Origin of the sequence: Novosphingobium rosa NBRC 15208 (assembly GCF_001598555.1) — a bacterium.
Lineage (GTDB): Bacteria > Pseudomonadota > Alphaproteobacteria > Sphingomonadales > Sphingomonadaceae > Novosphingobium > Novosphingobium rosa.
In genome coordinates this window covers 1-57,671 of the sequence record NZ_BCZE01000015.1, presented here as the reverse complement: position 1 = coordinate 57,671, position 57,671 = coordinate 1, and the positions used below count along the sequence as shown (strand labels likewise).

Here is a 57,671-nt window from a genome sequence, read left to right as displayed (position 1 = left end):
CCGACCCGGTCTCGGTCATCGCCATGATGAAGGAGCAGAATGCCGACAAGCGCTTGCGCTTCCTGATGGAGGCCGAAAGCCTGGTGAATGACGGCGCGGCGGCAGTGCTCTTCGCGTTGATGGCGGAATGGATCATGGGCAGCGCCACCACCCCGATGGGCATCGCCACCGCGCTGCTGACCACGGTGGGCGGCGGCGTGCTGCTGGGTCTGGCCGTGGCGGCGGGGCTGATGCTGCTGGCGGGACGGGCGGAGGACCATCTGGTCGAGATCACCCTGACCATGCTGGCGGCCTATAGCTCCTTCCTGCTGGCCGAAGAGCTGCATGTCTCCGGCGTGCTGGCCACGCTGGCGGCGGGCATGCTGGTGGGCAATTGGGGCAAGGGCCGCAAACTGACCGAGGAGGGCGGCAAGGCCGTGATCCGCTTCTGGGACTTCGCGGCCTTTCTGGCCAATTCCGTGGTCTTTCTGCTGATCGGCAGCCGCGAGGCGATACAGCCCATCGCCGCCTACTGGCTGCCTGCGGTGATCGGCACGGTGGCGGTGCTGGTGGGCCGCGCAGTGGCGATCTATCCCATCACGCGGCTGTTCACGCGGACGCGCATGGCGGTCGACGGGTTGACCCAGCATATCCTGTTCTGGGGCGGTCTGCGCGGCGCGCTGGCGCTGGCGCTGGCGCTGGGGGCTCCGGCCAGCCTGCCCGAGCATGATGCGCTGGTCAGCGTGGCCTTTGCCGTGGTCGCCTTCTCGATCTTCATCCAGGGGTTGACCGTGCCGATCCTGCTGCGCAGGAGCGCGGAAGGATCATGATGATGTCCATCGCCGCATCCGCGACATGGCGCGGGGTGGCAGGCATCATGCACGTTCCGGCGACATGACGGTCACGCCGGAACCTTGCCGCCCGCAAACGGTTATCGCCTTCGGGGGTACGCCATCTGTCGCCGTGCCGGAAAGGAACGAGCGCCATGGCCCATGCATCACACGGCACGCAACTGCTGCCGATCGCCGATCTGGCCGATCATGCCACCGGTGAACGTTCGGACATCGACCTGTTGCACCGGATCAGCGTCGCCCTGATCGGCGAGCAGGACCGGTTCGAGCTGTATGGCAAGATCGTCGAAGCGGCGGTGGCGATCACCGGGTCGCAGTTCGGGACGATGCAGTTGCTCTGCCCCTCGGGCGATCCCTCCGGTCACGGCGGCGAGCTGCAACTGCTGGCCCATCGCGGCCTGCCGCTCGAAGCGGTCCAGTTCTGGCAATGGGTGAGCCCGGCCGCCTACAGCAGCTGCACGCTGGCGCTCAAGCTGGGGCAGCGGGCGATCATCGCCGATTTCGAGGCCTGGGGCGACATTGCCGGCAAGCCCGATCTGGAGGCCTTCCGCGCCGCCGGAATCCGTTCGGCCCAGACCACCCCTCTGCTTTCGCGCCGGGGCAAGCTGCTGGGCATGATCTCGACCCATTGGCGCCATCCGCATCAGCCCTCGCAGCGCGATCTGCGGATGCTCGACATCGTCGCGCGGCAGGCCGCCGATCTGCTGGAACGCACGATCGCCGAGGAAGAGCTGCGCCATCTGAACGAGACGCTGGAGGTGCGGGTCGAGGAACGCTCGCGCGAGCTGCTGGCGACCGAGGATCAGCTGCGCCAACTCCAGAAAATGGAGGCCATCGGCCAGTTGACCGGCGGGGTCGCGCATGATTTCAACAATCTGCTGACGATCATCCGGTCCTCCGCCGAACTGCTGGCCCGCCGCGAACTGCCGCGCGAGAAGCAGAAACGCTACATCGACGCCATCATGGACACCTCGGACAGGGCGGCGCGGCTCACCGGCCAGCTTCTGGCTTTCGCCCGCCGTCAGGCGCTCAAGCCGGAGGTGTTCAATGCCGCGCTCAAGGTCGCGACAGTCGCCGACATGCTGCGCACGGTGGTGGGCTCGCGCATCGATCTGAACGTCGAGCCCATCTGCCCGAGCTGCTGCATCGAAGTCGACACCAGCCAGTTCGAGACGGCTCTGGTCAATCTGGCCGTCAATGCCCGCGACGCCATGAACGGCGAAGGGCGCATCACCATCGCGATCGAGACCGCCGGATCGATCCCGGCGCGGGGCGGACGCAAGGCCGCCGTGGGAGATTTCGTGAAGGTCTCGGTGAGCGACAATGGCTCCGGCATGCCGCTCGACCAGATCGAGCGCATCTTCGAGCCCTTCTTCACCACCAAGGAGATAGGCAAGGGCACGGGCCTGGGCCTTAGTCAGGTCTATGGCTTCATCAAGCAGTCGGGCGGTGAGATCGACGTGGACAGCCGCCTTGGCGAAGGATCGACCTTCAGCCTCTATCTCCCCCGGGCCGAAGCCTCGGTGACTTTCCAGGGGTTTTCAGCCGACGAGCCGCTCACCACCACACAGGCCAGCATCCTGATCGTGGAAGACAATGCCCAGGTCGGGGAGTTCGCCTCCCATCTGCTGACCGATCTGGGCTTCATGACGCGGCGGGCCAGCAATGCCGGCGACGCGCTCGCCATCCTCGAAGACGATCATGCCACCATCGACATCGTCTTCTCCGACGTGGTCATGCCCGGCATGAACGGGGTGGAACTGGGCGAAAAAATCCGCCGCCGCTGGCCGGATTTGACGGTGATCCTCACCAGCGGCTACAGCCATGTTCTGGCCGACGACACCGGGCATGGCTTCGCGCTTCTGCATAAGCCCTATTCCGTCGATGAGTTGTCGAAGATTTTGCGCGATGCCCGTCCAAGACGGTCATCGTAATGAGGCTTCCCCTCATCCACGGGGCGCTGGCTGGCACGGGACTGTAGGCCCCGCCCCGGCATCGGCATCGGGCTCCGCTCAGAAATGCATGCCCTCGCCATCGATGCGCAGCGTGGCGGCGTTGGGCTCGCCAAGCACCAGCGCCAGATTGGCCCGGGCCGAATCCTGAAGATTGCCGATGGTGGCGGGGTTTTCCGTCGCCGTCCCGCGCGCCATCTGCGCCGTCGCCATGAACATGCCGACCATGGCGGTCTGCTCATACATCTTGCGGCGGGTCTGCACCGGGATCTGCGGGAAGCCCTTGCTCTGCTGCAGCCCGCCGCGGATCTGCGAGACCAGCTTCACGAAAGCGGCATCCGGCAGCTCCACGCCATGCAGGATCATGTAATTGCCCGCGATGTAGGCCGCGATCGCGGTGGCGACATCATTGTCAGGCAGGGCCAGCTTGCGCTCGAACTGTTTGAAGGCGCCGAAGGACTGCGTGAAGGTGGCCTTCATCTTCCCCCGCAGGCCGGGCGGGAAATGCGTGGCCAGATCGGCGGCATTCGCATCGATCTGGGAGACCACGCCGGCAGGCAGGCGGGTGCCGGGCGGCGTTGCCTTCGGGGCCGCGCTGCGCGCCTGTCCATGCCCCGCCGAAGCGCCGGTGAAGGGAATGGTGGCGGCATTGGGGAACAGCGGAACGATCAGCGTGGGAAACAGCGGCGCCGTCGTGCCGACATATTGCGCAACGGCGGGCGCGGGAGCGAAAGCACAGGCAAGCGCCACCGAAAGCAATGCGCCCTGCAGTCGAGACATCCAACCACCCCCGCCACACCATCAGCAACAGATCATCACGTAGCGATGACAACGCCATGACGCCTGCGCCGCGATAGAAGGCCTGATCCGGGAATTCTTGAAGGAACACGACAGGAAGCGGATCAGGCCAGCGGCCAGATCACGGTGATCGCCAGCGTTCCCGCCACGATGACCAGCACCGAAAGCGGCAGCCCCAGCCGCCAGTAATCGCCGAAACGATAGCCCCCCGGCCCCATCACCAGCGTGTTGCACTGATGACCGATGGGCGTCAGGAAATCGCAGCCCGCGCCCGTCGCCACCGCCATCAGGAACGGGTCGGGATGGAGATGCAGCGCCCGCGCCACCCCCACCGCGATGGGGGCCAGCACCAGCACCGTGGGCGCATTGTGCAGAAAGGGCGAGCAGGCCATCGCCGCCAGCATGATCGCGCCCAGCGCCAGCAGCGGCGGCACGCCATGCAGCCATCCGGCCAGCAGATCGGCAATCAGCGCGCTGCCGCCGCTGTGCTGCACCGCCTCGCTCAGCGGGGTGAGCGCGCCGATCAGCACCAGCACCTCGGGCTCCAGCGCGCCATAGGCCTCGCGCATGGAAAGGCCGCCCACCACCACCATCAGCACCGCCGCGCCGAAAAAGGCCCCGGCGATCGGCACCAGTTTCAGCGCCACCAGCACCATGGCCACGGCCAGAATGGCGATGGGCAGAAACATCCGGCGGCGGTCGCCCAGCTTCACCATCCGCTCGACCAGCGGCAGCAGACCCAGATCGCCCAGCGCCTCGGGCAGGGTTTTCTCGCCCGCGCGCAGCACCAGCACGTCCCCGGCGCGCAGCCGCACATCGCGCAGGCGCTGGGTGATGCGCTCGTCGCTGCGGCCAATGCCCATCAGCTGCACGCCATGCATGTCCTGCAGGCGGGCATTGACCGCGCTGCGCCCGATCAGCAGCGAGTCCGTCTGGATCACCGCCTCGATGGTGCGCAACTCCTCCTTGGCCTCGTCCTTTTCCAGCTCGCGCGGGTCGCGCGTCTGCTCCAGCGGCGTGCGGGCGAACAGCCGGTCGAGCGCCTTGTCGCTGCCCTCCAGCACCAGACTGGCGCCGGGCCGCAGCGAGGCATCGGGCAAGGGTTTGCGCTCCTTCCCATCCGCCTCGACGATGGCGCGCAGGCTGACACCCGCCTCGCCCAGCTTCAGATCGGCGATGGTCGCGATGTCCTCGGGCAGCTCATCGGGCACGCGGGCTTCGGTCACATAGGGCGCCTGCTCGGCGGCCTCGTCGAGCCCGGCCCGCGCCTGCCGGTCGCGCGGCAGCAGCCGCCAGCCCAAACTCACGAAGACAAAGCCCAGCACCGTCAGGATCAGGCCGACGGGCGCGAAATCGAACATCTGAAAGGGCTTGCCCAGCGTCTCCTCGCGCACCTGGCTGACGATGATGTTGGTCGAGGTGCCCACCAGCGTCACCAGCCCGCCCAGCAGCGACATGAAGGACATGGGCATCAGCAGCGACGACACCGAGGAACCCTCGCTGCGCCCGATGCGCAGCGCAATCGGCATCATGATCGCCAGCGCGCCGACATTCTTGGTCAGCATCGAGAGCAGCGCGGTGGTGCCCGCCAGCACCGGCACCTGCAAAGCCGCGCCGCGCAGCCGGGCCATCGCCCCGCCCACCGCCCATTCGATCACGCCCGAACGAGCGATCGCCGCGCTGACCACAAGGGCGCAGGCGATGATCACCACCACATCGCTGGTGAAGCCGCTGAAGGCCTGCTTCATCGGCACGTCGCCGGTGGCAAGGCCAATGGCCAGCGCCACCAGCGCCACCACATCGTAACGGAAGCGCCCCCAGGCGAAGACCACCACCGCGCCGCCGATCAGCGCGAAGGAGAGCAGCTGCGGCCCGCTCAACGCGCCCAGATCCCGACCAGCGCCGCCAGACTGACCAGCACCAGAAAGCCGTTGACCACCACCAGCAAAGCGGGCGGCAGGCGCCGTGTATCGGGGCGCGGCGGCGCCACGGGATGCGTTTGGCGCCACACCGCCGCCATAAAACAGAAAGCGCTGAACAGGATCAGCACGCTGCCAGTGGCCCCGATCAGCCAGCCTGCCACGATCTTGTCGAGCAGAGCCCTTGCGCCAATCCCCGAGGCCAGCGCGGCCAAACCGGTTCGCACCCACGCGGCATAGGTCCGCTCGGCGGCCAGCACGGTGCGGTCTGCGGCCAGCTGGGTGCGGCGGTCGGCGCTGTCGGTCTGCTGTTCCGCGCTGTGTTCCAGCTTGCCCGCGCTTTGCGCCAGCTTAACGTGGGCCTTCACGGCGGCCTGTTCGGTTTCGCTTGCCATAAGCGTGAAATGCGCGAGCCGCGCCTCTTGCCATGGGCGGCGGAAAAAATTCCCGCAATGCCCGCCCCCTCGCCCTTATGACGAGGGGGCGGCGGCCTCTTAGTAGCTGGCCTTGAGCGAGAGCTGATAGCTGCGCCCGGCCTCGGGATAGCCATCGACCAGCTGATAGTTCTGATCGAAGAGATTGCGCACAGAGGCGCTGATGCTGGTGCCCCGGCCATTGGCGTCACGCCGCAGCTGATACTCGGCCTTCAGCGCACCGTTCACATAGGCGCCGGTGCGGTAATAGGTGATCGGCGCCACATCGGTGACGGTCCAGCGGCTTGAGGCGATGTCCGCGCTGGGCACCAGATGCAGGCGGGGCAGCACCGTCCAGTCGGCATAGACGAAGGCCTTGTGGGTGGGCACATCGGTGGGGCGGAAAGCGGCATTGCCGGGATCGACCAGACGGCGGTGGGTGTAAGTGTAGTTGCCGCCCAGCGTGAAGCTGGGCGCCAGTTGCGCCGAAAAACTGCCCTCCGCGCCATAGATGTTGCCCCGGCTGACGTTCAGCGACTGGGTCATCACCGTGCGCGCGCAGGGCCCCGGCGTGGTGCTGGCGGTGCAGGCATAGCCCAGCACGCTCTCGCTGACGATGGCGTTGGTGATATGGGCATGGAACAGCGCGCCCTCCAGATGCAGCACGCCAAGCCGGGTCGAGCCGCCCAGTTCGATCTGCCGCGCGCGTTCGGGCTGCAGGCCGGGATTGGGGATCGAGGTGCCGAAACGCTGGCTGAACCGCTCGAAAATGGTCGGGAAGCGCGCGCGCGACGAGACGCTGAGGTGCAATGCGCTGTTGTCATTCACCGCCCAGTTCAGCTGGCCCTGAGCGCTCCATGTGCTGCTGTTCGCCTTCGGATAGTTGTAGAGCACGCTGGCGCCGGAGGTGCCCAGCGGCGCGCCATACTCCTCGGCGCGCTTCAGGTCGCGCCAGTCATAGCCGCCGCCCAGAGTCAGGCTGATGGCGGGGGTGAAATGATACGCATGCTCTATCGAGAGGCTGTAGGTGTTCTCCAGATCGGTCTGCATCGGCTCGGTGCTGCCCGAGGGGAAGCTGGTCTGCGCCTCCTTGTGGCGATCCGAGCGCATCTGCGCCCCGATGGTCACGCGTTCACGCGCGGAGGGACGCAGGGTCAGCTCCAGCGAGCCGCCAAGCGCATCGTCCCAATAGGGGCTGTTGAAGCTGCGGCCCAGGGTCTGGGTGTTCTCCGCAGCCGTGTCGAAGGAGCGCAGCATGTTGTAGAAGGTGTTGTAATAGAAGCGCGTTTTCAGCGTGGAGATCGCGTCCAGCTGCGTGGTGGTCAGCAGATAGAGGCTTTCGGTGTTCCAGGCGGGCCATGTCCAGAAGCGCTGCGCCGACAGCGGATCGGTGACATGCAGCGGAGCCAGCTTCTGGCCCTCCTGTTTGGTGTAGCTGATGACATATTCATCGGTGGCGTTCGGCGTGAAACCGGCCTTCACATTCACCCGCCAGTCGCCCGTCTGCGAGAGACCGCGACGGCCCGCGCCCTGATTGGCGGTGGGCCGGAAGCCGCCCGCCAGATCCCAGTGATCGGTGTAGGCGCGCCCGATCGAGGCCTGCGCATACCACTTGTCATGCCTGGTGCCGATCAGCGCCGAGGTGGAATAGCCGGCATATTCGCCCTGCCGCCCCAGATTGAGCGTGCCGCTGACCTGCGCCTCCAGCGCTTTGGTCGGTTTGGAGGTGACGAGGTTGATCGCCCCGCCCATCCCGTCCGGCCCGTTCAGCACCGAAACATAGCCCTTGGCCACCTGCACCTGAGCGATGTCATTGGTGAGGAAACGCCCGAAATCGAGGCGGTTGTCGGCAGGCAGATAGACGCGGATGCCATCGATGGTGAGCGGCACCTCGAAGCGGTTGAAGCCGCGCACGAAGACGAGGCGCTCATTGCGCGTGCCGCCGCTGCTGCCCGCCGAAACGCCGGGCATCAGCCCCACGGCATCGTCAAGGCTGACACGGTTGAACAGGCTGATGGCGCTGGCCGACAGGGTCTGCCCGGTGATGTCCGGCGCGGCAGGCGCCGTGCCCGTCACCACGATCTCGCCCAGAGCAAAGCTGCTGCCCTGATCCGTGGGGGCGTCCTTGGCCATGGCTGGCGCAGCCAGACAGGTTGCGGCCAGCATCAGGCCGATAGGATATGCACGCATGATTGTTCTTCCCTGAAAAATCTTATGTTCAGCTCCCTTGGCAGGAGCCCTTGTTTGCTGTGCCCGATGCCCCGGGACGGCGGATCGCCGGGGCCCTGCATGGCCCGCCTTCCCTTGCCGGACGTTCTTCCCTCTGCTTTTGCCCCAAATAGAAAACGCCACCGGCCACGGTTCACGCGAACCGGACTGATGGCGCCTTTGCCATGTCGAACCCAGCGCCCCTGCAGACCGAATCTGCGGGCCGGATCGTCAGCCAGACAGCGATGCCATGGCGACCTTTTCGCTGATTTTTCACATTTCCCCGGCAGCCGCAACCCCTTTGTGCAACGCGGCAAAGCGGTGCGCGCTCCCTCCTCGGGAACCGGCGGGGGGCGGCGCGGTTGATGGTATGGAGCCATCCGGCTCAAGCATGAGGCTGCGCTCTGTCCCAGGAAACCGAACTCAAACTCGTGCTGCCCGCCCCCGCCGCAGAGGCCTTTCCCGGCTCCGCGCTGATCGCGCCCGCCCCCACCGTCCGCAAGCTGCAGGCCATCTATTTCGACACGCCCGATCACCTGCTGCACAAGGCCGGTGTCTCGCTGCGGATCCGCCGCTCGGGCCGCCAGCGCATTCAGACGGTCAAGGGCGCAGGCTCACGCGCGGCCGGGCTGTTCACCCGCCCGGAATGGGAGCGGCCCGTGCCCGGCGACGCCCCCCTGCTGGGCGACGACACGCCGCTGCCCGCGCTGCTGGGCCAGAATGCCGCCGCGCTGGCGCCCGCCTTCACGGTCAAGGTCGAACGCACGCTCTGGCTGCTGGACGAGGGCGAGGCCACCATCGAGATGGTGCTGGATCGCGGCACGGTGATCGCGGCGGAGCGCACCGCCCCGGTGTGCGAGATTGAACTCGAACTGCAAAAGGGCGAGCCGCACGCGCTTTTCGCGCTGGCCCGCAGACTGGCCGCAGCCCTGCCCCTGCGCCTTGGCGTGCTGAGCAAGGCGGAGCGCGGCTATGCGCTGCTGGGGCCGCTCCACGCCGCTTTCAAGGCCGAGACCGTCCAGCTTGACCCCGCCGCCACGGCCAGCGAGGCCTGCCGCGCCATCCTTGCGCTCTGCATCCGCCACTATCGCCTCAATGAGGAGTTGCTGCTGGCCGGGCGGGAGCCCGAAGCGCTGCATCAGGCGCGCGTGGCGCTGCGCCGCCTGCGCTCGGCGATGGCGATCTTCAAGCCGGTCCTCGCGCCCGCGGCGCTGGCGCATCTCCATGCCGAACTGCGCTGGCTGGGCGGCGTGCTGGGCGATGCGCGCGACCTTGATGTGCTGCTCGAAAAGGCCGAGCCCGGCAAGCTGCGTGACCACCTGCACTCCACGGCTGACAAGGCCCATGCCACCGTCCGCGCCGCGCTCGAGTCCCGGCGCTGCCTCAGCCTGCGGCTCGATCTGGCCGAATGGGCGGCGGTGGGCGCATGGCGGACGCCGCCCGCCCGCCCCGATCTACGCGACGCGCCCGCTCGCGACTACGCCGCCCATGCCCTGCAAAAGCTGCGCAAACGCATGAAAAAGCGCGGCGCCGGACTGGAAACGCTGAGCGATGAGGAACGGCATGCCCTGCGCAAATCCGCCAAGCGGCTGCGCTATGGCGTCGATTTTTTTGCCGGGCTCTTTCCCAAACACAAAGGGCGTAAGCGCAAGTTCGCCGCCTCCCTCGCCGCGCTGCAGGACAATCTGGGCGACCTCAACGATCTGGCCACCGCCCCCCGCCTGCTGGAACGGCTGGCGCTGGCGGACCAGCCCGACGCGCGTGATCTGCCGCATCATCGCGACAAGGCAAGGATTCTGACGCAGGCGCAGAAGGATTTCGACACGCTGATCGGGCGCAAGACGTTCTGGTCCTGAACCACGCAGGCCCGCCGCTAGGTGACGGGCAGGCGCTCGGCTCTGGTCAGGTCGGCGGCGGGGGGCACGCCGAACAGGCTTTTGTATTCGCGGCTGAATTGCGAGGGGCTGAGATAGCCCACCGCATAGGCGATGCGCGAGACGCTGTCGCCCCCCGCCGCCAGCATCCGCCGCGCTTCCAGCAGGCGGATGCGGCGCTGAAAGGCCAGCGGGCTGTAACCGGTGACGGCCTTGAAATGGCGATGGAACGAGGTGAGGCTCATCCCCACCATCGCCGCCAGTTCGGGGATGATCATCGGCTTTTCGGCGTTGGTGCAGATCCAGTCGGCCGCCAGCTTGATCTGACGCGAGCGGCTGTCACGCCGCCCCAATTGCCGCAGCGTTTCGCCCATAGAGCTTTGCAGCAGACGGTAATAGAGCTCGATCTCGTGATGGCGGGCCAGAAAGGCGTGGTCATCGGGCGCGCCCAGCAGGCCCACATAGCGGGTGAAGGCCTCCCCCACCGATCCGCCCAGATCGCCGCCCGCCGCCGAGCAGACCCAGCGCTCTTCCACCTTGGGCAGATCGAGCATGACATCAGTCAGCAGATCGACATCCAGATCCAGTTCGATGGCGACATAGGGCGCGGTGGGGCTCGCCGTGTCGATCTGGCCGACGAAGGGCATGCCAAAGGAGGTCGCCGCGCATTGCCCGGCGGCAAGCGTGAAACGGTTGCCGCCGACCGTCAGCGCCTTTTCGCCCTGAAGAACACCGTAAAACATGGGCTTGAACATGGCGGGCACCGGCGGCGTGGGGCGCGTGCTGGACCACACCTTCAGGCGCGGCAGCGGCGTCTCCACGCCATAGGCGCCCGGCAGGCGAGTGATGAAAGGCCGCACACTCTCCAACAGCCGATCCACGGCCAGCATCATCTCGCTCATGCTCCCCATCTAGGGTGATTGGCAGGATCGGGCAAGGCTCTGGCATGATCGGGAATGTCGGCGTGGATCGGGCCACCCATCTGGGGCCCGATCACAAGGAGACGATCATGTCAGAGCAAAAGACGGCATTGGTAACGGGTGCGAACAAGGGGATCGGGCGTGAAGTGGCGCGCCAGCTGGGCAGGCTGGGCCATAAGGTATGGCTCGGCAGCCGTGACGAGGCGCGGGGCCGCAAGGCCGAGGAAGAGCTGCGCGCCGAGGGCATCGATGCCCATTTCGTCCAGCTCGACATCACCGATGCGGCCAGCGTTCAGGCCGCCGTCGCCCATGTCGAGGCGCATTCGCCCCAGCTGGACGTGCTGGTCAACAATGCGGGGGTGGGCAGCGGCCTGATGAGCCCGGCCAGCACCGAAAGCCTTGCCGAAATCCGCGACAACTTCGAGATCAACTTCTTCGGCACGGTTCAGGTGACGCAGGCCTTCCTGCCGCTGGTCCGCAAGGCCCCCGGCGCGCGGATCGTGATGGTGAGCAGCGGGCTGGGCTCGATCACGCTGACCGGCGATATGAAGGCCCCCACCTGGAATTTGGCGGCGATGGGCTATTCGGCTTCCAAGGCGGCGCTCAACATGTTCACGGTCAAGCTGGCCAAGGAATTGCTGGCCGAGGGCATCAAGGTCAACGCCGCCTGCCCCGGCTCGGTGGCGACGGATATGGGCGGCCCCACCGCGCCACGCAGCGTGGAGCAGGGCGCGGCGATTGCCCTGCGCCTCGCCACGCTGGACTGGATGGGGCCGACGGGCGGCTTCTACCACGATGGCGACGGGCCAGGCATCGCGCCCTACGGCTGGTAAGCACAGGGAGCGGGGGCAGGCCACCTGCCCCCGCTTTCACCCCGCCCCTGCTGTTTAGCGACGATGCCCGCTGGTCATGCTGCGCAGCACGCCGTCGCGGCGGATCAGCCCGTGGAACAGGGCGGCGCTCAGATGGGCCAGCACCAAAGCGAAGAACAGCAGCGCCACCACCGTATGCGCCAGACGCAGCAGGGCGTAGAGTTGCAGATCATGCGGCAGGATCGGCGGCAGCGACACACTCCCCGCCACCACCGGATACCCCCCGGCGGACAGCATCGCCCAGCCGATCAGCGGCATGCCCACCATGCTGGCATAAAGCAGCACATGCGAGGCCTTGGCCACCAGCTTCTGAGGGCCCGGCAGATCGGCGGGCAGCGGCGGTGCGCCGGTCAGCAGCCGCAAAGGCAGGCGCAGCAGCACCAGCACCAGAAGGGCGATCCCGACCGGACGATGCAGCGCCAGCAGCGCCGGATAGAGCGGCCCGGCAGTCGAAACCATGCCCACGCCGATAAACAGCATGGCCAACACCATCAGCGCCATCAGCCAGTGAAGCAGGCGCAGCAGCGGGTGGAAATCCCTGGGGTGACGGCTCATTGGCTCTTCTCCCTGGCGCTGTCCTGGCCGATGGCGCTGGGATGCGCCCCCTCCCCGGCCCGCCGCGTGAAGGAGGAGGAATAGGTTCCGGACCGCGCCCCCAGCAAGGGATCGTCAGAGGGGCTGATCCCGGGCGGCAGGATGGTGGGATCGAAGTTGAGATCGCGGCAGGCGCCGGCCTCTTCCGGCTGGACGGCGGTGAGGGTCAAAACCCCCGCCTCCACGCTGCGGTGGGGGCCGCTCCATGCCACGGTGGCCTTGTTGGTCACGTCACCCGGATTGGCGACCACCAGCTTCAGATGCCAGCGCGAGGGGCCTTTGGCGGTGCGGGCGATCATCTCCCTGAACAGGGCGTCGCGCGGCAGATCGGCCAGTCTGGTCTTGTCGAGGCCGGTCAGCGGGGCCTCGGGTTCGAACTGCCAGCGCACCATATGCTGCGCGCCGGAGGCATCGATGAAGCGGAAGGCGTTGATGCTGTAATAGGTGGCGTTGGCGAAGCTGTCGGGCAGGATCGCCTTGGCCATATAGCCCTGAAACGCCGTCACCTCGGGATGGGCGGCAAGGAAGGGTTTCAGCACGGCGAGATCGGGCTTGCCCGTCCGGGGATCGGGGGTGGTGGCCTTCATCAGCCCCACGAAAGAGGCGACATCGGCCACCGGGAAGATCGGCGTATGATCCATCGCCATGCGCCATTCCTGCCCATCGGGCGTGCGCAGCATCAGCGCCATCGAATGGAACACATTGCGCCCGTCGCCTGCCAGCGGATTGCCGCCGCCCAGCGAGAAGCGGCCCATCACCGGATAGGCGCCAGCACGAAAGGCCGAGGCGGTGGACAGCGCCGTGCCCTCGCCATTGGCCGCGAAGGAGCCGCTGAAGCACAGACCCTTGGCATGCGCGCGGCGATAGCCGGGAAAGCGCCCGCCATTGCCCTCCAGCGCATTGGCCACCTCGCCGCCGCTGATGCGGTGCGGACCGATCAGCCCTCCGGCCCAGGCCAGGCCCAGCGATAGCGACACGGCGACAGCGCCGATCAGCGCCATGGGTGCAAATGGAGGTTTCTCATGAGCCGGCACGGTGAGCATCCTGTCAATGGAACTGGCGGACGCGGGGCATGATGCCTTGCGCCTCTCTCCCTGTGTACGGTGACAGGATCGCACAGGATTCGCGCCCTTGCATCTTTTTCCTGACGCGGGGGCTAACCCTCCCTCAGCCGCGCAGCGATCTCATGCACCACCGGCATCAGCTGGCTGACATCATCGATCACATAATCGGCCCCCGCATCGCGCAGCAACCGGGCCGAGGCTTCGCGGCGCGCATGGCGTTCGCTGTCCGGCAGAGCGCGGTAATCGGCAAGGGTGAGCCCCATGCCATTGCCCGATGCGGCCAGACCCACCGTCCAGCAGCCCGCTTCCCGGCCCTCGATGATGCCGACGGGCGCGTCGTCCACCTTGATGCAGCGGCGGGCGGGCCATGCGTCCAGAGCGATCAGCGCGGCCCATGTCATCAGGGGCGCGGGCCTGCCGCTGGGGGTCTCTCCGGCGCAGATCACCGCCTCGGGCGCATAACCCTGCGCGGCGGCCAGCGGCAGGATCGGGGCCATCATCTCGCGCGTGTAGCCGGTGCCCGAGCCGATGCGGATGCCCAACTGGCGCAGGGCCTTGGCGGTCTCGGCCGCGCCGGGGATGAGCGTGGCGGACGCCGCCGCCGCCTGCATCGCCGGTTCCAGCCTTGCATAAAGCGCCTGCACATCGCCTTCATCGGGCAGGCTGCCGCGTGCGGCCTGCCAGCGCGCGGCGAGTTCACGCCTGGTCAGAATGGCGCGCAGATGATCCAGCTTGGCCTTGCCCATATCGGCGCGGGCCTCGGCATCGGTGAGCGCAATCCCCTCGCGAGCGAACACCGAGATCAGCGCCTCGACCGGGGCCATGCAGCCGAAGTCGATCATCGTGCCCGCCCAGTCGAAGACCACCGCCTTGATGGGGAAAGCTGATACGGTCATGCAGCGGCTCCCACCTTCAGGCCCGCCAGATCGGCCAGCACCTTTTCGGCAATGCCAAAGCCGGTGGAGGCCCCGGTGCCGCTGGTGACGATCACCAAGCGCACGTTCTCGGCAGGCGTGTCGATCAGGAAGGTTCTGTCCGCCGCGACGGCATAGGTGCCCGTCCAGCGCTCGATCACCGGGGGGACCGGGCCGCCCAGCGCCGTGGCATATTCCTGAAGGATATCCTCCTCGGCGCTGGCGGGGGCGAAGGGGGGCGGCACATCGGCGTAATGATGGCTGTCGCCCACGATCAGGCTGCCATCGGTGCCCTGCGCCACGATCAGATGGACGCCATTGTCGAACAGGCGCGGCACCTCGGCGCGCAGGCGGGCCTCCAGCGCGCGGGCTTCGGGCAGAGCGCCATAGCCGCGATAGCGCACCAGCCCGAGGTCGGACATGATCGCGCCGGGCAGCCTGACCCCCGGATTGCCCAGCCGCAGCATCGACAGGCGGCAGCGGGTAAGGCCATAGGCCGCGATCCGCTCGGGATAGAGCGTGTTGAAATCATCGCCCGGGCAGACCACCACCTGCCCGACCTCCACCACCCCGCGCGAGGTGGCGAGGCGGGGCGGGGCAACCTCATGCACGGCGGTTCTGGTCATCACCGTCACGCCCATCTGTTCGGCGAGGAAGGCGGTGATGCGGGGAATGGCGAAGCGGGATTCGACGCGGATCTCATGCGGGCTGTGCAGCGCGCCCATCAAATCCGCCCCGCCCATGCCGCCCGATGCCGCACGGAAGGCTGCGGCATCCAGCAGGCGGCACCCCTCGCCCATTTCGGTGTTCAGGAAAGCCTCGATCACGGCCACGGCCTCGCTCGAGCGGGCGGTGAGATAGAGGCCCTCATGCTCGATGGGGATGGCGGCGCGCGGCGCCAGATCGGCCCAGATGTCGCGGGTGCGGCGGGCGAGCTGCCAGCTGGTGCCGCGCTCCTGACCCGTGACGGTGATAAAGCCGAAATTGCGGATCGAGGCGCCGCTGGCCGCGCCGTCGCGCTCGATCAGCACCACCTTCAGGCCTTCGCGCGCCGCGACATAGGCATGGGCCAGCCCCAGAATGCCGCCGCCCACCACCGCCAGATCATAGGTCCGCGTCATCGTCTCTCCGTTCAAGCATGGTGCGAAAAAGTGGGCACCGGTTTTTCGCAAAAACGATGCGACAACAAAAACTAGCGCCAATCGGCCAGAGCACTGCCGAGGTGCGTTTTGAGGTCATCGAGCCAGGGTTCGAAGGCGCGCCACTGGTCCATGCCGTCACGGAAGATCGGGCGGCGGACCTGCTCGCTCGACGGCGTGCGGACGGCGCGGCGGTTCTGGTGGAAGTTGAGGCAGGCCTCGTCAAACGGCAGGCCGCAATAATCGAGCAGGCGGCGAACCTGCGTTTCCAGATCCTCGATCACATCCTCATGCAGCACACGCAGCACGCGGCCCGGCAGCGCCGCATCCCAATGGCGCATCAGATCGAGATAGGTGCGGTAATAGCGGGCGATATCTTCCAACGAATAGGTGAACTCCTGCCCCTGCGCGAAGAGCTGCTTCAAATTGGAGAAGCAACAGGACATCGGATCGCGGCGGGTGTCGATGATCTTCGCATGCGGCAGGATCAGATGGATCAGCCCGATATGGCGGAAGTTGTTGGGCATCTTGTCGATGAAAAAGGGGCGGCCCAGACTGCGCTGCGCCTGCGTTTCGGCCAGATAGCGCTCGCCCAGGGCCCGGCATTGCATGGGGCTAAGGGCGGCCAGCGAGCCGGGATAGGCGGGCGCATCGATATCATGATCGCGGCCTTGCAGCTCCAGCGCCATGCGCTGGATATCGGGCAGTTCCTGCGTGCCCTCGATCTGGGGATGGCTGGCGAGGATCTGCTCGATCAGCGTCGAGCCCGAACGCGGCAGGCCCAGCACGAAGATCGGATCGGGCGCGGCGGCCCCCCAGCCCTCGCGCGCGGTGAAGAAGGCATTCGTGCAGACCTGCTTTTGCAGGCGCGTGTTGGTTTCGAGGATTTCGGGGCGATACTGGCTGGCCTCGCGCTGCAGCGCGTTGCCGCGCGCGTAATGCCGCCATGATTGCTGCGGATCGCCCGCATCCTCCAGCGCCTTGCCCAGCGCGAAGTTGAGATGCACCCGGTCCGCCGCCCCGGTGGCGGGCGCAACCTCGGCTGCGCGCATGATCTCCACGGCCTCGGGGGTGAAGCGATAGGTTTTCAGATTGGCCAGGCTCCACCATGCGTCGCCGAAATCCGGGCGCAGATCGGCGGCATGGGTGTAGGCGGCGATCGCCTCGGGCAGACGCCCCAGCGTTTTCAGGGCATGGCCCAGCCAGAGATGCAGATCGGCCAGATAAAGGCGCAATTCGCCATCATCCCCCGGCACGGCGGGCAAATCGGCCAGAATGGCGCGGTAAAGCGCGATGGCCTCCTCATGATGGCCCAGCCCGACGGCAATCGTGGCGTCCAGACGCTTCAGATCGGCGCTGCCTTGCGCGCGCAAGGGCGCCAGAGCCTCGCGCGCCTCGGGATATTTGTGGCGGGCGATCAGCGTCTCGACATACTCCTGCCGCGCCGCCTGGTGATCGGGGGCCAGAGTCAGCACGCCGGCATAAAGCACCTCGGCATCGTCGAGCACATCATGCGCCACGCCGATTTTCGCCAGCAGGCGCATCGCCTCGGGATGGTCGCCATGGGTGAGGAGGAAGCGGCGGGTCAGCGCCTCGGCCTCGTCCAGATCGCCATCGGAGAAGAGGCTGGTCGCCTCCACCACCGGTTCGGGCAGGGCGCGCAGGGTGTGGACATGCGCCTCGGCTTTGCGCGCATTGTCCATGTCGCCGGTGAGGCGGTAGACGCCCGAAAGCATCTTCCAGCTGTGAGGCAAGGCCGGATTGATGCCCACGGCCACCAGCAGCGCGGCAATCGCGGCAGGCGCATCGCGGCGGGCGATGTGGCACAGGCCGCGCTCCTGATGCAGCAGGCTGTAGCGCGGGTGCGCCGCCTCCAGCGCGGCCAGTTGCGTCAGGGCCTGATCGATGCGGCCCAGAAAACGCAGGCTGGTGGCGTGGATCAGCCGCAGATCGCGATGGTCCGGCCACCTGTGCAGCATATCGCCGGCTTCGCGGGCCACAGCCTCATGCTGCCCTGCCCCTTGCGCGCTGCGCAGCCGGGCCAGCTCGGCGTCGGGCAGGGTGTCGGGGGTGAGCAGCATGGGCGGTTCCGTAAGCGAAGGCGATGTCATGGAAGGCTTGGTCATGGGCAGGGCGTCTGCCGCCCCGCCCATGACAGTATCGTGACAGTGCCCGCGCGATCAGAGATCGAGCGAGAATTTCACGCCATAGGTCATCGGCCGCAGCGGCAGCTGCGACTTGATGAACTGCACCGAGGAGGTGAAGGTGGAGGCATGGTTGTTGGTCAGGTTCTGACCGAAGACCGACATGCTCCAGTTGTTGTGCTTGAAGCCGAACTGGGCATCGGCCTGCGCATAACCGGCCATATGGTAACGCAGCAGGGTCGTGCCCGGCACCGTTACGCCATCGCCCGAAGGATAGGTGGAGGGCTGGTTCCACATCGGCCCGTTGTACGACACTGCGCCCGAGACGAACCAGTCATAACCGCCGCGCCCGGCCCAGTCATAGCGCACGCGGGCATTGCCCTGCACATGGGGGCTGTAGGGCGTGGTGCCGCCGATCTCGCCGAAGGGGCTCTGCACCGACTTCTGCACGCCGCCGGGATAATAGCTGGTGATGCACTTGCCATTGTTGACCGAGGCCGGGTTGTTGGCCACCAGACAGGGCGAGGTCGACTGCTTGCTGTCATTGTAGGTGCCACCCAGCTGCACCGAAAGGCCTGTCATCGGGCGCGCGAAGATCTGCGCCTCCACACCCTTCACATGATAGCTGGGGCCGTTGGTGGCGAAGCTGGTGTTGCCGAAGCCGCCCGCCGGATTGTAGAAGTTGATGATCGCGTTCTGCCAGACCATGTAATAGCCCGAGAGATTGAACTGCACCTTGTGGTTCAGCAGATCGGTCTTCAGGCCCAGCTCCCAGTTGGTGAGCGTATCGGGCTGATAGCCGTTGGGGCGCTTGAGCTGGGGCGTGCCGTTCTGGTCGGGCAGCACCAGGCTGCTCGAACGGTTGAAGCCGCCGGGGCGGAAGCCCTGGCTGAACAGCGCATAGACCATGGTGTGGTCGCGCGGTTTCCAGGTGATCTCGGCCTTGCTCTTGAAACCGTGATAGGTGACGTGGTTGTTGGCCGCATCGATGTTGACCTGACCCGCCGTACCGCAGGAAATGGTCTGATAGCAGGCGCTTGGCACCGTGCCGAACTGCGAACCGACTTCATATTCCTTGTAGCGGTAATAGCGCGTGCCGCCGCTCAGGGTCAGATTGTGCAGGATGTCGACATCCGCCGAGCCGAAGAAGGCCAGCTGGTCATAGCCGCGCGTCACGTCTTCACCGAAAGCGGTGTTGCCCGGCTCGAGCCCCGGCTGGTTGGCGGTGCTGCCCGGCGCCGTCGACACCGCGCCCGAGCAGACCGCATTGGCCGCGATCAGCTGCTGGGTGCAACTTGGGATGGACTTGTAGTTGAAGCGCATCACGTCCTGAATGACGAACTTTTCCCAGTAAGCGCCGCCGATCACGCGGATGCGCTTGTTCTCGGGGCTCTGGAAGCGCACTTCCTCGCTGTGATGCGTGTTGCGCATCGTGTCGTCCCAATAGGCGATCGGCGAGTAGCAGAAGGTCGATCCCGTGCCCCAGCCGGTGGCCTTGCCGCTGCACTGGTAATACATGCCGCCGCCGGTGCGCGAATAGTTGGAATAATCCTGCTGGTTGGAGATGTGGCGCGTCATATAGGCGCCGGTGTAGACCATCTTCCAGTCGCCGATCTTGCCGTTCAGCGTCCAGGCGGTGTTCCAGTAGGTGTCGGTGTTCCACTGCGGCGTGAAGGTGGTGGTCTGCAGGCTGCCCAGCTGCTGGAAGTCGCTGCCCACCGGGAAGGTGCTGGACGAGCCCTGCGCGTTGAGGTGCTGATAGCTCTCGGTCACCAGCAGGTTCCAGTCCGGCGTGATGTCCCACAGGGCCTCGACGCGGCCGCCGGTGTAGTCGACCGGGTTGAAGTCATGCTTGGCCAGCGCGTAATTGTTGTAGACGCCGCCGTTCGCCTGATTGGTGGCGCTGGGGATGAAGCCATAGTTCACGCTGCCCGCATCGGTGGCGCGGCGCGTGAAGGTGCTGGGCACGTTGTCGATATAGCCGCCCTGATGGTCGCTGTAGATCAGCGCGCGCACGGCCAGCTTGTCCTTGATGACGGGGATGTTGATCACCGCCTGGCCCGAGGCATTGGGGGCGCCGCCCGCCGTGCCGCCGAAGCTGCCGGCCAGATGGACTTCCCATTTGTCCAGCTTGGGCTTGGCGGTGATGTAGCGCACCGCGCCCGCTTCCGCGCCGCCGCCGAACAGCGTGCCCTGCGGGCCTTCCAGCACTTCGACGCGCTCGATATCGGCCATGTAGACGTCGGCGTTGCGGCCCGGGAACTGCATCGACTGGTCGTCAAGATAGAGCGCCACATTGGGGAAAGGCGCGATGGTGCCCGCCGACTGCCCGCCCGCAAAGCCCGTGGAGAGGCCGCGCATGAAGATCGCGCCCTGCCCGGGGCCGTTGCTGGAGAAGGTGACATTGGGGGTGAACTTCAACAGATCGTTGAAATTGTTCACATTGAGCTGGGCCAGCGACGCGCCCGACAGCGCCTGAAGCGTCATCGGCACCGACTGGATCGACTCGCTGCGGCGCGTGGCGGTGACGACGATGTCGCCCGCGCTTTCCGCAGCCGGCGCGCTTTCGGCGGCAGGAGCGGGAGCCTCATCGGCAAAAGCCTGCGTGCCCGTGAGCGCGAGGCCCGCGCAAGACAGCATAAGCCCGGATTTGAGCAGGTTGGAACGGATGGTCATGGTGCCCTCATGGATGACGAACTGTCGTTCTGTGCAGGCGGCGTCCCTGTGCTTCGGGGCGCTCGCCGTGTTGGGCGCGTGTTTGTCAAAAGGCCGGGCGGGCGGCCAATATATATCGGCTAAGGCTTTTATAGGTCTGATCTATAAAAGATGCGCCGGTCACTGCCCTGTCACAATCGAGGCGTAAAAAATCCATAACAAACACAGCGAGATAGGGCATATGGGGGCCGTCAATCACCAGCATCTGCGTGCCTTTCACGCCGTGGCCAGCGAAGGCAGCTTCAGCCGCGCGGCGCGCAGGCTCAACATCTCGCAGCCGACATTATCACAGCAAATCAAAGCTTTGGAAACACGCCACCGCGCCCAGCTGTTCGAAGGCCGCCGCCGCCCGCTGCAATTGACGCCGATCGGCGAGGAATTGTTACAACTCACCCGCCGCATGTTCGCCACCGCCGAGGAGATCGAGACGCTGCTCGATGAAAAGGTGAACACCGAGGGGCAGCGCATCCGCCTCATTTCGGACTCGCCGGTGCATGCCGCGCGCCTCGCCCAAACCATCATGCAGATGGAAAGCGGCATCGAGGTGGAGGTGCAGATCGACAATTCCCGCAACACCCTGGCCCATCTGCTGGATGCGCGGGCCGATGTAGGGATCATCAGCGATCCGCAGGTCGATCCGCGGCTGTTCTACCGGCCCCTGTTCGTCGATGCTCTGGCGGTGGTGGTGGCCAGTGGCCATCCCCTGGCGGGGGCGGCAAGCTTCCCCCTGTCGCGCCTGACCGAGGAATGCCTGCTGGTGCGCGAAATCTCGTCCAAAACGCGCGGGGCGATGGAAAGCCTGCTCAACGCCCATGACATCGTGCCCGCCCGCAAGATCGAGCTGCACAGCCGCGAAACCATCCGCGAGGCGGTCGCGCTGGGCCTTGGCGTCAGCCTGTTCTTCGCCAGCGAATGCCCGCCCGATACACGTCTTTCAGCGATCCAGCCCGACGCCCAGCCCGATCCGGCGCTGCTGACCAATTACTTCGTCTGCCGCAGCGAACAGCGCCGCTCGGGCCTGATGCGGATGATGATCCAGGCGGTGGAGACCATGCCCGCCTCCATCCCGCGCCACCATGCGATCAAGGCGCCCGCGGTCGAGGAAAGCCCGTGATCGGCAGTCTGTCGGCAATCGGTCATAGAAAGCATCCATAATCATGGGCATCCCTGAACCGCGCCGCGAAAGTCTTATGCCTCACGCCGCCCCTTCCAAGCCGACGCAGTGGCTCTCGCGCCTCTCGCCCATCGCCTTTGGCGTCTATGCCGGCTTGATGGCGTTTGGCGTCTATTTTGCGATGTATGCCTTTCGCAAACCCTTTGCCGTGGCCGATTTCACCGGGCTGACCGCCTTCGGCATGGATTACAAGATCGCGCTGGTGATCGCTCAGGTGGTGGGTTACGCGCTGGCCAAGATGGTGGGGGTGAAGGTCATCTCCGAACTGCCCGCCCACCGCCGCGTGGCAGGCATTCTGGCGCAGATCGCGCTGGCCGAGGCGGCGCTGGTGCTCTTCGCCCTGATCCCCGCGCCATGGAATGTGGCCTGCCTGTTCCTCGACGGCCTCGCGCTGGGGATGATCTGGGGCATGGTCTTCGCCTTTGTCGAGGGGCGGCGCCAGTCCGAACTGATCGCGGCGATCCTGTGCGCCAGCTTCATCCTCTCCTCCGGCACGGTGAAGGCGGTGGGCGAGTGGGTGCTGTTGCAGGGGCTCAACCCCTTCTGGATGCCCGCGGCCAGCGGCGCGCTCTTCACCCCGCTGCTGCTGGCCTGCCTTTACGGCCTCTCGATCCTGCCCGAACCCGACGCACGCGACATCGCCGAACGCATCGAGCGCAAACCGATGGACGCCGCCGCCCGCGCCCGGTTGTGGAGCCGCTATGCGGTGGGCCTCACCGGCCTGATCCTGCTCTATGTGATGCTGACGGCGCTGCGCGATTTCCGCGATAACTTCTCCGCCGAGATCTGGCGCGAGGTCGGCCATGGCGGTCAGGCCGAGATCTTCGCATGGAGCGAAATCCCTGTCAGCATGGTGGTGCTGGCCGCGCTGGGCTGCACGATGGTGTTTCGTGACAACCGCAAGGCGGTGGCGGCCAATATGGTGCTGGTCGGGCTGGGGCTGGTGATGGCGGGGGGCGCTTCGCTGGGGTTTGCGGCGCATAGGGTCGGTTCGGTCTCGTGGATGATCCTGCTGGGCGCGGGGCTGTATCTGGCTTACACGCCCTTCAACGGCATCCTGTTCGACCGGCTGGTGGCCAGCGGCGGCACGCCGGGCAATGCCGGTTTCATGATCTATCTGGCCGACGCTTTCGGCTATGGCGGCACGATCCTGCTGCTGCTGGTGCGTAACCTGCCCGAATTCCATCTGAGCTGGACGCATTTCCTGATCGAGATCAGCCTGGCCACCAGCGGGCTGGGCCTTGCCCTGCTGATCTTCGCATGGAGCTGGTTTGACAGGCGTTTGAGCCAGGCCGATCAGCCAGTTCCGGCGCTTTAGGTTATGGGATCGCCCCGCATCGCGCTGGCATCCAGCACCGTTTCCATCGCCACATAGGTCGATGTGCTGGCCACATGCGGCAGGGCGGAAATCTTCTCGCCCAGCACGATGCGATAGCGCCAGATGTCGCTGGTGCGCACCTTCAGCAGATAATCGAAGCTGCTGGCGATCATATGGCACTCCTCCACCTCGGGGATCAGCCGGACCGCGCGGTTGAAGGCCAGCAGCGCCGCCTCACGCGTGTCGGCCAGCTTGACCTCGGCGAAGGCGACATGATCGAAACCCAGCCTGGTGGGATCGACGATGGCACGAAAGCCCTTGATCACCCCGGCCTCCATCAGCCGCTTCAGCCGCACCTGACAGGGCGTTTTGGAAAGTCCCACCACCTCGGCCAGATCGGTGATGGTCATCCGCCCGTCTCTGGTCAAAGCGGCAATGATCTTGCGGTCGAAATCGTCCATATCGACCACGATCCGATCCCCATCCATGCAATCCGCCCTCTCGCAAGCCAAAATTTGGTGAATTCGCCTAGCACAACGCGATAATTGGCCGGATCGCCAAATGCAAATCCATTAGAGTGCCGCGATGACCCAGACCGCGCCGCGCCCCTTCGCCCATTTCGCTCCCCCCATCCGCCCGGCCACGCCCTTGCGCGCGGCGATCACGGCGGCCTATCGGCGCGATGAGGTGCTCTGCCTCACCCCGCTGATCGCTCAGGCGACGCTGGCCCCGGCCATGAAGGCGCAGGTCGCCCGCACCGCCACCGCACTGGTCAAGGCCCTGCGCAGCCAGCCCAAGCGCGGCGGCGTGGAAGGTCTGGTGCAGGAATATGCGCTCTCCAGCCAGGAGGGCGTGGCGCTGATGTGCCTGGCCGAGGCCCTGCTGCGCATCCCCGACGCCGCCACCCGCGACGCGCTGATCCGCGACAAGGTCTCGATGGGCGACTGGCGCGCGCATCTGGGCGGCGGCAAGTCGATCTTCGTCAACGCCGCCACCTGGGGTCTGGTCGTCACCGGCAAGCTGGTGGGCAGCGTGGATGAAACCGGGCTTTCCGGCGCCCTCACCCGGCTGGTGGCCCGCGCGGGCGAACCCGTGATCCGCCGCGGCGTCGATATGGCGATGCGCCTGATGGGCGAGCAGTTCGTGGCGGGCGAAACCATCGAGGAAGCCCTGCGCCACGGCAAACGCATGGAGGCCAAAGGCTTCCGCTACAGCTACGACATGCTGGGCGAAGCGGCCACCACCGCCGCCGATGCAGACCGCTTCCACAAGGATTACGAGCAGGCGATCCACGCCATCGGCAAGCAGACCAGCGGCGCCAGCGTCTACGAACGCGCGGGGATTTCGATCAAGCTCTCGGCGCTGCATCCGCGCTACAGCCGCTCGCAGGCGCGGCGCGTGATGGACGAGCTGCTGCCCCGCGTGAAGCAGCTCGCCCTGCTGGCCCAAAGCTACAACATCGGCTTCAACATCGATGCCGAGGAGCAGGACCGGCTGGAACTCTCGCTGGATCTGCTGGAAAGTCTGGCCTTCGATCAGGATCTGGCCGGGTGGGATGGCCTCGGTTTCGTGGTGCAGGCCTATGGCAGGCGCTGCCCCTTCGTGCTGGACTGGATGATCGATCTGGCGCGGCGCAGCGGGCACCGCTTTATGGTGCGTCTGGTCAAGGGCGCCTATTGGGACGCCGAGATCAAGCGCGCCCAGCTCGACGGCCTGCCCGATTTCCCCGTCTACACCCGCAAGAACCACACGGATGTCGCCTATATCGCCTGCGCCCGCCGCCTGCTGGCCGCGCCGGACGCGATCTTCCCGCAATTCGCCACGCATAACGCCCAGACGGTGGCGACGATCCACCATCTGGCGGGCGACGATTTCACCAGCACCCGCTACGAATTCCAGTGCCTGCACGGCATGGGCGAGGCGCTTTACAGCCATGTCGTCGCCCCCGAAGGCCTGTCACGCCCCTGCCGCATCTATGCGCCGGTGGGCACGCATGAGACGCTGCTGGCCTATCTGGTGCGCCGCCTGCTGGAGAATGGCGCCAACTCCTCCTTCGTCAACCGCATCGGCGATGAGGCGATTGCCGTGGAGGAACTGGTGATCGACCCCGTGGAGACCACCCTGCGCGAGAACCCCGCAGGCGCGGCGCACCCTCTGATCGCCCTGCCCCTCGCGCTCTATCCTGATCGCAGCAACTCCGCAGGCCTCGATCTGAGCGATGAAACCGTGCTGGCCACACTCAACGCAACCCTGCCCGAAACCCAAGCATGGCAGGCCGCCTCCGCCGAGGGCGCCGGCACGCCCGTCACCATCCGCAACCCGGGCGATCTGCGCGATATCGTCGGCACTGCGCTGCATGCCGATCCCGCGCAGGTCGAGCGCGCCATGGCCCGCGCCGCCGCCAGCGACTGGCGGCACACGCCCGTCCACCAGCGCGCCGCCATGCTGGAAAGCGCCGCCGATGCCATGCAAGAGCGCATGCCGGTGCTGCTGGGCCTGATCGCGCGCGAGGCAGGCAAATCCCTGCCCAACGCCATCGCCGAAGTGCGCGAGGCCGTGGATTTCCTGCGCTATTACGCCCATCAGGCCCGCGAGACGCTGGGCAGCGGGCAGCAGGCGCTGGGCCCGGTGGTCTGCATCAGCCCGTGGAACTTCCCGCTGGCGATCTTCACCGGGCAGGTTGCCGCCGCGCTGGTCGCGGGCAATCCAGTGCTGGCCAAGCCCGCCGAGGAAACCCCGCTGATCGCGGCGGAGGCGGTGCGCCTGCTGCATGAGGCGGGCGTTCCCGCCGATGCCCTGCAGCTCCTCCCCGGCGATGGCGCCATCGGCGCGGCGCTGGTGGCCTCTGCGCAGACTTGCGGCGTGGTCTTCACCGGCTCCACCGAGGTGGCGCGGCTGATCCAGCGCCAGCTCTCCACACGCCTGCTGCCCTCGGGTCGCCCCATTCCCCTGATCGCCGAGACCGGTGGGCAGAACGCGATGATCGTCGATTCCTCGGCGCTGGCCGAGCAGGTGGTGGCCGATGTCATCGCCTCGGCCTTCGACAGTGCGGGGCAGCGCTGCTCGGCGCTGCGCATCCTGTGCCTGCAGGAAGACGTGGCAGACCGCACCCTCACCATGCTGCGTGGCGCCTTGCAGGAACTGCGCATCGGTCGCACGGACAAGCTGGCGGTGGACATCGGCCCGATCATTTCCGCCGAAGCGCGCGACAGCATCGAAGCGCATATCGCCAAGATGCAGGCCAAGGGCTGCGCCATCACCCTCCAGACCCTGCCCGAGGACGCCGCCCATGGCACCTTCGTGGCCCCCACCATCATCGAGATCGCCAGCATCGCCGATCTGGAGCGCGAGGTTTTCGGCCCCGTCCTCCATGTGATCCGCTATGCCCGCGAGGATCTCGACGCGCTGATCGATGCCATCAACGCCACCGGCTACGGCCTGACCTTCGGGCTGCACACGCGGCTCGACCATGTGATGGCGCAGGTGACGGGGCGGATCGCGGCGGGCAATCTCTATGTGAACCGCAATGTGATCGGCGCGACGGTGGGCGTGCAGCCCTTTGGCGGACGCGGCCTGTCGGGCACCGGCCCCAAGGCGGGCGGCCCGCTCTATCTGGGCCGGCTGGTGAGCACGCCTGCGCCGGCGGAAGCGCGCGACACCGCCCTGCCCAAGCCGCTGGCGGATTTCATCCATTGGCTGGAAACCAGGGGCGAAAAGGCCGCCGCCGCCACCGCGCGCGGCTATGGCGCCCGCAGTCGTCTGGGCCAGAGCCATGACCTCACCGGCCCGGTGGGCGAAAGCAATGTCTATGCGCTGCATCCGCGTGGCCGCGTGCTGATGGCTCCCGCCACGCCCGCCGGGCTCTACGACCAGATCGCCGCCGTGCTGGCCACCGGCAACCATGGCGTGGTGGAGGTGATGCCCCTGCCCGCCGATCTGCCTGCCAGCGTGAAGGCCCGTCTCTCCGGCGACACCGCCCCCGATCTCTCCGCCGCGCTGGTGGAGGGGGATCAGGCGGCTGTCCTCTCGCTGACCGCAAGGCTGGCGGCCCGCCCCGGTCCGATCGTCTCGGTGCATGCGGTGGAGACCGGCACGCAGGGCGCCTATCCGCTGGACTTCCTTGTCGATGAGGTGGTGATCTCCACCAACACCACCGCGGCGGGCGGCAACGCCAGCCTGATGGCGATTGCCTGATCCCTGTTCAGCCGCCCCTGCAGGCGATAGGGATGCAGCCATGACGGATCAGACACTTCCCCGCATCGGCATCATCGGAACGGGCCGGGTCGCCCGGGCGCTGGCCCTGGGGCTGGCCCCTTACGCGGAAGGCGAGCCCCTGATGTGGGGCCGCTCCACCGCCGCGCCCAGCCTTGACGCGCTGGTGCAGGCCAGCGACATCATCGCCATCGCCGTGGCCGATGATGCGCTGGCCGGCGTGGTGGCCGATCTGGCGAGCAAGGGTGCTTTCGGCCACGCCCCGCTGGTGTTCCATGTCAGCGGCAGCCATGGGGTGGGCACTCTGGCGGCGCTGGCGGAAAAAGGCGCTCTGACCGCCGCCATCCACCCGGCCATGACCTTCACCGGCGACCCTGCCGGAGAGGTGCGGCGCATGATCGGCGCGCGCTTCGCCGTCACCGGATCGAGCGAGAACGCCAGCGCGCGCGCCCGGCATATCGTCCAGCTGCTGGGCGGCTTGCCCGTGACAGTGGCCGAGGAGCACCGCGCGCTTTACCATGCAGCCCTGTGCCATGGGGCCAATCATCTCGTCACGCTGCTGGCCGGATCAGCGCAGGCCCTGCGCGCGGCGGGGGTGGCGGAACCCGAAGCCCTGCTCGCCCCGCTGGTCCGCGCGGCGCTTGAGAATGCTCTGGCGAAAGGGTTTGCGGCTCTGTCCGGCCCTCTGATGCGCGGCGATGGAGAGACCATCCACCATCACCTCGCGGCGATGGACAAGGATGCCCCGGATCTGTCCCCGGCCTACCGCGCCATGGCGCTGGCCACGCTGGATGCGTTGGAGCGCTCGGGCCGCCCGGCGGCGGAGCGCATCAGGCGGGAACTGGACGCGGCTGGCTAACGGGCGGGCAGGCGTTCTTGCGCCGGGTCACCGGACCGTCACAAGCTTCTCCTGACTGTCACCAAGTCATCACGGAGCCGCGCTAGGGCTTCAGAATGACTGATTTCACCTCCGCCGCCGCCACCATTCTGCAGGTAGGCAAGCGCCTCGATGCACGCGGCCTCGCGCCTGCCGGCGCGGGCAATTATTCGCTGCGTCTCGATGATGGCAGCATCGCCATCACGGTTTCGGGCGCGCATAAAGGCAAGCTGACTCAGGATCAGGTGATGCGCGTCGATGCGCGGGGCGTGGCGCTCGATCATCGCAAGCCCTCGGCGGAAACGCTGCTGCACGCCCTGATCTATGCGCAGGACGCCGGGGCGGGAGCGGTGCTTCACACCCATTCCATCGCCGGAACCGTGCTGAGCCGCGCTCTGGCCGGGCGCGACGCCATCGTGCTGGAAGGCTATGAGGTGCAAAAGGCGTTCCCGGGCGTCACCACCCATGACTGCGCGGTGGCCATGCCGCTCGTGGACAATACGCAGGACATGCCCGCTCTGGCCGAGCAGCTTAAACCGCTGCTGGGCGCGATGCCTGCCTTCTACATTCGCGGCCATGGCCTCTACGCCTGGGGCCCGACCATGGAGCAGGCCGAAGTGGTGGCCGAGGCCTGCGAGTTCCTGTTGGCCTGCGCCTGGGAGGAATGGAAAGCCGGAACCCGCCCCCCAGCCATCCACGGAGCGCGCTCATGACCAGCCTGACCATCCACAACGCCGCCGCGCCCTACGCCCATGAAGGCGCGATCACCGATTTCCCGCGGATCGCCGCCGCCATGGCCCGCGCGAACATCACGCTGGAGCGTTGGGAGGCCGATGCAGCGCTTCTGGCAGACGCGGATGATGCCGCCATCCTGGCCGCCTATGCCTCGCAGGTCGAAACGCTGAAGGCCCGCGCCGGATACCGCAGCGAAGATGTCGTCCGCATGACGCCCGACCATCCGATGCGCGTGGCATTGCGCCAGAAGTTCCTGAGCGAACATGTGCATGATGACGATGAGGTGCGCTTCTTCGTCGAGGGATCGGGCCTGTTCTGCATCCATCACAAGGGCGCGGTCTATGCGCTGACCTGCACGGCGGGCGATCTGATCGTGCTGCCCGCCGGAACGCGCCACTGGTTCGATACGGGCGAGCAGCCGCTCTTCACCGCCATCCGCCTGTTCATCAGCCACGAAGGCTGGGTCGCGCGCTACACCGGCGAAACCATCGCCGAAGAGATGATGGCGGCGGGAAGCCTGTGACCCCGCGCGCCATCCTCACCGATATCGAGGGCACCACCTCCAGCATCGCCTTCGTGCATAAGGTGCTGTTCCCCTACGCCCGCGCGCGGATCGCGGAGTATGTTGCGCAGCATGCCGATCAGGTCGCACCGGTGCTGGCCAACATACGCGCGCTTGAAGGCGATCTTTCCGAAGCCGACTGCATCGCGCAACTGCTCGCATGGCAGGATGCCGACGCCAAGATCGGCCCCTTGAAAGCCCTGCAAGGCATGATCTGGGCGCATGGCTACGGCGAAGGAACCCTCAAGGGCCATATCTATCCCGATGCCGTGGCCGGGCTGAAACGCTGGCACGCACAGGGCATCACGCTGGCGGTCTATTCCTCCGGCTCGGTTCCGGCGCAAAAGCTGCTGTTCGGCCATAGCGAGGCGGGCGACCTCACCCCCCTGTTCTCCGGCTGGTTCGACACCGGCGTGGGCGGCAAGAAGGACGCGCCCTCCTACCGCGCCATCGCTGAAAAGCTGGCCCTGCCCCCCGCCGACATCCTTTTCCTCTCCGACGTTCCCGCCGAACTCGATGCGGCGCGGGAGGCAGGCCTGGCCGTCACCCTTCTCGCCCGTGATGGCGCGCCCGAAACCTGCCCCTACCCCCTCGCCACCAGCTTCGACACCATCCTGCCGGAAAGCCGCTCATGAACATCGATGGCGTCACCACCCGCTCGATCTGGCTGGAGCCCGATGGCCACAGCATCGGCATCTTCGACCAGCGCGCCCTCCCATGGTCGATCGAGCGCCTGATCCTCAGCGAGATGGAGCAGGCCGCCGATGCCATCGCCACCATGGCCACGCGCGGCGCGCCGCTGATCGGCGCCGTGGCCGCCTATGGCCTGGCCATGGCCCTGCGCCGCGACAGCAGCGATGAGGCGCTCGACGCCGCCCACCAGCATCTGGCCGCCACGCGCCCCACCGCCGTCAACCTGCGCTGGGCGCTGGACCGGGTGACGGCTCATGTCCGCCCCCTGCCCCAGCACCGCCGCCCCGCCGCCGCCTATGCCGAAGCTGCGCGCATCTGCGACGAGGACGAGGCCATGAACCGCGCCATCGGCACCGCCGGCCTGCCGCTGATCCGCGAGATCGCCGCGCGCAAGCCGGGGCAGCCGGTCAACATCCTGATGCACTGCAACCCCGGCTGGCTGGCCACCGTCGACTGGGGCACCGCCACCGCGCCGATCTACCTCGCCCATGACGAGGGGCTGCCCGTCCACGTCTGGGTCGATGAAACCCGCCCGCGCAATCAGGGCGCTCTCACCGCCTTCGAACTGGCCGAGCATGGAGTCCCCCACAGCTACGTCACCGACAATGCGGGCGGGCTGCTGATGCAGCAGGGCCTTGTCGACATGGTGATCCTGGGCACCGACCGCGTGACGGCCAATGGCGACGTTTGCAACAAGATCGGCACCTATCTGAAGGCGCTGGCGGCCCACGCGCATAACGTGCCCTTCTACGTCGCCCTGCCCGACAGCACCTATGACCCTGCCACGCCGGATGGCGCCAGCGTGCCCATCGAGGAACGGGGTGGCGCGGAAGTCAGCACTGTGACCGGGCCCGATGCGGAAGGCGTGATGCGCCAGATTACCGTCACCCGCTCTCCGGTGCGCAATCCGGCGTTCGATATCACACCGGCGGCTTTGGTGACGGGCTATGTCACGCCGCGCGGGGTTTTGCTTGGGGCGGAAGAGTTAGCTTCGCTTATCAAGGGGGAATAAGAGAACAAGCAGGGGGCCATCGCCCCCTGCACCCCCGTTACGTCTCCCGACGAAGCGGCAGCTTCAGACCAACCCTTGCGTGGAAACGCCCCGCCGCGCAGCGGCATGAAAGCCTCCGGCGGTGAACCCGGAGCGCAAGACTGCGAGGTAACGCCCCGGTTCGTCGGAAGACGTTATGGGATTGCAAAGGGCGATGGCCCTTTGCCCGCCGGAGGCCCCTTCAAATATCCTTCAAATCGCTGACAAACTCATACCGATCCCCGCGATAGACCGAGCGGGTGAACTCCACGATGCGCCCGCTGGCGATCCGGGTCATGCGCTCGATCCGCAGCACTTCGGAGTTCTGCTTCACGCACAGGATCCCCGCCTCGGTCGGCGTCGCCAGAGAGGCCCGCACCCGCTGCGTGCCCGAAACCGGGCGAAAGCCATGCGCATCCAGAGCATGGTACAGCGAATCCCCCAAACCATCGAGTTCGGGCAGGAACTCCGCCGGCACCACCGCATGCTCGATGGCCAGCGGCTCGCCGCCCGCCAGACGCACGCGGCCCAGCCTTGCCACGCGCGCGGTGTTGCCGATCTGCAGCGCGGTGGCCTCTTCCTCGGTGGGCTGGGCGTATGATTTGTTGATCCAGATGACGCCGGGGTCTTCCCCGCGCTGGCGGGCTTCATCGCTGAAGCTGCTCAGCTTGCCGCCCGAGGTCTCGATCCGCCGCGCCACGAAGGTGCCGGAGCCCTGCTTGCGCACCAGCACGCCTTCCTCGATCAGCTGCTCGATCCCCTTGCGGATGGTGACGCGTGAGAGGCCCGCCATTTCGCTCAGGTCACGTTCCGAGGGCAGCGCGCTGCCCGGGCCGATCCCGCCGCTGTTGATATGATCGCGCAAACTCCGCGCCAGCTGGAGATAGAGCGGCGTTCCCTCGTCTTCGCGCGTCCAGACCATATCACGCATCATGGCTTAACCCTGCTGTTCCAGCTGCTGCAACACCTTGCGCAGATCGCCGCCATGCTGCGCCAGCAAGGCTTGACCCTCGCTGACCGACTGGCCCGAGGCGACCAGCACCGCCAGCCGGATCTCATTGCCTGCATCGGCCAGCGCCTGCGCCGCGATGGCGGCATCGACCCCGGCGATATCCTGAACCATCCGCTGCCCGCGTTGCAAGAGCTTCGCGTTGGAAATGCGCATGGCGACCATCCGGCCTTCATAGACCAGCCCGCGCCGCAGCATGATCGCGGTGGAGAGCAGGTTGAGCGCCGCCTTCTGCGCCGTGCCCGCCTTCATGCGGGTGGAGCCCGCCACGATCTCGCTGCCGGTCACGGCCAGAATGGCATGCTCGGCATGGGTCAGCAGCGCGGAGCCGGCGTTGTTGGCGATGCCGATGGTCAGCGCCCCGGCGTCACGCGCCTGATCGATGGCGGCCACCGTGTAGGGCGTGCGGCCGCTGGCGGCCACGCCGATCACCACATCGCGCGGGCCGATGTTGGCGGCGGTGACTTCCGCGCGGGCGGCATCGGCATCATCCTCGGCCCCTTCCCTGGCTTCGGTGAGCGCATCGGAGCCGCCTGCCATCAGGAAGACCATGCGCTCCATCCCCCAGCCGAAGGTGGGGTAAAGCTCGGTGCCATCCTGCACGGCGAGGCGGCCAGAGGTGCCCGCGCCCACGAAGACCAGCCGTCCGTCATCGCCAAGGCGCTGCGCGGCCTGTTCGGCGGCGGCGGCGATGGCGGCGGTCTGCGATTGCAGCGCGGCGATGGCGGCCATCTGGCCTTCCAGCATCGCCTCGACCGCCAGCTGGGTGGGCCAGAGATCGAGGTCGCGGTAGCGGGGATCGAGCGTTTCGGTGTTCATCACAAGCTCACTGTTCGGCCGGAGCGCGCGCTCCGGCGGGAAGGATGCAGATCAGGAAAGCGATCACTGTGCCGATGCACAGCTGGAAGGGGAAGGACAGGCTGCTCAGCGCCTCGGGAAGGCCAAGAGCGCGGGCGATAGAGGGCTGAAGCAACAGAACCGTGACAAAGCCGCCCAGCAGCGCCGCAATCACCGATCCCGTCGAGCCGCGCCGGGTGAAGAGCGCCGTGAAATAGACGCCCAGCAACCCGGCATAAGTGAAGACCATCACCTGCAGCGCGAACTCCAGCAGGCCCATCTGGGTGTAGCGCTGCCAATAGAAGGAGACGACCGCCATCAGGAACATCGCCACGCCGATCACGCCCATGCCCGCGCGCCCGGCCTGCACATAGTGGTGTTCTTCCGCTGCGCCGCGCTTTTCGCGCCATGGGCGATAGAAATCCTGCACCAGCACCGAGGACATGGCATTCAGCGCCGAATTGGTCGTGGCCACCGCCGCCGCGCAGATGCCCACCGTCACCAGACCGCGCAGGCCGCCCGGAAGCTGGGTGAGGATGTAATGCATGAAGATGCTGATCTTCTCGCCGCCGAAACGGTTGCCCGCCAGAGCGGTGGCGCCGCCCATCAGATCGGGCCGGTCGTAAAACACATAGAGCAGCAGGCCGATCACGATGAACAGCCCCACCACCGGCACCGTGCCCAGCACCGACATATAAAGCCCGCGCGCGCTGGTCTTGGCGTCGGCGCAGGAGAGCAGGCGCTGCGTGGTGTCCTGATCCATCCCGGCATTGGCGATGTAGAGCAGGGTCATGCCCAGCACCACGGCGGGCATGGAAAAGGGATGCGAGGGCGAAAGCGACAGATCGAACAGCCGCAGCTTGTTGACGCCCTCTGGCGTGTGCATCAGCCCCTCGATGATCTGGCTGTTGGTCGCCGGGATCGCGTAACGCAGGAACACTAGCACCGCGATGGCCGAGCCGAGATAGACGCAGAACTGGATCAAATCGTTCCACAGCACGGATTTGAGGCCGCCGACAAAGGTGAACAGCACGCTGGCCACCACCAGCAAAGCCGCAGCGATCATGATGCCCTGAGCGCCCACGCTGCCCGTCATAACCATGGCCAGCGCAATGGCCGCCAGATAGACGCGCGCGCCCCCCGCGAACACCCGCCCGATCAGGAACATGCCGCCCGCCCAGCGCGTGGCCTTTTCGCTGAAGCGCAGGGTCAGCAGCTCATAGGCGGTGGTCGCCTTGATGCGGTAGAAGCGCGGGATCATCACATGGGCCACGAAGATCGCGCCCAGCAGACCGCCGATGTTGCCGCTCAGATAGGTGAGATCGCCGTGATAGCCGTAATCCGGCCCGCCCAGAAAGGTCGCCGCCGATTGCGTGGCCGACAGCACCGAGACCGCCGCCAGCCAGGATGGCACGCTGCCCCCGGCGAGGAAATAGTCGCGCGCCGAACCGGTGCTGCGCGGGGTGAAGATCCAGCCCCCGCCCACCAGCAGCAGGATATAGAGGCCGATCACCAGCCAGTCTGCCATGGAAAAGGGCAGCGTCATGAAGAAGTCTCCGCGATGGGAAAGGCCATCGATGGGGAAAGGCCGCCCCCGAACCGGTCGGGGGCGGCAGGCAGGGTCGCGGTTTAGATCCGCGCCGTCAGCGAGATGCCCACGGTGCGGCCCATGATGTCATAGGTATCGGGGAAGGTGTTGAACACGCCGCCGGTCGAAACGAAGGGCGGGGCCTTGTCGAAGATGTTGTAAAGACCCGCGCTCATCGTCACCACATCGGTGAACTTGTAGCTGGCCGAAAGATCGAAGGTGTCCTGAGCGGCGATGGTCTCGGTCGAACCCACCGTGCTGGACCGCACCTTGCCAATCCGGTTCCAGTCGAACTGCACCACGCCCTTGTCGAACAGCCAGCCCATGCCCGCCGTGTGGCGATAGGCGGGCTGCACCAGAGTCGTGCCGTCGCTCGAGCAGGTGGCGCCGAAGGTGCCCTTGCACTGCACCGCCGCCACGGTCGAATTGGCCTGGATCAGATAGGAGGTGACGATGTTGCCCTGATAGCTGAAGCGCATGCCCTTGCCGGGCAGCCACTGGGGCCGCGCGGTGTAGCTGGCGGCGATGTCCAGACCGCGCTGCAGCAGGCGGCCCAGATTCTGGTTGTTCACAAAGGCATCCTTGAAGGAGCCATCGGCATTACGCGTCACCAGCCCGCAGAGCGGATTGCTGGCGCTGGGGTTGGTGACATAGCAGCTGGTGATCGCCGCGATGGGCTGGATCACGCCCACCGCGCCGCGCAGATCGAGATTGTACCAGTCGACCGAGACGTTCAGCCCGGGGATGAAGGTGGGCGTCAGCACCGCGCCCAGCGTCTTGGTGTAGCCGGTTTCGGGTTTGAGCGCGGGGTTGCCGCCGTAATAGTAATTGCCCGTCAGATAGGTGGGCGAGAAGCTGTTGGTCGAACCCACTGCCGGCGCGCCGAAGCGGGCGCATTGCGCGGCATTGCCGGTGCCCAGCACGCAGGGATCGCCGCCGTAACGCGGGGTCAGGCGTGCCACGGTGACCAGGCTGCTGAAGGGCAGCGAGGACATGCCCGCGGCAAACTCGCCGAAGTTCGGGGTGCGCAGCACGCTCTGATAGGTGCCACGGAAACGCAGATTGCGGTCCACCTGCCAGTTGGCTTCGGCCTTCCAGGTGCCGTGATTGCCAAACAGGTTGTAGGAGGAATAGCGATAGGCGCCGCCCACATCCAGCTTGCGGATAAAGGGCGTGTCATGGATCAGCGGGATCAGCACCTCGCCATAGAGTTCCTTCACGTCGAACTCGCCATTGTAGGCGGCCTGCACGCCCTCGCGATAGGTGTTGCCGCTGAGCAGCGGCGCATCCTGACCGATGGTGGCGGTCTCACGGCGGTATTCCACGCCCACCGCGAAGCCGATCGGGCCAGCGGGCAGCGAGAAGACATCGGCCAGCGAACCGCTGATCGTGCCCGCCGTGACGAACTGGTCGCGCGTGCGGCGGAAGCCGTTGATCGAGCTGCCCAAAGCGCTGGCCAGACCCGAGGAGTTCGGCCCGAAAATGTTGACCGTGTTCACGATGGAGGCGAAATTGTTCGCGCCGCTGGCGTTGGTGACCAGACCGTCGCCGGTGATCTCGGTGTTCTCGCTGGAGCGGCCATACTGCGCGTAGACGTTCCACTTGATATGCGGCGTCAGCGGGCCCCGGAAGCCGCCCTGCACCTGCAGCGTGTTGCGCTCGGTATCGTAGTTGATCAGCCCCAGCTCGGCCAGCGAGCGCGAAACATTGACCTGCGCCACGCCGTTCACGAAGGTCAGCTGGTTGCGGATGGCATCGGTGAGGAAGGGATTGCTGGCGCTGATCCCCACCGTCTGGCTGACCGAGGCGGGCGCGGCGCCCGGCGTGCCGGTTTCCTGGCTGCGCATATGGGTGAACATGGCGCGGCCATAGAATTCGACCTGCGGCGTGATCTCATACTTGAACAAAGCGGCGGCATTGATGCGCTTGAGCGGCGAGGTCAGCGGATAGGAACCGGAAATGTTCGAGGTGGCCGAGGGATTGGTGGTGAAAGCCCCGGCATCGGTGAAGCCGAACTTGCGCCCGCTCGCCACATCGGTGAAGACGCCGCCCACGCTGGGAATGGTCTGGCCTGGCGTGTTGGCCCAGTCGCGCTGACCAGCACGCACGCCGTCGCGCTGGGTGTAATCGACGGCGATCACCAGATGGCCGCGATCGCCCAGCTTGCTGCCCCAGGTCAGCGAGCCGCCATAATTGGCCCCGCCGCCGCGCGTGGCAAGGCGACCGGTGGTGCTGGCCTGAATGCCTTTGAAGTCATCGTTCAGGATGAAATTGACCACACCGGCCACGGCATCGGCGCCATAGACCGCCGCCGCGCCGCCCGTCAGCACATCGACGCGCTTGATGAGCGAGGCGGGCAGCGCATTGGCGTCGACCGAATTGCGGAAGCCGAAAGGCGCGGCGCGCGTGCCGTCGATCAGCACCAGCGTGCGGCTCTGGCCGAAGTTGCGCAGTTCCAGCACATTGGCGCCGAACGCGTCACTGCCCTGCGAACCCTGGCGGACACCGCCCGAAAGCTGAGGCAGCTTGGTCGAGAAGTCCTCGATGGTCATCGCCGACTGCAGCTTGATCGCCTCCTGATTGGTGGAGGAGATCGGGCTGCTGGCGGTGAGCCCCGGCACGGCAATGCGCGTGCCCGTCACGACGATTTCATTCTGCGGCGCGGGTGCTGCAGCCGCGGCATCCTGCGCATTGTTGGCAGGCGCATCCTGCGCCTGGGCCAGCGAAGCCCCCTGCGCCAGCGCGACAACCAAAGCCCCCATGGCGATGGCACGACGATCCAATGTAGCCATAATTCCAGCCCTCTGTTTTCTTCCCTGGTTCAGGCCGCCGCCGCCCCTTCGTTTGATCGAAAGGTGCGAAAAACGGTCTGAACGCTCATCTGATAGAAAAATTCACGAAAAAATGCAAACAATCGGTATTCGACTGGTAGCGTAAGACCTAGACCACCACAGCCTGCGTGGCCGGGCGCCACAAGCAGCCACCCGTCAGCGGTGCGGCAACCCCGGTGGTGCCGGGAAAGGTCAAAGGCAGACCGCGCAGGCTGCGCGCCGCGAGAAAGCCCATCGCCTCGGCCTCCACGAAATCGCTGCGCAGGCCCACGGCATCGGCGCTGCGGCAATCGCCAAGACGGTCTCGCAGCGCCTGCATCAGCACCGGATTATGGCAACCGCCGCCGCAGATCACCCATACCCGGGGCTTTTGCGGCAGGCTGCGCGCCGCCAGAGCCACCGATTCGGCGGTGAAAGCGGTCAGCGTCGCCACGGCATCTTCCAGCCTGTAGTCCCACGCCCAATCCAGCGGAAAATCATAGCGGTCGAGCGACTTGGCGCCCTGCCCCCGGAAATAGTCATGCGCCAGCAGATCGGCCAGAATGCGCTGGTCCACCTGCCCCGCCGAGGCCAGACGCCCGCCATCATCGTAACGCCCGGCGCCGCGTTGCTGCACCACCAGATCGATCAGACCATTGGCCGGGCCCGTGTCGAAAGCGACCAGTTCGCCATCCGCGCCAAGAAAGGTCAGATTGGCCACGCCGCCCAGATTGAGGAAAGCCACCGGCGCCGCCAGCCCCAGCCGCGCTGCCAGCGCGGCATGATAGGCAGGCACCAAGGGCGCACCTTCGCCGCCCGCGCGCAGATCGTCCTGACGCATCTGGGCGACAACCGGCACATCCAGCGCATCGGCCAAGGCCTGCGGATCACCGATCTGCACCGAAAGCCGGCGCTTGGGGCGATGCAGCAAAGTCTGGCCATGAAAGCCCACCAGATCAGGCTTTTCGCCCGCCTGAGCCATCAATGCCTGCCCGGCCCGCCGATGCGCGGCATCCACCACCGCGCCCGCCGCAGAGAACGACTCCGGCTGCGCGCCATACCCATTCCAGTCCAGCGCATCCTCCGTGGCGCCGACCAGCACCGCACGCTCCCGATCCTCGAACGGCATCAGCAAAGCGGGGCCGAACGCCTCGATCGCTTCGCCATCACTGCGGAGCATCGCCACATCGACGCCATCCAGCGACGTTCCGCTCATAAATCCCATGACCAGCATCGGCGACCATCCTCTCTTCTTGCGCTATGACTATCATCACACCGCAGGACATTCAAACCACTTTAATGCCACTTGTAAAAACAGACAGAACCGGTATTATGAAACCCATGTCTTTCAACGCCCCCACCCGGATGGCCACGGAGGCGCTCGAAGCCCCCGCGCTGTGCCTCGCCCAACTCCGCCGCAACGCCGATCTGATGCGTGAGGCCGGCCAGCGCCTGCGCGCTCTGGCGCCACCCTTTGCCGCCACGCTGGCGCGGGGCAGCTCCGATCAGGCGGCCAGTTTCGCCAAGTTTCTGCTGGAAACGCGGGTCGGCCTGCCCACCGTCAGCCATGCCCCCTCGATCGGCTCGCTCTATCAGGCAACCTCCGACAAATTCCGTGACGTGCCGCTGATCGCCATCTCGCAATCGGGCCGCAGCCCCGATCTGCTGGCCGCCGCGCAGGAGGCCAGCGCGCGGGGCGCTCTGGTGATCGCGGTGGTCAATGATGCCGCCTCGCCGCTGGCCGAGCTGGCGCAGATCGTCATCCCCGTCCATGCGGGCGCGGAAACCAGCGTGGCGGCCACCAAGAGCTTCGTCTGCACCCTCTTCGCGCTGGCCCATCTGGCCGCCGAATGGAGTGGCGACGCCGATCTGCTGGATGCCCTCACCCATGCAGGTCCGCTGCTCGAACAGGCCGCGCGGGCCGACTGGTCCGCCGCCGTGCCGCTGCTGGCGAAGGCGCAGGAGATGCTGGTGCTGGGCCGTGGCCCCACCCTGCCCATCGCCGGTGAGGCCGCGCTGAAGCTCAAGGAAACCTGCAACCTCCATGCCGAGGCCTTCAGCAGCGCCGAAGTCGCCCATGGTCCGATGACACTGGTGGGCGCGGGCGATCCCGTGCTGGCCTTCGCCCCGCTCGATGTGGCCAGCACCGGCCTGCGCGAAAGGCTGGAGGATTTCACGGCGCGCGGCGCGCGGGTGATCGCCGCGGGAAAGCCCGAGGATATCGCGCCTGCCGCCCTGGTCTTGCCCTTTGCCCCGGACGCTCATCCGATCATCGGCGCCATCGCCCAGATCCAGAGTTTCTATGGGCTGGCCAATGCGTTATCGCTGGCGCGGGGCTGCAATCCCGACAACCCGCCCCATCTCAACAAGGTGACGAGCACGCTATGACATCGACAGATCTGAAGCGGTCTGCTCTTGCCGGCGCGCAGATCGTGCTGGCCGACAGGCTGGTGCGGGATCAGGCGCTGCTGATCGCGGATGGGCGCATCATCGGCCTTGCCGCGCCCGGCGACGTGCCCGAAGGCTACACCCACGTCGATCTGGGCGGCGGCACCCTGCTGCCCGGCTTTATCGACACGCAGGTCAATGGCGGCGGCGATGTGCTGCTGAACGATCAGCCCACTGTCGAGGGCATCCGCGCCATTGCGCAGGCGCATCGCCAATTCGGTACAACCGGCCTGCTGCCCACGCTGATCAGCGACCATGCCGAGGTGGTCGATGCGGTGCTGGCAGCGGGCGAGGCCGCGCTGGAGCAGGGCGTCCCCGGCGTGCTGGGCCTGCATATCGAGGGCCCCCATCTCAACCCCGCCAAAAAGGGCATCCACGACCAGAACCGCTTCACGCTGGTCGATGCTCAGGTGATCGAGCGCCTTGGCGCTCCCACGCTCGGGCGCCGCATCGTCACGCTGGCCCCGGAGCTGGCTCCCAAGGGCGCGATCGCCGCGCTGACGCGCGCGGGCGTGCTGGTGTGCGCCGGTCACAGCATGGCCGATTACGCCCAGACCCGCGCCGCGCTGGCCGAGGGCCTGGCCGGTTTCACCCATCTCTTCAACGCCATGACGCAGTTTTCCAGCCGCGAGCCCGGCATGGTCGGCGCCGCGCTGGAGGACCGCAACACCCATGTCGGGCTGATTGTCGATGGGCTGCATGTCCATCCCGCCTCGCTGCGGGTGGCTCTGCTGGCGCGGGGCACGGAAGGCGCGATGCTGGTCACCGATGCCATGCCGCCGGTGGGCGGACAGGGGCTGGATTTCACCCTGATGGGCACCAGGATCACCGTGACCAATGGCGATTGCCGGGGGCCGGACGGCACGCTGGCGGGCTCCGGCCTGAGCATGATCGCGGCCTTCAACAATGCCATCGACCTGCTGGGCTGCGATCTGCTGACCGCCTCGCGCATGGCCAGCGGCAATCCGGCGCGCTTCCTGCGGCTGGACGGCGAGACAGGCAGCATCGCCCCGGGCCTGCGCGCCGATCTGGTTCATCTGGATGACCAGCGCCAAGTCACTGCGACCTGGATCGACGGTCAGCACAAGGATACCCCATGACCCCCGATCTGGGTCTTGTCGAAGCCCGCTTCGGCCGCATCTGGAGCGAGGACGAACGCGCCCATGTGGTCGCCACGCTGGCGGCGGCAGGTTACAATTTCTACCACTACGGCCCCAAGGCCGACCGCGCCCTGCGCCGCGACTGGCGACGCCCGCACAGCGCAGAGGATGGCGCGATGCTGATGCGCCTCTCGGCCCGCGTCCGCGCCGCCGGCATGCGCTTCGGCATGGCGCTGACCCCGGTGGGCGCAACGCATCCTTTTGACGATCAGACCCGCGCCGATCTGGCCCGCCGCGTGGCCGGGCTCGACGCCATCGGCATCGACGATCTGGCCATCTTCTTCGACGATCTGCGCGGCGACATGCCCGATCTCGCCGCCCGTCAGGCCGAGGTGGTGAACTTCTGCGCGGGCCTCACCAAAGCCACGCGCGTCTACACCTGCCCCACCTATTACGCCGATGACCGCATTCTCGATGTCGTCTTCGGCGAAAGGCCGGCGGGCTATCTGGCCGATCTGGGCCGCCTGCTCGCGCCCCATGTGCAGGTCTACTGGACGGGCGAGGAGGTCTGCGCCCGCGCCATCGAACCGGCCCATCTGGCCCGCGTGGCACAGGAGCTGGGCCGCCCGGTCTGCCTGTGGGACAATTATCCGGTGAACGATGGCTCGCGCATGTCGCGCTTTCTGCATCTGCGCGCGTTGACAGGGCGCTCCCCCGCCAATGCGGCCCATATCAGCGGCCACGCGCTCAATCCGGCGATCCAGGCGCATCTCACCTGCATTCCGGCGCTGACCTTGCCGATGCTCTACCAACAGGGCGAGGCCTACAGCTATGGCGCCGCGTTCCAACAGGCAGCCCGCCGGATGCTGGGCGATGATTTGGCCGCCCGCCTTCAGGAAGATCTTCTGATCTTTCAGGATATCGGCCATGAACGGCTCGGGGCGCGCGCGGATCGCCTGCGCCGGCGCTACGACAACCTCGACCACCCTGCCGCCCGCGAGATCCTGCGCTGGCTGGAGGGCGCCGACCTGATGACGGACGACGAAGTGCAGACCCAATAATGGCCCACCCGCTGCTCACCCAACTCCGCCAGGCCGTAGGCTCCAACCATGTGCTGACCTCGGCGCGGGCCACGGCGCGCTATCGGCAGGGCTATCGCACGGGTTCGGGCCCCGCGCTCGCCGTGGTGCGGCCCGGCAGCCTGCTGGAGCTGTGGCGCGTGGCGCAGGCCTGCGTCGAGGCGGACGTCTCGATCATCATGCAGGCCTCCAACACGGGGCTCACCGGCGGGTCGACGCCCGATGGCGCGGATTATCCCGGCGGGCTGGTCATCATCAGCACCACGCGGCTCTCCGCCTTGCGGGTGATCCGCGAGGGCCAGCAGGTGCTGTGCCTGCCCGGCACCACGCTGCACCGGCTGGAGCAGGCGCTGCGCCCCTATGGGCGGGAGCCGCATTCGGTGATCGGGTCGTCATGCCTTGGCGCCTCGGTGGTGGGGGGCGTGTGCAACAATTCGGGCGGATCGCTGGTGCGGCGCGGGCCCGCCTACACGCAGATGGCGCTGTATGGGCAGGTGATGCCCGATGGCAGCCTGCGCCTCGTCAACCATCTGGGCATCGAACTGGGAGCAGAGCCCGAAACCATCCTCTCGCGGCTGGATCAGGGCCGGTTCTCCGAAGCGGATATCGCCCCCGCCGATGACCGCTGGGCGCATGACCACAGCTACACCGCCCATGTCTGCGACATCGAGAGCGACACCCCGGCCCGCTTCAACGCCGACCCGCGCTGCCTGTTCGAGGCCGCGGGCAGCGCCGGCAAGCTGATCGTCTTCGCCGTCCGCCTCGACACCTTCGCGCAGGAAAAGGACACCGCCACCTTCTACATCGGCACCGATCGGCCCGCCGTGCTGACCGATCTGCGCCGCACCATGCTGGGCACCTTCGCCGCGCCCCCCATCGCGGGGGAGTACATGCACCGCACCGCCTTCGATATCGCCGACCGCTATGGCCGCGACACTTTCGTGGCCATCGAAAGGCTGGGCACGGACCGGCTGCCGGCGCTCTTCGCCGCCAAGGCGCGCGTCGATGCCGTGCTGGGGGCGGGCCGCAGCGACCGCCTGCTGCAATGGGCCAGCCGCCTGCTGCCCGATCATCTGCCGCCCCGCATGCGGCAGTTCCGCGATCAATTCGCCCATCACCTGATCCTGAAGGTCTCGCGCGATCAGGTGGATGACACGCGCTCCCTGCTGGCCCGTCTGTTGCCCGGTGGTGAGGCAGGTGCGTTCTTCGAATGCAGCGCAGAGGAGGCCACCAAGGCCTTCCTCCACCGCTTTGTCGCCGCCGGGGCCGCCGTGCGTTACCGCGCCGTCCACAGGCAGCAGGTCGAGGATATCGTCGCCCTCGATGTCGCGCTGCCCCGCAACACGCGCGAATGGGTCGAGCATCTGCCCCCCGAACTGATCCGGCAGACCGTCCATGTGCTCTATTACGGCCATTTTTTCTGTCAGGTGTTCCATCAGGATTACATCGTGACCAAGGGCACCGACCCGCTGGCCTATGAGCATGCCCTCTGGGCCCTGCTCGACGAGCGCGGCGCGCAATATCCCGCCGAACACAATGTCGGCCATCTCTATGTGGCGCGGAGCGAACTGGCCGATTTCTACCGTCAGATCGATCCGCGCAACCAACTCAACCCCGGCATCGGCCACACCACCCGCACAAGGGACTGGGCCGAGACCGCCAGCCATGGAGCCCCCCACCCATGACCTATTATCTGGGCATCGATGCCGGCGGCAGCAATTGCCGCGCCCGCCTGATCGACGCCAACGGCGCCATCATCGGCGAGGGCCGCTCCGGCGCGGCCAATGCGCGCATCGGGCTGGAGGCGCTTTACGAGACGCTGAAGGACACCGCCGATCAGGCCGTGGCGCAGGCCGGGCTCTCCACGGATCAGCGGGCACAGATCAGGGCGGGCATGGGCATCGCCGGCATCACCCGCCCCGGCGTGCGCGAGGCGCTGCAGGGCTTCGACTTCGGCTTCGCCGCCACCGCCTATGCCACCGATGCGCTGATCGCCAATCTGGGCGCGCATGGCGGGCATGACGGGGCGATCCTGATCATCGGCACCGGCAGCGCGGCGCAGCTGCGCGTCGATGGCCATGACTTCACCATCGGCGGCTATGGCTTCCCCATTTCCGACGAAGGCAGCGGCGCGGCTCTGGGCCTTTCGGCCATGCGCCACGCCCTGCGCGCGCTGGACGGACGCACGCGCCAGACCCCGCTCAGCACGGCGGTCACCGCGCGCTTCAACCATGATACCGCTCAGGCCGTGGCGTGGATGGATCAGGCCACCCCGCGCGACTATGGCACCTTTGCCCCTTTGGTGATGGATTACGCCGAGGCGAACGACGCCATCGCCCGCTCCATCGTCGAGGATGCCGCCGCCCATATCGAGCGCTTCATCGAAACCATCTTCGAACGCGGCGCGGCGCGCTGCGCCCTGGTGGGTGGTCTGGCGCCGCGCATGGTTCCGTGGCTGCGCTCGCGCACGGTGCAGCATCTGTGCCAGCCGCTGGGGGATTCGCTGGAAGGCGCGATCAGTCTGGCCGGGCGCCCGCGCTCGGATATTGCCATAGAGGAAAAGTGACTGGTCGCACGCAGGGACGCATGCATCGCTGATACAGTCTGTTACAGGGATCGGTTCATTTTCGGGTCAGGAAGCGACGGGAACCAAGAAGGTTCCCCCGTAACCGAGAGTATGCATGGCCCTGTCCGATCTGTTTTCCTTCACCTCTTCCGATCTGGCGATCGATCTGGGCACGGCCAATACGGTGGTCTATGTCCGCAACCGGGGCGTGGTTCTGGCCGAGCCTTCGGTGGTGGCCTTGCAGACCATCAATGGTGTTTCCACCGTGCTGGCGGTGGGGGCGGACGCCAAGATGATGATGGGCAAGACGCCCGACCATATCCGCACCGTGCGCCCTTTGCGCAGCGGCGTGATTTCCGATCTCGAGGTCGCCGAGCAGATGATCGCCCATTTCGTGCGCAAGGCGCAGGGGCACGGCGATGGCGCGCGTCAGGATGTGGCGCGGCGGATGCGCGGGCGGCCCGAGATCGTGGTCTGCGTGCCCTCCGGCTCGACCCCGGTGGAGCGCCGCGCCATCCGCGATGCGGCCTCCAACGCCGGGGCCAGCAAGGTGTGGCTGATCGACGAGCCCATGGCCGCCGCGATCGGCGCTGAGCTGCCCGTCACCCATCCGGTCGGTTCGATGGTGGTGGACATCGGCGGCGGCACCACGGAAGTGGGCGTGATCGCCACGGGGGGCCTGAGTCTTTCCATGTCGGTGCGTGTGGGCGGCGACAGGATGGACGACGCCATCGGCTCCTATGTGCGCCGCCACCACAATCTGCTGATCGGCGAGGCCACGGCGGAACGGGTGAAGCTGCAGCTGGGCGCGGCGCGCATCGGCGATGACGGGCCCGAGCCTTCGGCGATCATCAAGGGCCGCGATCTGGCCAAGGGCGTCCCTCAGGAGATGACCATCTCTCAGGAGGAGATCGTGGAATCGCTGAGCGAGCCTGTCGGCCAGATCGTGGAGGCGGTGCGCGCCGCGCTGGAGCAGACCCCGCCGGAAATCGCGGCGGACATCATCGACGGCGGCATCGTGATGACCGGCGGCGGATCGCTGCTGGCCAATCTGGACCAGCTGCTGGCGCAGGAAACCGGCTTGCCGGTGACCGTGGCGGACAATCCGCTCAACTGCGTGGCGATGGGCGCGGGGCGCGTGCTGGAAGACGAGATCTATCGCGGGGTGCTGCACGCCACCTGAGAAGGCTGCTCAGCCCGGCCTGAGGTTAGCCCGGGCTCCCGCCATCGGTCTCGAAGGTGACCTCGAACCGGCCCTTGGCGGTGGCGCCTTCGCAGACGATGGAGATCGGATCGCCGGAAAAAGCGTCGCCATAGACGCATTTTCCGGTCGCCTTGAGCGGCTGGAGCCTGCCGCTCCCGCCCTTGCCGAGCGCGCCCTTCTCGAACTGCCGGAAGATGATCGTGTCGATCGGTTGCTCGCTGCCCAGATTGCCCAGCGGCTTTTTGCGCGCGCCGCTCCCCTCGAACTTCAGAATGTACTCGTTTTCGACGGAAAAGGCGAAACTCACGCGCCCATTGGGATAGGTGGTGCCGAAAGCCTGCTGGTTGCAGGGGTCATCGATCAGATGGTTGGCCACCACCAGATGCGTGCATTGCCCCGTGAGGGTGGCCTCCTGCTTCGCGCCGGCTTGCTGCGGCGGCGCGCCCCTGGCCGCCGCGCCCGTTGCCAGCAGCAGGAGAAGCGCGGTGGCGCGGGCCCTGGGCATGCTCTTCACACTCATCCGGCAGAACTCCGTCAGCAACACCAGATAGACGCTGCTCGAGCGAGGCTGTTCCCTGCGGCCCGTCTCGGGGCATGACAATCCCCCTTCGGCCGGACGGGGTTCGGTGCGCTTCAGTAGATGTCGCGCTTGTAGCGGCCCTCTTCCATCATCGTCTCGACGGTCTCGTCGCCAAGAGCCGAGCGCAGGGCGGCGTCCACCGCCGGGGCCATGCCCTTCAGGCTGCCGCAAACATAGATCGCGGCCCCGCGCGACACCCATGCGCGCAGTTCCCCGGCATGATCGGCCAGCAGCGCCTGCACATAGCGGCCATCGCCCGCATCGCGGGACCATGTGCGATCGAGCCGCGTCAGGCTGCCGGACGCCACGCTGGCCAGCAGTTCTTCCTCATGGAACGCATCGTGAGCGGCGTTGCGCTCTCCCAGCATCAACCAGCTGTCGGCGATTCCATGGGCGGCGCGATGGCGCAGATGGGCGCGCAGACCCGCCAGACCGGTGCCATTGCCGATCAGCACCATCGGCGCAGGGCCCACAGGCGCGCGGAAGTTGACATTGGCATGCAGGCGCATGGCGATCTCGGCACCGAGTGGCGCAAAAGCCGTCAGCCAGCCCGAGCCCAGACCCAGCCGCCCCTGCCCGTCGCTGGCCTGGCGCACCAGCAGATGCACGCTGCCATCAGCGGGGATCGAGGCGATGGAATACTCACGATGCGGCAGCGGGCGCAGCGCTTTCACAAGCCCTTCCGGATCGCGGCCGGCAACAGCCTCGGGCAGAATGCTGGCCGTGAGGTGATCGGCCAGCGTGCGCCCCGCCACCAGCGTCGCGCCATCCAGACCCGCCTGCGACAGCCATGCGCCGACTGCGGCGGGATCGTGGCGGGGCAGCACCTCGGCGATGTCGCCCGCCTCCCAGTCACGCGCCGCATCGTCCAGCGGCTCCAGCACGATATGGTAGGCCGGGCCGCCCGCGCTGCCCGGATTGAGCAGGCGCCGCCCGGCCAGACGCCAGCGGTCATAGGTCGCGGGTTGCCAGTCGGGCAGTTCGCCATGTGCGCCGATCGAGGCAATCTGCTGCTGCCACTGGCGCTGGGCGTCAGGGTCATCCCCATCGACCTCGATCATGTCGAACAGGCGGCGGGCCCCACCCTGATGCAGCCAGTGATCGACCTGATGGCCAAAGGCGCAGAAATCGGGATATTCGCGGTCACCCAGCGCCAGCACGGCATAGTCCAGCGCGCCAAGGGCAGCGGGCGCGGCCATCGCCTTGCGGGCGAAGCTGCGGGCATGGTCGGGCGCCTCGCCCTCGCCATAGGTGCTGACCACCAGCAGAGCGCGCCGCGCCGCCGCCAGCATCGCCTCGTCCAGCTGCGGCAGAGCCACCAGCTTGGCATCATCGAAAGCCGCCGCCGTCTGGCGCGCGAGGCGCTCGGCCCCGCCGGTCTGGCTGGCATAGACCACCAGAGTCTCGCCGCTGCCGCCATCGCCGGCCAGAAGGGGAGCATCCAACGCTTTCAGCTCGCGCTTTTTCCGCCTGCGGGCAAAATACAGCAACAGGCCGGTGACAAAGAACAAAGGCATGGTGAGGCTGGTGATCAGCATGATGATCCGCCCGATCAGCCCGAAAAACGCACCGCGATGCAGCTCGTAAACGCTGGTGGTGATGACCACGCCCAGCTTGCGCTTGGCATAGAGGTCCGCCTTCACCACCTCGCCGCTTTGCGCATCGATGCGGTAATTGTCGGTCATGCGGTCATGCCGCGCGCCGGGGACAAGGGCGCGGATATCGACCGGCTTGTCGCCCTTGGGGATGGTGATCCGCAGGCTCTCATACTTGCCGCCGCTGGCCTGAAGGAAGCTTGCCCATGCCGGGGCAAGAGCGGGGCTGGCAGCCTTCTTCTCGTCCTTTTCGGCGTGTTCCTGCTCGGCCGCCTTGCCGGTCAGGGCGTAGATCACGCTCTGGCGATACCAGTCATAGGACCACCACAGGCCGGTCAGCGCGCTCAGCAGATAGAACACCAGCACCCAGCCGCCGATCACCGCATGCAGCGCGCGATAGAGGTTGCGCCCGCTCATGCGCAGATCCAGCACGAACCACGCGCGCCAGTCGAGCGGCTTGCGCGGCCAGCGCAGATAGAGGCCCGACAGCGCGAAATAGATCAGCGAGAGCGCGGCGATGCCGGTGATGGTGCGCCCGATGCCATTGCCGTCGCCCGGCAGCGCCATCCAGCGGTGCAGGCTGCGCAGGAAGCGGAAGGTCTCCTCGCCCCGGGCATGGCCCAGCAGCTTGCCGGTGTAGGGGTCGATATAGCCGTAATCGCCCCGCCCCTTCCTGCCCTTGGGCGGATCGAAGAACACCTCCGCGGCCTTGCCCGGATCGGCGGAAAGGATCAGCGTGCCGACCCTGAGGCCGCCGCTCTGGGCCGAGGCGGCGGCCACCAGCGCATCGGGTGACAGCACGGGCCTGCCGGCATTGGCCACCGTCACCACGCCGGGGCTGAGCGCGGCCATGATCTCGTTTTCGAAGCTGATCGTGGCGCCCGTCACGCCCATCACCGCCAGCACGAGGCCGGCGGTGATGCCCAGAAACCAGTGGATTTGAAACAGGACGGTGCGGGTCATGGTGGCGGCGGTCTCGATCAGGGGAAGAGCTTGATCCGCGCATATCCACCGCGCCATGAAATTGATAGTGCAAATCTGTCGCAATAAATCTCAGATTGTAAGGGACCGGTTGAGGCGCAGCCAATTGCCATGGGCGAAGGCGGCCTTGTCCTCCCCTTCCAGCCCGCATGTGTCCAGAAACTGCCGCGCATCGCCGCCGGAACGGTACTGATAGGGAAAGTCGGTGGAGAAGAGCAGCCGCTCGGGGCCGACAATCGCGAGGGCGCGCTCAAGGTAATGCGGCATGAACATCCCGCTGGCCGTGACATAGAGATTGTCGCGCAGATAATCGGCGATGGGGCGGCGCAGGCGGGAAAAGCGGTCCATCGCGGCCAGACGCTCGGCATAGAACAGCACGACCTCCCCCCAATGGCCGAGGATGACCTGCAGATCGGGCAGGCGGTCGAAGGTGCCCGAAAGCACCAGCCGCAGAAACTGGATGCCCGCGTCATAATGCCAGCCCAGGCCAAAGGCGGCGAAGGCGACATCCAGTTCTGGATGAAAGCCCGAATAATAGGCCTGCCGCACCGCCGGAGAGGGCATGCGCGGATGGAGCAGGATCGGCGCCTTCAGCCGCGCGGCGCTCTGGAAAATCGGAGCGAGGAAAGGCGCGTCCAGATTGTGCTCACCCACCCGCCCGCACAGCATGGTGCCGGTAAAGCCCAGTTCCTTGACGCATCGCTCCAGTTCCAGCGCTGCTTCATCGGGCTGCGAGACCGGCAGCGTGGCGAAACCCTGAAACCGCTCGGGATGGCGCGCGATGGCCTCTGCCAGCAGATCGTTGGTGCGGCGCGCCAGATCGACGCTTTCCGCGCCCAGATCATGCAGCATCGGCGTGGTGAGCGAGAGAACCTGCATATCCATGCCGGTCTCGTCCATCAGCGCCAGACGCTGCTGGGCCAGATCCATCAGCCGCCCGGCGATGGGGCCGCCATGGAAGGCCACGCTGGGGTCCTGCGCCTCAAGGCCCAGATCGTGCCAGGCCTGCAAGACCTCGGGGGTGAGGATATGTTCTTCGATGCCGATCAACTGCATGGGGGGCTCCTGTGCCGGGAATGCCGCCTTATCCTCCCCGCGCTGCACAGGCGCCAGACGCAGCGGATGCACATAACAAGTGCATGGAACGCCTGTTCCCCGCGCCAGCTTTGCGGTACCCTGCCCCCATGATCGACATGAACCTGCTTGTCGCGCTCGACGCTTTGCTGGCCGAAGGCAGCGTGACCGGCGCGGCGCGGCGCCTTGGCCTGAGTTCCTCCGCCATGAGCCGCACCCTCACCCGCCTGCGCGCCGCCACCGGCGATCCGCTGCTGGTGCGCGCCGGGCGCGGGCTGGTCCCCACGCCCCATGCGCGGGATCTGCGCGACAAGGTGCGGCATCTCACCCATGAGGCGCGCGCCGTCCTCAGCCCGCCCGCCGCCGCGCTGGACATCGCCGCGCTGGAGCAGACCTTCACCCTGCGCGCCGGGGAAGGCTTCCTCGCGCGTTTTCTGCCGGTGCTGGTCAAGGCCATCCGCGAAGCGGCGCCGAACGTGCGCCTGTGCTTCACCCCCAAGCCCAGCAAGGATGCCCGGCCCCTGCGTGAGGGGGCCGTCGATCTGGACATCGGCGTGGCGGGCGAGTCCGGCCCCGAACTGCGCAGCCGCTTCCTCTTTCGCGACCGCGTGATCGGCGCCGTCCGCCCCGGCCATCCGCTGCTGACCGGCCCCATCACGCCGGAAAGCTATGCCGCCTGCGGGCATGTCGTGGCCTCGCGCCGGGGCGCGCAGAGCGGGCCGGTGGATCAGGCGCTTGCCGCGCTGGGGCTCTCCCGCAAGATCGTCGCCATCGTGCCGGGCTTTCCCGATGCGATGCGGCTGGCGCGCCAGTCCGATCTGGTGGCGCTGGTGCCCTCCTCCTGCCTGATCCGCACCGCCGAGGAACCCGCAAGGCCCGACGATCTGCTCGGCTTCGCGCTGCCGGTGGAGACCCCCGATGTGGTGGTCTCGCTGATGTGGCATCCCCGGCTCGATGCCGATCCGGCGCAGCGCTGGCTGCGCGACACGGTTCAGGCCGCCTGCCTCGATCATATGCGCGGCGCGGGAACCCGAATGCATGTTGCATGATTTTTCAAACTATGTCCGTGAAAGCTTTAGCAAACGCAGGGCAACCCGCTATGGCGCGATAAGGCGCAGTTCAGATGGCGTGAAGAATAAGGGGCGGGCCTGACATGGGCCGCGAAGGCAAAAAGGATAGTTGCGATGCTCGATGCTGACATCGGTCGAACCGGGGGCCAAACCGGGGGCCAGACACCGAGATCGCCGGATGGTTCGCCCGAGGAGCGCGAGCCCACCGTCTTCGCCCCCATCACCCCCACCCCCGCCCTGCGCGAGGATGAACCCTACAGCCGCGACGAGCTGCTCCACGAGATCTTCGAGGCCGCCCACGAACGCCACGCCTGGCGCAGCGCCGTGCGCATGCTGGCCGACGATCCGGAAAGCAGCCGCAAGACGCAGCTGTCCTATGCCGAGCTGCGCCGCCGCGCGCTGCGCTTCGCGCACGAACTGCGCGCTCTGGGCATCAAGCGCGGCGACCGGGTGGTGATCTGCCTGCCGCGCGGGCTCGACCAGTATATGGCGATCCTGGGCACGCTGTGGGTCGGCGCCTGCTATGTGCCGGTGGACTGGACCTATCCGCAGGACCGCATCGACTATATCGCGCAGGACAGCGGCGCGGTGCTGGTCGTCACCGAAAGCGAGCGCGCCGCCGCCATGCCGGTGCGCACGCTGGATCTGGACACGCAGCTGGGCGATCTGGCCGCCCACGAAGCCACCGAAATCACCCGCGCCGACACCGGAGCCACGCCGGAAGACCTCGCCTATATCATCTACACCTCGGGCACCACGGGCCGCCCGAAAGGCGTGATGATCTCGCACCGCAATGCCTGCCATCTGGTGCGTTCGGAATGCGCCATTCTGGCGCTGGACCATGACGACAAGGTCTTCGGCGGCTTCAGCCTGGCCTTCGACATGTCGGTCGAAACCATGTGGAGCGCCTTTTTCGTCGGCGCCGAACTGCTGGTCGCCGATGAGGCGCTGGCCAAGGCGGGGCCCGATATGGCGGGCGTGCTGGCGGCGGAAAGCCTCACCGTCTGGCATGTGGTGCCCTCTTTGCTCTCGCTGGTCGAGACGCCGATGCCCAGCCTGCGCCTGCTCAATCTGGGCGGCGAGGCCTGCCCGCCCGAGCTGGTGGACCGCTGGGCCCGCCCCGGCCTGCGCATGCTCAACACCTATGGCCCCACCGAAACCACGGTGACCGCCACCTGGACCGAGGTGCAGCCGGGCCGCCGCGTCACCATCGGCAAGCCGCTGCCCGGCTACACCGCCTGGATCGTGGACGAAAAGCTCTGGCCGGTGCCTGCGGGCAGCGAGGGCGAGCTGGTCATCGGTGGGCCGGGCGTGGGCCCCGGCTATGTCGGGCGCGAGGATCTGACCGCCGACAAATTCGTGATGACGCCCTTCGACGGGCCCGATGGCAAGCCAGCGCTGATCTACCGCTCGGGCGATCTGGTGCGGCTGGATGCGGTGGGCGACATCGAATTCATCGGCCGCATCGACACGCAGGTGAAGATCCGCGGCTTCCGCGTCGAACTGGGCGAGATCGAGGCGGTGATCGCCGAGGACCGCGCGGTGGCGCAGGCGGTCGTCCATCTCTTCAAGGATGAGGATGGCGCGGAATTCCTCGCCGCCTTCGTGGTGGCGCGCGGCGGCGCGGTGATCGATCTCGATGCCGCCAAGGCGCGGGTGAAGGAACGTCTGCCCAACTATATGCGGCCCGCCGCCTATCAGGTGCTGGATGCGCTTCCCACCCTGCCCGCCTCGGGCAAGGTGGACCGCAAGGCGCTGGTGCGCCCCGCCATGGCCGTGGCCGAGGACCGCGACACCGTCGCCCCCGCCACCCCGCTGGAGGAGCAGCTTCACGCCATCTGGGCCGAGGCCTTTGCGCCGCAGAAGGTCTCCGTCACCGACGATCTCTTCGAGGATCTGGGCGGCCATTCGCTGAAGGCCGCGCGTCTGGTTTCCGCGATCCGCAAGTCGAAAGGCTTGGCGGGCGTCTCCATTCAGGACCTCTACGCCGCGCCCACGATCCGCACGCTGGCCGAAAGGCTGAAGGACACGCTGATCTCTGACGATCACGAGACCGAACCCTATCACCGCATCGCCGCGTGGAAACGGTGGCTGTGCTGGATCGCCCAGACCGTCGCGCTGATCCCCATCTACACGGTGGCGGGGCTGCAATGGTTCTTCCCCTATGTGGCCTATACCCATTTCTCGGGCGATATGAGCCGCTTGCAGGCGCTGATGCTCAGCGGCCTGAGCTTTATCGCCATTCCGCCCCTGGCCATGCTGGCCTCGGTGCTGATCAAATGGCTGGTGATCGGGCGGTTCAGGGCGGGCGACTATCCGCTGTGGGGCGCCTATTACTTCCGCTGGTGGTTCGTGCGGCGCTTTTCCGAGGTGATCGCCACGCCCTATCTGGCAGGCACGCCGATGATCCGCGCCTATTACCGCCTGCTGGGCGCGAAGGTGGGCAAGCGCGCCTTTATCGGGCGCGGTCCCATCGATGTCGCCGATCTGGTGACCATCGGCGACGATGCCGTCATCAGCGATCAGGCGATGCTGGCCACCAGTTCGGTGGAGCGGGGCCTGCTGCGCCTGGGCTCGGCCACGCTGGGCAAGGGCGCCATCGTGGGTTCGATGGCGGTGGTCGGGCGCGGCGGGGTGATCGGCGATGGCGCGATGCTGGACGATCTCTCCTCGCTGCCAGTCAATGCCACCATCCCCCCGCGTGAGCGCTGGAGCGGTTCGCCCGCTCACAAGATCGCCGGAGACCTGCCGCAGCAGAGCGATGACAAGGCCGGCAAGCTGGCCCGCATGCTGACGGCGCTGGCGCTGTCTCTGGCGGCGCTGATCCTGCCGATCGTCGCCATTCTGCCGATCGCGCCCGGTCTGATCGCCATGATCGAGATCGACTGGAATTCCGACAGCTACACCTATCTGCTGCTCGCGCCCGGTCTGGCGGTCACCTATGTGATCCTGATGTGCGTGCTGACGGTGATCGCCAAGCGGCTGTTTCTGGGCCGCGTGCATGCCGGGCGCTATTCGCTGCACAGCTGGTTCTATGTGCGCTTCTGGTTCGTGCAGCAGATCAACGATCTGGCGCTGCGGCTGCTGCATCCCATCTATGCCACGCTCTATGTGGTGCCCTGGTATCGCGCGCTGGGCGTGAAGGTGGGCCGCCGCGCGGAGATTTCCACCGCTGCCGCCATCGTGCCCGATCTGGTCGATATCGGCCCCGAAAGCTTTATCGCCGACGCCGTGCTGTTCGGCGCCGCCCGCGTGCAGCCCGGCGCCATCGATCTGGCGCATACCCGCATCGGGCGCCGCAGCTTCATCGGCAATTCGGCGCTGCTGCCCAGCGGGGCGCAGATCGGCGATGGCGTGCTGATCGGCGTGCTCTCCACCCCGCCGCGCGATGGCGGGGCCGCCCAGCCCGATGGCACATGGTTCGGCTCGCCGCCCATCAGCCTGCCGGTGCGCCAGACCTCGACGCTGTTCGACGAAGGCGCGCGCTTCAACCCCGGCCCCAAACTGGTGGCGACGCGTCTGGCCATCGAGGCGGTGCGCGTCACCCTTTCGCTCACCCTGTTCCTGGCCTTCTTCGACCTGCTGCTTTCGGCGGTGGGCACGCTGGACGATCTGCGCCATGGCGGGCGGCTGATCCTGATCGCCTTCCCCTTCCTCTACATCGGTTTCGCGCTGGCCTGCGGGGCCTCGGTGGTGCTGCTCAAATGGCTGATCGTGGGGCGCTACAAGCCCACCACCCAGCCGCTGTGGAGCACCTTCGTCTGGCGCACCGAGCTGGTGACGGCCACCTATGAGAACCTCGCCGTCTCCAACCTGCTGGAGCCGCTGCGCGGCACGCCATGGCTGCCCGCCTATCTGCGCCTGCTGGGCTGCAAGATCGGCAAGCGCTGCTATATGGACACCACGGACGTGACCGAACACGATCTGGTCAACATCGGCGACGATGTGGCGCTCAACGATTTCGCGGGGCTGCAGACCCACCTCTTCGAGGACCGCGTGATGAAGGTGAGCAGCGTGCATGTGCATGACCGCGCCACCATCGGCTCCTACGCCATCGTTCTGTATGATGCGGAGATCGGCGAGGATGCGCAATTGGGCGACCTCTCGGTGGTGATGAAGGGCGAGACACTGCCCCCGGGCACCAGCTGGGAAGGATCGCCCGCCAGGCTGGTGGCGCATGGGGGATGATGCCGGAGGTCTGGCATCACGGCGCGCTGGGGGATCTGCCTGCGGTTCATGACGCGCCACAGATGTGGCTGCTGCGGCTGGACGATCCTGCGGTCGCCGCGCTGGCAGGCGGCGCGGCGCTGCGGGAAAGCGATCTGCGCGATCTGGCGGGGCGCCCTCAGGCGGCGATGCGCGGGCTGCGGCGGCAATTGACCCGGCTGCTGCTGGCGCGCCTGGCAGGGTGCCATCCCGATACCATCACCCTGCGGCGCGGCGATGCGGGCGAACCTCTGGTGGATGCCCCCCAGGGCTGGCACATCAGCGTGGCGGGCCGCTGGCCTCATGCCGTGATCGGCGTGGCGCGACAGGCGCTGGGCGTGGACATCGAGCCTGAAGACGCTCTGCCCCCGCCTGAGGACGCCTTGACCGCCGGCGAACGCCGGGATTTGGCCGGAGCCTCCGATGCAGCACTGGTCGCCCGCTGGACGGCCAAGGAGGCTCACGCCAAGGCTTTGGGCATCGCCTCAAGGATCGAGGGGGGCGATATCCATACATGGCAGGATGGGCCGCTGCTGCGCGCCCGTTCCCTCGCAGGCGAAACTGTCGGCCATCTGCATCATCGCGATGGGCTGATCTGCGCGGTGGCCGTGATCAGAAGACCTTGATCTCGCTCACCATCAGCGTGGTGCCCGGCTTTTTCCCGAAACTGACCTTCAGAGCGCTGGTGGCCTCACCCGGCAAGGCCACGCGATAGATGTTACGGCCATCGGGGCGCAGTTGCGCCAGCTTGCGCCAATGCCCCTCGCCGCCGGTCCAGACCGTGGCCGATGTCGGCAAGGCATGGCCCTCGCCCGACACAAGGGCCAGTTCCATGGCGCGGGGCTCAATGGGCTTCTCGAAACTCAGGCCGACCCATTCGCTGGTGGTGTCACGCGCGGAGACCCAGCCATTGGGCAGCTCGCGGAAAAAGCTGATGCGCCCATCGACAAGTTGGTGCAGTTTCTCCGCATCCCCGCCGCTGGAGGCCGCCACATGCGGCCAGCCGTTGCGCAGCAATTGCACGGCCAGATCGATGGGATGCGGCTGATCGGGGTTGGCCTTGCGCGGCACGGCCAGCTCCATCCGCCCCGCCGTGGCGCGCTGCCCGGCCAGCCGCCCATCGAGCCAGACTTTCAGCCCCGCGCCTTGATGGAAATGATCCCCGGCGCGGTCATAGGTCACCGTCAGCAGATGGCCGTGATAGGGCAGATCCTGCAACGCAAACCAGCCTGGCCCCTCGCCCGAGGCAGGAAGCAGCGGGTCGAGGATCAGCCTGTCATCCGCTGAAGGCACGATGCCGACCAGCCCCGTCACCACCAGATCGTTGAAACCGGAGTGGAAATAGTGATGGCTGCGCGCCAGACCCACGATGGGAGCGCCAGTGGCGGGATCGTAATCCTCTTCCAGATCGAGGCGGCCATCGGCCTGCCGGTGGAGCGCGGCATACTGGCGCAGCAGGCGCCAGTATTCGGCCCGCGCCACCGGAGCGTCGCCGCCGCGATCATGCAGCATGGTGGCCAGCGCCATCAGCGCCTGTGTCGTCTGGAAAGGCCACACCGGCCCGTTCCACTGGCATTCGCGCAGGCCGGTGTCCTTGTCGTAGCGATATTGCCGCATGTAGTAGCGATAGGAGGGCTCGGCGGTGCGCAAGCCATGCGGGCCGCCAAGCTGATCGGCATCGAGCAGATGGCGCCATGCCGCGTCATAGCCTTTGTCGCTGCCCACCACGCCGTAAGCCCAGGGCAGATAGCCCACCAGTTCGCGCTGGTCGATCTGGTCCCACGCTTTCACGAAAGCATTGCTGTCTTTGTAGCGGTCCACAAAATGGGTGAGGCCCGGGCTCCACAGATCGGTGAGCAGAGCCTTGCGCAGCGTTTCGGCCTTGTCGGCATAAAGCCGCGCCTGCTCCCCCTGCCCGGCCAGCGCCGCGATCCGGCTGATCGCCCGCGCATTGGCCACCATATAGGCGTTGATCGAGGGCCGGAACGCATCCCCGCCGCGAAACCCGTCCTTGCCGCCCGAAGCATTGATCGATGTGACCGTATATTCCGTGGCATCGAGCAGCGGCTCGATCCAGTAGAGGCCGCGTGCCTTGTCGAAATGGTCGTCCCATGCGGCGTAGATGCGCTGCATCTCGGGCAGATAGCGGGTGACGGCAGCGCGGTCGCCGTCGGCCAGATAGCGGCCCCAGACAGCGTCCGCGATGGCTTCGCTGAAGTGCCGGTCATTGCCGCCATGGGCGTAGAGATAGCCGATGTAATCGCCCGCGAAGCGGCGTTGGCGCAGCCAGCGGCCTTCCGCGATATGGAAGCCGCTGGCGTCGTTCAGCCCGGCCCATGGCTCGCGCTGCCAGCCGACATCGTCGAAGAATTCGGTGGTGAGATAGCCCTGTTCGCCCGTGTCGCGCTGATGCGCGCGGTACAGCGCCCAGCGGTAGTACCACACATCGTCCAGCTGCGGATCGGAACTGGCGAACAGCGGGATGTTGCCCGCATACCATGCCGCATCGCCGCCATAGCGCTGCGCCAGGACAGCCTGGGCATCCAAAGGCGCGGCAGGCGAACCCG

The 57,671-nt window shown here is 66.9% G+C and carries 42 protein-coding genes (1 of these 42 running past the window's edge); 21 read left to right on the top strand and 21 right to left on the bottom strand.

Features of this window, described 5'->3' with window-relative positions; genetic code table 11:
- Nucleotides 1-809, top strand: the 3' portion of a protein-coding gene (locus tag SR3_RS06595; protein WP_068082593.1) for a cation:proton antiporter. The gene continues 373 nt to the left of window position 1, outside the view; the window shows 809 of its 1,182 coding nt (coding positions 374-1,182); its start codon lies off the left edge, out of view; it ends in the stop codon at nt 807-809.
- 155 nt (nt 810-964) lie between these two features.
- Nucleotides 965-2,764: a GAF domain-containing hybrid sensor histidine kinase/response regulator gene (locus SR3_RS06590; RefSeq protein ID WP_084455060.1), complete on the top strand. Its 1,800-nt coding sequence runs from the start codon at nt 965-967 to the stop codon at nt 2,762-2,764.
- A gap of 78 nt (nt 2,765-2,842) precedes the next feature.
- On the opposite strand, the gene SR3_RS06585 is transcribed toward SR3_RS06590, so the two are convergent.
- The 4 genes from SR3_RS06585 to SR3_RS06570 all read right to left on the bottom strand — a co-directional run bounded on the left by SR3_RS06585 (nt 2,843) and on the right by SR3_RS06570 (nt 8,102).
- On the bottom strand, nt 2,843-3,562 hold the full coding sequence (locus SR3_RS06585) for a DUF6683 family protein (RefSeq protein ID WP_157098671.1): 720 nt from the start codon (nt 3,560-3,562) through the stop codon (nt 2,843-2,845).
- Between the two features lie 122 nt (nt 3,563-3,684).
- Nucleotides 3,685-5,460, bottom strand: coding sequence for an SLC13 family permease (locus SR3_RS06580; protein WP_068082587.1), 1,776 nt, complete (start codon nt 5,458-5,460; stop codon nt 3,685-3,687).
- Nucleotides 5,457-5,867, bottom strand: coding sequence for a YidH family protein (locus tag SR3_RS06575; protein WP_218018765.1), 411 nt, complete (start codon nt 5,865-5,867; stop codon nt 5,457-5,459). Before SR3_RS06575 ends, SR3_RS06580 begins: the two co-directional genes overlap by 4 nt.
- 126 nt (nt 5,868-5,993) lie before the next feature.
- Nucleotides 5,994-8,102, bottom strand: coding sequence for a TonB-dependent receptor plug domain-containing protein (locus tag SR3_RS06570; RefSeq protein ID WP_068082579.1), 2,109 nt, complete (start codon nt 8,100-8,102; stop codon nt 5,994-5,996).
- A gap of 422 nt (nt 8,103-8,524) precedes the next feature.
- Between SR3_RS06570 and SR3_RS06565 the strand changes: the two genes are divergently transcribed.
- Nucleotides 8,525-9,976, top strand: coding sequence for a CYTH and CHAD domain-containing protein (locus SR3_RS06565; protein ID WP_281198709.1), 1,452 nt, complete (start codon nt 8,525-8,527; stop codon nt 9,974-9,976).
- Between the two features lie 17 nt (nt 9,977-9,993).
- Here SR3_RS06565 and SR3_RS06560 read toward each other — a convergent pair whose 3' ends face one another.
- Nucleotides 9,994-10,896, bottom strand: a complete 903-nt coding sequence (locus SR3_RS06560) for an AraC family transcriptional regulator (RefSeq protein ID WP_084455058.1) — start codon at nt 10,894-10,896, stop codon at nt 9,994-9,996.
- A gap of 107 nt (nt 10,897-11,003) precedes the next feature.
- Between SR3_RS06560 and SR3_RS06555 the strand changes: the two genes are divergently transcribed.
- The gene (locus SR3_RS06555; RefSeq protein WP_068082716.1) at nt 11,004-11,747 is read left to right on the top strand and encodes an SDR family oxidoreductase; all 744 of its coding nucleotides are present in this window, start codon (nt 11,004-11,006) and stop codon (nt 11,745-11,747) included.
- A 54-nt stretch (nt 11,748-11,801) separates the two neighbouring features.
- Here SR3_RS06555 and SR3_RS06550 read toward each other — a convergent pair whose 3' ends face one another.
- The 6 genes from SR3_RS06550 to SR3_RS06525 all read right to left on the bottom strand — a co-directional run bounded on the left by SR3_RS06550 (nt 11,802) and on the right by SR3_RS06525 (nt 20,317).
- Nucleotides 11,802-12,341: a cytochrome b gene (locus SR3_RS06550; RefSeq protein ID WP_068082573.1), complete on the bottom strand. Its 540-nt coding sequence runs from the start codon at nt 12,339-12,341 to the stop codon at nt 11,802-11,804.
- Nucleotides 12,338-13,414: a catalase family peroxidase gene (locus SR3_RS06545; protein WP_084455079.1), complete on the bottom strand. Its 1,077-nt coding sequence runs from the start codon at nt 13,412-13,414 to the stop codon at nt 12,338-12,340. The genes SR3_RS06550 and SR3_RS06545 overlap by 4 nt, the downstream gene beginning before the upstream one ends.
- Nucleotides 13,415-13,536: 122 nt before the next feature.
- A complete protein-coding gene (gene phnX / locus SR3_RS06540; RefSeq protein ID WP_068082569.1) occupies nt 13,537-14,340 on the bottom strand; it encodes a phosphonoacetaldehyde hydrolase in 804 nt (267 codons plus the stop codon).
- Nucleotides 14,337-15,479: a TIGR03364 family FAD-dependent oxidoreductase gene (locus SR3_RS06535; RefSeq protein ID WP_068082567.1), complete on the bottom strand. Its 1,143-nt coding sequence runs from the start codon at nt 15,477-15,479 to the stop codon at nt 14,337-14,339. Before SR3_RS06535 ends, phnX begins: the two co-directional genes overlap by 4 nt.
- A gap of 71 nt (nt 15,480-15,550) precedes the next feature.
- Complete coding sequence (locus SR3_RS06530; protein WP_068082714.1) at nt 15,551-17,578, bottom strand: tetratricopeptide repeat-containing sulfotransferase family protein; 2,028 nt, start codon at nt 17,576-17,578, stop codon at nt 15,551-15,553.
- A gap of 99 nt (nt 17,579-17,677) precedes the next feature.
- Nucleotides 17,678-20,317, bottom strand: a complete 2,640-nt coding sequence (locus SR3_RS06525) for a TonB-dependent receptor (RefSeq protein ID WP_068082564.1) — start codon at nt 20,315-20,317, stop codon at nt 17,678-17,680.
- A gap of 220 nt (nt 20,318-20,537) precedes the next feature.
- On the opposite strand from SR3_RS06525, the gene SR3_RS06520 reads away from it, so the two are divergent.
- Both SR3_RS06520 and SR3_RS06515 read left to right on the top strand, forming a co-directional pair.
- Complete coding sequence (locus tag SR3_RS06520) at nt 20,538-21,470, top strand: LysR substrate-binding domain-containing protein (protein WP_084455053.1); 933 nt, start codon at nt 20,538-20,540, stop codon at nt 21,468-21,470.
- Between the two features lie 43 nt (nt 21,471-21,513).
- A complete protein-coding gene (locus tag SR3_RS06515; RefSeq protein ID WP_245653804.1) occupies nt 21,514-22,848 on the top strand; it encodes a DUF5690 family protein in 1,335 nt (444 codons plus the stop codon).
- Here the strand turns inward: SR3_RS06515 and SR3_RS06510 are convergent.
- Nucleotides 22,845-23,336, bottom strand: a complete 492-nt coding sequence (locus SR3_RS06510) for an Lrp/AsnC family transcriptional regulator (RefSeq protein ID WP_068082562.1) — start codon at nt 23,334-23,336, stop codon at nt 22,845-22,847. The two genes, SR3_RS06515 and SR3_RS06510, sit on opposite strands and share 4 nt — an antisense overlap.
- A 97-nt stretch (nt 23,337-23,433) precedes the next feature.
- On the opposite strand from SR3_RS06510, the gene putA reads away from it, so the two are divergent.
- From putA to mtnA, 6 genes are all read left to right on the top strand, one after another.
- Nucleotides 23,434-27,042: a trifunctional transcriptional regulator/proline dehydrogenase/L-glutamate gamma-semialdehyde dehydrogenase gene (putA, locus tag SR3_RS06505; RefSeq protein ID WP_068082559.1), complete on the top strand. Its 3,609-nt coding sequence runs from the start codon at nt 23,434-23,436 to the stop codon at nt 27,040-27,042.
- Between the two features lie 40 nt (nt 27,043-27,082).
- Nucleotides 27,083-27,919 (top strand): Rossmann-like and DUF2520 domain-containing protein, encoded by an 837-nt coding sequence (locus SR3_RS06500; RefSeq protein WP_068082556.1) that lies wholly within the window; start codon nt 27,083-27,085, stop codon nt 27,917-27,919.
- 95 nt (nt 27,920-28,014) lie between these two features.
- Nucleotides 28,015-28,650: a methylthioribulose 1-phosphate dehydratase gene (locus SR3_RS06495; protein ID WP_068082549.1), complete on the top strand. Its 636-nt coding sequence runs from the start codon at nt 28,015-28,017 to the stop codon at nt 28,648-28,650.
- Entirely contained in the window at nt 28,647-29,195 is a 549-nt protein-coding gene (locus tag SR3_RS06490; protein WP_068082546.1) for a 1,2-dihydroxy-3-keto-5-methylthiopentene dioxygenase, read from the top strand. The genes SR3_RS06495 and SR3_RS06490 overlap by 4 nt, the downstream gene beginning before the upstream one ends.
- Entirely contained in the window at nt 29,192-29,869 is a 678-nt protein-coding gene (gene mtnC, locus SR3_RS06485) for an acireductone synthase (RefSeq protein WP_068082543.1), read from the top strand. Before SR3_RS06490 ends, mtnC begins: the two co-directional genes overlap by 4 nt.
- Nucleotides 29,866-30,939 carry an S-methyl-5-thioribose-1-phosphate isomerase gene (gene mtnA / locus SR3_RS06480; protein ID WP_068082540.1) on the top strand — a complete coding sequence of 358 codons (1,074 nt, stop codon included), beginning with the start codon at nt 29,866-29,868 and terminating at the stop codon, nt 30,937-30,939. The genes mtnC and mtnA overlap by 4 nt, the downstream gene beginning before the upstream one ends.
- Nucleotides 30,940-31,159: 220 nt before the next feature.
- Here mtnA and SR3_RS06475 read toward each other — a convergent pair whose 3' ends face one another.
- The 5 genes from SR3_RS06475 to SR3_RS06455 all read right to left on the bottom strand — a co-directional run bounded on the left by SR3_RS06475 (nt 31,160) and on the right by SR3_RS06455 (nt 38,435).
- On the bottom strand, nt 31,160-31,888 hold the full coding sequence (locus tag SR3_RS06475; RefSeq protein ID WP_068082709.1) for a GntR family transcriptional regulator: 729 nt from the start codon (nt 31,886-31,888) through the stop codon (nt 31,160-31,162).
- Between the two features lie 6 nt (nt 31,889-31,894).
- Nucleotides 31,895-32,785 (bottom strand): N-acetylmuramic acid 6-phosphate etherase, encoded by an 891-nt coding sequence (locus SR3_RS06470; RefSeq protein ID WP_068082537.1) that lies wholly within the window; start codon nt 32,783-32,785, stop codon nt 31,895-31,897.
- A 7-nt stretch (nt 32,786-32,792) separates the two neighbouring features.
- Complete coding sequence (locus SR3_RS06465; RefSeq protein WP_068082534.1) at nt 32,793-34,349, bottom strand: sodium:solute symporter; 1,557 nt, start codon at nt 34,347-34,349, stop codon at nt 32,793-32,795.
- Between the two features lie 83 nt (nt 34,350-34,432).
- Nucleotides 34,433-37,183: a TonB-dependent receptor domain-containing protein gene (locus SR3_RS06460; protein WP_068082532.1), complete on the bottom strand. Its 2,751-nt coding sequence runs from the start codon at nt 37,181-37,183 to the stop codon at nt 34,433-34,435.
- 148 nt (nt 37,184-37,331) lie between these two features.
- Nucleotides 37,332-38,435: an anhydro-N-acetylmuramic acid kinase gene (locus tag SR3_RS06455; protein ID WP_068082528.1), complete on the bottom strand. Its 1,104-nt coding sequence runs from the start codon at nt 38,433-38,435 to the stop codon at nt 37,332-37,334.
- 98 nt (nt 38,436-38,533) lie between these two features.
- On the opposite strand from SR3_RS06455, the gene SR3_RS06450 reads away from it, so the two are divergent.
- The 6 genes from SR3_RS06450 (at nt 38,534) to SR3_RS06425 (ending at nt 45,577) form a co-directional block, all read left to right on the top strand.
- Nucleotides 38,534-39,589 (top strand): SIS domain-containing protein, encoded by a 1,056-nt coding sequence (locus SR3_RS06450; RefSeq protein WP_245653803.1) that lies wholly within the window; start codon nt 38,534-38,536, stop codon nt 39,587-39,589.
- Nucleotides 39,586-40,749: an N-acetylglucosamine-6-phosphate deacetylase gene (gene nagA, locus SR3_RS06445; RefSeq protein ID WP_068082525.1), complete on the top strand. Its 1,164-nt coding sequence runs from the start codon at nt 39,586-39,588 to the stop codon at nt 40,747-40,749. Before SR3_RS06450 ends, nagA begins: the two co-directional genes overlap by 4 nt.
- Nucleotides 40,746-41,810 (top strand): beta-N-acetylglucosaminidase domain-containing protein, encoded by a 1,065-nt coding sequence (locus SR3_RS06440; protein WP_068082522.1) that lies wholly within the window; start codon nt 40,746-40,748, stop codon nt 41,808-41,810. Before nagA ends, SR3_RS06440 begins: the two co-directional genes overlap by 4 nt.
- Nucleotides 41,810-43,513 carry a D-lactate dehydrogenase gene (dld, locus tag SR3_RS06435; protein ID WP_068082519.1) on the top strand — a complete coding sequence of 568 codons (1,704 nt, stop codon included), beginning with the start codon at nt 41,810-41,812 and terminating at the stop codon, nt 43,511-43,513. The genes SR3_RS06440 and dld overlap by 1 nt, the downstream gene beginning before the upstream one ends.
- Nucleotides 43,510-44,394: a BadF/BadG/BcrA/BcrD ATPase family protein gene (locus SR3_RS06430; protein ID WP_068082514.1), complete on the top strand. Its 885-nt coding sequence runs from the start codon at nt 43,510-43,512 to the stop codon at nt 44,392-44,394. The genes dld and SR3_RS06430 overlap by 4 nt, the downstream gene beginning before the upstream one ends.
- Nucleotides 44,395-44,509: 115 nt before the next feature.
- Entirely contained in the window at nt 44,510-45,577 is a 1,068-nt protein-coding gene (locus SR3_RS06425) for a rod shape-determining protein (RefSeq protein ID WP_068082505.1), read from the top strand.
- A gap of 25 nt (nt 45,578-45,602) precedes the next feature.
- Here SR3_RS06425 and SR3_RS06420 read toward each other — a convergent pair whose 3' ends face one another.
- From SR3_RS06420 to SR3_RS06410, 3 genes are all read right to left on the bottom strand, one after another.
- On the bottom strand, nt 45,603-46,118 hold the full coding sequence (locus tag SR3_RS06420; RefSeq protein ID WP_157098670.1) for a hypothetical protein: 516 nt from the start codon (nt 46,116-46,118) through the stop codon (nt 45,603-45,605).
- Between the two features lie 113 nt (nt 46,119-46,231).
- The gene (locus SR3_RS06415) at nt 46,232-48,736 is read right to left on the bottom strand and encodes a PepSY domain-containing protein (protein ID WP_068082706.1); all 2,505 of its coding nucleotides are present in this window, start codon (nt 48,734-48,736) and stop codon (nt 46,232-46,234) included.
- 90 nt (nt 48,737-48,826) lie between these two features.
- Entirely contained in the window at nt 48,827-49,810 is a 984-nt protein-coding gene (locus SR3_RS06410; RefSeq protein ID WP_068082703.1) for an amidohydrolase family protein, read from the bottom strand.
- 137 nt (nt 49,811-49,947) lie between these two features.
- Between SR3_RS06410 and SR3_RS06405 the strand changes: the two genes are divergently transcribed.
- The 3 genes from SR3_RS06405 to SR3_RS06395 all read left to right on the top strand — a co-directional run bounded on the left by SR3_RS06405 (nt 49,948) and on the right by SR3_RS06395 (nt 55,730).
- Nucleotides 49,948-50,877: a LysR family transcriptional regulator gene (locus SR3_RS06405; protein ID WP_245653802.1), complete on the top strand. Its 930-nt coding sequence runs from the start codon at nt 49,948-49,950 to the stop codon at nt 50,875-50,877.
- A gap of 135 nt (nt 50,878-51,012) precedes the next feature.
- Nucleotides 51,013-55,086 (top strand): Pls/PosA family non-ribosomal peptide synthetase, encoded by a 4,074-nt coding sequence (locus SR3_RS06400; protein WP_084455051.1) that lies wholly within the window; start codon nt 51,013-51,015, stop codon nt 55,084-55,086.
- Entirely contained in the window at nt 55,083-55,730 is a 648-nt protein-coding gene (locus tag SR3_RS06395; RefSeq protein WP_068082496.1) for a 4'-phosphopantetheinyl transferase family protein, read from the top strand. Before SR3_RS06400 ends, SR3_RS06395 begins: the two co-directional genes overlap by 4 nt.
- Here SR3_RS06395 and SR3_RS31770 read toward each other — a convergent pair.
- Nucleotides 55,717-57,671: MGH1-like glycoside hydrolase domain-containing protein (locus SR3_RS31770; RefSeq protein ID WP_068082493.1), on the bottom strand; the 1,955-nt coding region annotated here is incomplete at its 5' end. The genes SR3_RS06395 and SR3_RS31770 overlap by 14 nt on opposite strands.

Bases quoted from the DNA above. Each gene is read 5' to 3' on its own strand.
- SR3_RS06590 (WP_084455060.1), top strand. From the start codon at position 965: ATGGCCCATGCATCACACGGCACGCAACTGCTGCCGATCGCCGATCTG.
- SR3_RS06585 (WP_157098671.1), bottom strand. From the start codon at position 3,562: ATGTCTCGACTGCAGGGCGCATTGCTTTCGGTGGCGCTTGCCTGTGCT.
- SR3_RS06570 (WP_068082579.1), bottom strand. From the start codon at position 8,102: ATGCGTGCATATCCTATCGGCCTGATGCTGGCCGCAACCTGTCTGGCT.
- SR3_RS06560 (WP_084455058.1), bottom strand. From the start codon at position 10,896: ATGAGCGAGATGATGCTGGCCGTGGATCGGCTGTTGGAGAGTGTGCGG.
- SR3_RS06555 (WP_068082716.1), top strand. From the start codon at position 11,004: ATGTCAGAGCAAAAGACGGCATTGGTAACGGGTGCGAACAAGGGGATC.
- SR3_RS06550 (WP_068082573.1), bottom strand. From the start codon at position 12,341: ATGAGCCGTCACCCCAGGGATTTCCACCCGCTGCTGCGCCTGCTTCAC.
- phnX (WP_068082569.1), bottom strand. From the start codon at position 14,340: ATGACCGTATCAGCTTTCCCCATCAAGGCGGTGGTCTTCGACTGGGCG.
- SR3_RS06535 (WP_068082567.1), bottom strand. From the start codon at position 15,479: ATGACGCGGACCTATGATCTGGCGGTGGTGGGCGGCGGCATTCTGGGG.
- SR3_RS06530 (WP_068082714.1), bottom strand. From the start codon at position 17,578: ATGCTGCTCACCCCCGACACCCTGCCCGACGCCGAGCTGGCCCGGCTG.
- SR3_RS06525 (WP_068082564.1), bottom strand. From the start codon at position 20,317: ATGACCATCCGTTCCAACCTGCTCAAATCCGGGCTTATGCTGTCTTGC.
- SR3_RS06520 (WP_084455053.1), top strand. From the start codon at position 20,538: ATGGGGGCCGTCAATCACCAGCATCTGCGTGCCTTTCACGCCGTGGCC.
- SR3_RS06515 (WP_245653804.1), top strand. From the start codon at position 21,514: ATGGGCATCCCTGAACCGCGCCGCGAAAGTCTTATGCCTCACGCCGCC.
- SR3_RS06510 (WP_068082562.1), bottom strand. From the start codon at position 23,336: ATGGATGGGGATCGGATCGTGGTCGATATGGACGATTTCGACCGCAAG.
- putA (WP_068082559.1), top strand. From the start codon at position 23,434: ATGACCCAGACCGCGCCGCGCCCCTTCGCCCATTTCGCTCCCCCCATC.
- SR3_RS06500 (WP_068082556.1), top strand. From the start codon at position 27,083: ATGACGGATCAGACACTTCCCCGCATCGGCATCATCGGAACGGGCCGG.
- SR3_RS06495 (WP_068082549.1), top strand. From the start codon at position 28,015: ATGACTGATTTCACCTCCGCCGCCGCCACCATTCTGCAGGTAGGCAAG.
- SR3_RS06490 (WP_068082546.1), top strand. From the start codon at position 28,647: ATGACCAGCCTGACCATCCACAACGCCGCCGCGCCCTACGCCCATGAA.
- mtnA (WP_068082540.1), top strand. From the start codon at position 29,866: ATGAACATCGATGGCGTCACCACCCGCTCGATCTGGCTGGAGCCCGAT.
- SR3_RS06475 (WP_068082709.1), bottom strand. From the start codon at position 31,888: ATGCGTGATATGGTCTGGACGCGCGAAGACGAGGGAACGCCGCTCTAT.
- SR3_RS06470 (WP_068082537.1), bottom strand. From the start codon at position 32,785: ATGAACACCGAAACGCTCGATCCCCGCTACCGCGACCTCGATCTCTGG.
- SR3_RS06465 (WP_068082534.1), bottom strand. From the start codon at position 34,349: ATGACGCTGCCCTTTTCCATGGCAGACTGGCTGGTGATCGGCCTCTAT.
- SR3_RS06460 (WP_068082532.1), bottom strand. From the start codon at position 37,183: ATGGCTACATTGGATCGTCGTGCCATCGCCATGGGGGCTTTGGTTGTC.
- SR3_RS06455 (WP_068082528.1), bottom strand. From the start codon at position 38,435: ATGCTGGTCATGGGATTTATGAGCGGAACGTCGCTGGATGGCGTCGAT.
- SR3_RS06450 (WP_245653803.1), top strand. From the start codon at position 38,534: ATGAAACCCATGTCTTTCAACGCCCCCACCCGGATGGCCACGGAGGCG.
- nagA (WP_068082525.1), top strand. From the start codon at position 39,586: ATGACATCGACAGATCTGAAGCGGTCTGCTCTTGCCGGCGCGCAGATC.
- SR3_RS06440 (WP_068082522.1), top strand. From the start codon at position 40,746: ATGACCCCCGATCTGGGTCTTGTCGAAGCCCGCTTCGGCCGCATCTGG.
- dld (WP_068082519.1), top strand. From the start codon at position 41,810: ATGGCCCACCCGCTGCTCACCCAACTCCGCCAGGCCGTAGGCTCCAAC.
- SR3_RS06430 (WP_068082514.1), top strand. From the start codon at position 43,510: ATGACCTATTATCTGGGCATCGATGCCGGCGGCAGCAATTGCCGCGCC.
- SR3_RS06425 (WP_068082505.1), top strand. From the start codon at position 44,510: ATGGCCCTGTCCGATCTGTTTTCCTTCACCTCTTCCGATCTGGCGATC.
- SR3_RS06420 (WP_157098670.1), bottom strand. From the start codon at position 46,118: ATGAGTGTGAAGAGCATGCCCAGGGCCCGCGCCACCGCGCTTCTCCTG.
- SR3_RS06415 (WP_068082706.1), bottom strand. From the start codon at position 48,736: ATGACCCGCACCGTCCTGTTTCAAATCCACTGGTTTCTGGGCATCACC.
- SR3_RS06410 (WP_068082703.1), bottom strand. From the start codon at position 49,810: ATGCAGTTGATCGGCATCGAAGAACATATCCTCACCCCCGAGGTCTTG.
- SR3_RS06405 (WP_245653802.1), top strand. From the start codon at position 49,948: ATGAACCTGCTTGTCGCGCTCGACGCTTTGCTGGCCGAAGGCAGCGTG.
- SR3_RS06400 (WP_084455051.1), top strand. From the start codon at position 51,013: ATGCTCGATGCTGACATCGGTCGAACCGGGGGCCAAACCGGGGGCCAG.
- SR3_RS06395 (WP_068082496.1), top strand. From the start codon at position 55,083: ATGATGCCGGAGGTCTGGCATCACGGCGCGCTGGGGGATCTGCCTGCG.